The sequence below is a fragment of the Psychrobacillus sp. FJAT-21963 genome, from assembly GCF_001420585.1.
GTDB lineage: Bacteria > Bacillota > Bacilli > Bacillales_A > Planococcaceae > Psychrobacillus.
The window spans coordinates 64085-121755 of sequence record NZ_LJIY01000009.1 but is presented as its reverse complement, the minus strand read 5'-3'; the positions used below and the strand labels follow the sequence as shown (position 1 = coordinate 121755).

Sequence of the window (57671 nt, the reverse complement as noted above, 5' to 3'; positions counted from 1 at the left end):
GGCATCCTTATCCTTCGTTGTTAAAATAACATGTCCACTGACAGAAGAACCTTCGAGCTCCTTCAATTTTCCGTCTACATAAATACGGCCATTTATTGTCTCGACCTCTACTGATTCACCCTCGATGTTTTGAACTTGTACGGAACCATTTACTGTTTCAATATCTGCTTTACCAATCTGTATAGCGTCAAGATTTACTTTTCCGTTAGTCGTTTTCACTTTAAGTGTTTTTACTTCAAGACTCTTCGCACTAAATTCTCCATTAAATAAACGTGCCGAAATATCATTGTAAGTTTTTTTAGGTACAAATAAGGAAATTTGAACAGAAGTCGTTTTCATATCACTATATATACGCAATTTATTTCCTTCTGTCTTAAACAGAAAATCGTTCTGAAAACGATTTTTGGCTTCTTCCTCTGAAGAGTTCTTATAGGACTTAACGGTCACGTCCGCATGTGTAGTTTCTTCTTCTGTTGGGTAAATATCGATTTTACCATTCGCAATATCAATGGATATATCATCGAACTGAGCTTGTTCAAGCACTAATTTTTCTTGAAATACAACAGGCTCACCGAAAGGCATTTCAAAATCAATATCTTTAATTTTTTCAACTGTTCCTTGCATGAACTGCATGAAACGTTCTCCCATTACGTTAAAATCTCTCTTTAAATCTTCAAAGAAATCGGTATTTTGTTGCTTTTGCTGCGTTCTACTATGTTCATAACCCTGATGTTGAGATTCTGCTTTTACTTCTGGAGCTGATTGTTTGCCAAGTACCTCTAAAAGCCCTAAAGCTTCCTGGGCAGTGATAGTACCATTTTCAACCATATCTAAAATACGTTTACGTTCTTCTTGCATTGTGAATGGCCTCCTTTTAAGTTAAAAGTCTGTACTCTACCTAATACGAATCAGGGAAAAAAAGGTTTCAATTGGATTTAACAGTCTCTTTTTTCTTTTTAGATGCCTTGGATACTACTTCATCCATTCTTTTTCGATCACGTTCCAAGATTGTCTTTAAATATTTACCTGTGTAGGATCCTTTAGTTTCCGCAATTTTTTCTGGAGTACCAACACCTATTATAGTCCCTCCTTTATCTCCACCTTCTGGTCCTATATCAATCATATAGTCTGCAGTTTTAATAACATCCAAATTATGTTCAATAAGAAGTACAGTATCACCATTTTCTACTAAACGTTGAAGGACCTCTAGAAGATGGGCGATATCATCGATATGTAACCCAGTCGTAGGTTCATCCAATATATAAAACGACTTTCCGTTGGACCGTTTATGCAATTCGGAAGCAAGCTTTACTCGTTGTGCTTCTCCACCGGATAATGTTGTTGCGGGTTGACCTAATTTCATATAACCAAGGCCTACGTCTACAATGGTACGTAGTTTACGGCTAATCTTTGGATGATTTTCAAAAAATGCTAAAGCATCTTCTACTGTCATTTCCAATACATCAGCTATATTTTTCCCTTTGTAATGTACTTCTAATGTTTCACGGTTATAGCGTTTTCCATGACATACCTCACAAGGTACATATACATCAGGCAAAAAGTGCATTTCAATCTTGATAATTCCGTCTCCACGACAGGCTTCACAACGTCCACCTTTTACGTTAAAACTAAATCTACCTTTTTTATATCCTCTAACTTTCGCTTCATTAGTCGCTGCATATAAATCTCGCATATCATCAAATACCCCAGTATAAGTAGCAGGATTTGACCTTGGTGTACGTCCGATTGGCGACTGATCAATATCAATCACTTTCTCCAATTGTTCAATTCCTTCTATACTCTTATTAGCCCCTGGCTTCACTTTGGAGCGATTAATCTTTTGCGCTAATGATTTATAAAGAATTTCATTCACTAGCGTACTTTTTCCTGAACCTGATACGCCTGTTACAGCTACAAATACGCCTAATGGAATATCCACATTTACATTTTTTAAGTTATTTTCAGAAGCGCCTTTAATTTTGATGTATCGTCCATCTGGCTTTCTTCTTTCTGTTGGTAAAGGGATAAATTTCTTCCCACTTAAATATTGACCTGTTAGTGATTTATTGTTTTTCATTACTTGTTCTGGTGTTCCTGCGGCTACTATTTCTCCACCATGGATTCCAGCGCCAGGACCAACATCGATTAAATAATCAGCAGCCATCATAGTATCTTCGTCATGCTCAACTACAATAAGCGTATTACCAATATCACGCATATTTTTTAATGTCTCTATTAAGCGGTCGTTATCTCGCTGATGCAAACCAATAGAAGGCTCATCCAATATATATAAAACTCCTGTTAGTCTAGATCCTATTTGTGTTGCAAGACGAATTCGTTGTGCTTCTCCACCAGATAATGTACCTGATGCGCGATTTAATGTTAAATAATCGAGTCCTACATTTTCTAGAAATCCTAGACGCTCATTAATTTCTCTTAAGACTAATTTCGCAATTTGCATATCCTTTTCAGATAAAGTTAACTCGTTGAAAAATTTGTTTGCTTCTTCAATAGAAAACTCTGTTAGTTGACCGATATGTAAGGAATTCACTTTTACAGCAAGCGTTTCTTCCTTTAAACGATATCCCTTACATGTAGGACAATCATGTTGTCCCATGTACTTTTCCATTTGCTCTCGAATATAGTCAGAAGATGTATCCTTGTAACGTCTTTCAATATTTGCCAAGACACCTTCAAATTGAATCGAACTGTCTCTCACTTGTCCAAATTCATTTTCATATCGAAAACGAATTTTATCTGTACCAGAGCCGTACATTATTTTATTCCACTGGTCTATCGGTAATTTTTCTACCGGTACATTCATTTTAATTTTGTAATGTTTACATACCGCTTCCAATAATTTTGGGTAGTACTGAGAACTCGTCGGCTGCCAAGCAACGATAGCCCCCTCGCTTAATGTAAGACTTTTATCAGGTACTACTAAATCAGGATCCACTTCCAATTTCGTCCCTAAACCGTCACAGTCAGGACATGCCCCAAAAGGATTGTTGAATGAAAACATACGAGGCTCTAACTCACCAATTGAAAACCCACAGATTGGACATGCATGGTGCTCACTAAATAATACTTCCTCGTGCTCCATCACATCAATCAATACTCTACCGTCAGCCAATCGAAGGGCTGATTCAAGCGAATCACTCAAGCGAGCAGCAACGCCTTCTTTCATTACGATACGGTCGATTACAACTTCAATATTATGCTTTTTATTTTTATCTAAATTAATGTCATCATCTAAATCGATTAACTCCCCATCTATTCTTACCCGTACATAACCTTGTTTTTTCATATCCTCCAACAGTTTTACATGCGTACCTTTTCTTCCAGATACAATTGGAGCCAATACTTGCATACGTGTTTTTTCCGGGTATTCGCTCAAACGATCGACCATTTGTTCAATCGTTTGAGAACTAATTTCTATTCCATGGTTAGGACAGATCGGTTTTCCTACACGAGCATACAATAGTCGCATATAATCATATATTTCTGTAACAGTAGCAACGGTAGATCGTGGGTTTTTACTTGTCGTTTTCTGATCAATAGAAATAGCTGGTGATAGTCCCTCTATCACGTCTACATCTGGTTTATCCATTTGGCCTAAAAACTGGCGTGCATATGCAGATAGTGACTCTACATAACGTCTTTGACCTTCCGCATAAATCGTATCGAATGCTAAAGAGGACTTTCCGGAGCCAGACAAGCCTGTCATTACAACAAGCTTATCTCTCGGAATTTTTAGACTTATATTTTTTAAGTTATTTGCTCGGGCACCTTGTATAATAATTTCTTGGTTTCTCACACTCTTCATCCTTCCAGCTTTAGTTCGAGGATTGCATCACGTAATTCTGCGGCACGTTCGAAGTTAAGCGCTTTGGCTGCATCCTTCATTTCTTTTTCGAGATTTGCCAATAGTTTTTCTTTCTCTTCTTTTGTTAACGCTTTTCCACTTGTTAACTTTTGTGCATAAGTTCCCTCTTCTTCGGCAACTTGAGATGCTCGAATAACTTCGCGAACTTTTTTCTCAATCGTTTTCGGCGTAATGCCGTGCTTTTCATTGTATTCCATTTGAATTGTTCTACGGCGTTTTGTTTCATCGATTGCTTTTTTCATAGAATCTGTCATTTTATCCGCGTACATAATTACTTCACCATTTGAATTTCGGGCAGCTCTTCCAATCGTTTGAATTAAAGAACGTTCGGATCGCAAAAATCCTTCCTTATCAGCATCTAAAATTGCCACAAGAGATACTTCGGGAATATCAAGACCTTCTCGAAGCAAGTTAATTCCTATTAAAACATCATATGTCCCTAAACGAAGCTCACGTATAATTTCAATTCGCTCCAATGTTTTCACTTCTGAGTGTAGGTATTGGACTTTTATCCCTATCTCTTTCAAATAATCTGTTAAATCCTCTGACATTTTCTTTGTTAATGTAGTAATTAACACCCGTTCATTTTTCGCGGAACGCTCATGGATCTCATTGATTAAGTCATCTATTTGACCTTCTATTGGTTTAACGGTTATGACTGGATCTAGTAGTCCGGTTGGTCGAATAATTTGTTCAACCATTTCAGGGGTATGTTCAATTTCATATGGTCCAGGTGTTGCAGATACATATATAGCTTGATTTACATGATCTTCAAATTCTTGAAAAGTAAGTGGACGGTTGTCTAAAGCAGAAGGTAATCGGAAACCATAATTAACAAGCACCGATTTTCTTGCTTGGTCACCATTAAACATTCCTCTTACTTGAGGTAATGAAACATGACTTTCATCAACAACGAGTAAAAAGTCTTTTGGAAAATAATCTAATAGCGTGTATGGGGTAGCTCCTGCTTCACGTAATGTAAGATGTCGTGAATAGTTTTCAATTCCAGAGCAAAATCCCATTTCTCTCATCATTTCCAAATCGTAATTAGTGCGTTGCTCTAATCTTTGTGCCTCTAATAATTTATCTTCACTACGTAATAGTTTAAGTTGTTCTTCTAATTCTTTTTCAATATTTTCAATGGCAAGACGCATTTTTTCCTCACGTGTAACGAAGTGAGATGCTGGAAATATAGCTACGTGATCTCGTTCTGCTAAAATTTCTCCCGTTAACGCATCTACTTCTCGAATTCGGTCTATTTCATCTCCAAAAAACTCTACTCTTAGACATCTTTCATCTCTTGAAGCTGGGAAGATTTCTACTACATCTCCACGAACACGGAATGTACCTCGCGTGAAATTAATATCGTTTCTTTCATATTGAATGTCCACTAACTTTCGAAGTAACTGATTTCGCTCAATTTCCATTCCTGATCGCAGTGATACGACCATTTCTTTATATTCTTCAGGATTACCGAGACCATAAATACATGAAACAGATGCAATAATGATGACATCTTTTCTTTCGAATAAGGAAGATGTTGCCGAGTGACGAAGCTTGTCAATTTCTTCGTTTATGCTCGAATCTTTTTCAATATACGTATCTGTTTGGGGCACATACGCCTCAGGTTGAAAATAATCATAATAACTAACGAAGTATTCCACTGCATTGTTAGGAAAGAACTCTTTAAACTCACTATAAAGCTGTCCGGCAAGGGTTTTATTATGTGCCATTACCAAAGTTGGTTTATTAATCTGTTGAATTACATTTGAAATAGTAAACGTCTTTCCTGTCCCTGTTGCACCAAGTAAGGTTTGATGTTTATCTCCTTCCTGAACCCCTTCTACTAATTTTTTTATTGCTTCTATTTGATCCCCCGCTGGCTTATACGGAGCTTGCAAATCGAATATTTGATCCATATGATAGCCTCCCATAACTTGAATATTTTCAGTTTAACATACTATCTTTTTGAAAACGAATAAAACGAACGTATGTTTTTTCACAAATAAGAAAAACCGCTTAAAACAAGCGGTCTTACTAGGTTTGTGCTGTTATCTTTTTGATGCCTCTAAGGCTAGATACAAACCTACTTTATTATTTTGTCTCCAGATAGCTTCCCATTTTTCAAGCGGCACCGACTTCTCTCCTATATACGGTGATATTTCTAATGTGATTCCAGGCATTTTGGTTTGTTGAATAAACCAATCAGCAGAAGATCCTGATCCCGGTAAATATTGTGGAGGCATCCTTTACTTACTAAATAAGTTTACAAGAACTTTTCGTAGAAATAAATCGAATTTTAAAACAATTTTAAACATAAAGAAAGCCGCTCTGCATAAGCGGCTTTCAGTCTACTTTATACTTTGTAATTGTTGTAATGCATTCGTATACTCTATGAATGCATGCTTATCTTTTTGGTCTAAGGCATCATCAATTAACTGCAATAATCTATAACTACTTTGTTCCCGGTGAATTATGTTCAAAAACATATCAAGATAAATTTCGTTTAACAATTTTTCTGCAGAACTTTCTTTTCCTGTTTGCCCCATTGCTTTTAAGAAATCTGCGTATGAATATTGTTTGTCCATCTCTGATCACCCCGATGTCTTTTTTCTATTATATAAAAGTAAAAGAAGAGATGCAATCATTTTGCGAAAATTATGATTTTAAGATTAATTGAAAGTTTTAGAAAATTCGTTATATTCGATTGCTTTATTTCCATATTTAACTATAATTGATGTATAAACTACTAAGGAGTGGAAAATACGATGAAAATAATAAAAGATAAATCCTTCCTCGTTTCATTTGAAACTGCAGTTCTACAGCCAGTCCGAATAAACAACAAAGTTTATACAAAAGTTACTAATATTTCAGGGGAAACTATGTTAGTAGGTAAAAAGCCTTACGATATAGTAAGGCAATCATGTGCCTACTATGGCTCCTCATTTCAACAAGCAAAAAACCTTTCCAGAGAAACACTCGGAAATTACCTTAAACTTCCTATAATTATCGCACATGACTATGGAAATCCATGTATATTAATACCTTTACTTTCACCAAAATCAGATTTAAATGTTTGGTTTTCACTTAAAGCGATTGATGGTTTCCATGCAAGTGAAGGGGTGTGTAAGGTTTTATTAACAAATGGGCAAACAATTACTGTTGAAACGTCGGCAAATACTTTAAGCAAACAATTCGGTTTCGCCAATTTGCTAAATACACATTTTTTAAAAAGAATGAGTCACCTCTCATATGAGGGATTTTTATCGACCAGAAACCAATCTTCTTCTAATAAATTTTAAAGTTCAACAAGATTTTTCAACAAGCTCAAAATAAATAGAAATGAGTTCTTCTACTCTATTTCGAAGGCGAACGTTTAAGTACCTACGATGTTCTTCATAACCACCATGAAAAAATACATACTCCGTGAACATATCATCACCTTCACCACGAAGAACTTTCATACTATGTCGTTTCATATAACTATGTGTCTCTTTTAATTCTTTTTGGGCTTGCTTTACGGCTTTCTCCACCATAGATATATAAGGTCGTTTTAGCTTAAAAGGGCCTTTTTCAAAAATGGTTCGATCCTTTTCCAAAATGGTTAAAACCATCGGAAGATAGATCATGTTTTCTAAGTATGGCAACGATTCATCCGGTATTAGTGGCATATCATATCCTCCTTTTAACAAGAACGTTTGTTCCTATATTATTGTACAACTTTTAATATAAAATGCAATAATCTACAAAAAATATTTTTTCCAATTTAATGAATAAAATACATTTGCTCATAAAAAAACTACCATCCTCTAGGAATGATAGTTACAGACTGAAGACAAAAGGCAGTTGCCTAATTGGTCTTTCTCAATATATTGATTTTTTATCATCATTTTCAATTACCTCAAGATTATTCTACCTGAGTATAGAGAATATAATTAGGTAGCATTTTATTGGTTTGGAGAAGCGTCCGCTCGACTCTTACGGGAAAAGCGAGACGAACGAGACCCTGCAGGGTAGCGATGGCACTGAAAAAGTCTATTATAGAATTTGACTTTACTAATAATGTCGTCCGATAAATAAGAAAATCATTGAAACGGCTCCCTTTCCGCGGGCGTTGCCTTAGCCTCCTCGCTGTGCTGCGGGGTCTTCGGCTAACGCTATTCCCGCAGGAGTGTCGCCTTTTTCAACGATTTTCTATTAATACTAATTGAAATAATTAAAAACTTGCTCTAGGAATGGCATAATAGTTTTCAACATGAAAAGTGGATAATAATTGATTGAAGTGGAAGGCGGCGTCTCCAGCCGGAATAGCAAATGTTTTCTGCACCGAAAGCGAAGCGTCAGGTGCATGAGCTGAAGACCCTGGACTGAACGTAGTGAAGGAAGCGGCTGAAGCCATGCCGGCGGAAAGCGTCCGCCTGGAACGAAAATCAACGGGTCCCAGACAAAAAGCGAGCGGTAAGCTTTGGAAAACATGGTCTGTTTAAAGTATGAAACTACCATCCACTAGAAATTAGTTAATTTAATATTTCAGCAGCCCAACGACGAGCTTCTATATAGATGTCATTCAAGGTCTCGTGATCGATATTTAGAATCGTTACACCCTCTAACATATCGTCCCATCGAACCTCATCACAGGCAATTGCCACCTCTAAATATGGAGTCATTTCAGTGAGGTTACCTGAAAGTGTTGCCGCTACTTCATCAGAAAGCGGTAAATCCTGAAGTAATTGGTTCATCGATTGATGAAGTAAAGTATCGATTAAAGAGAACATGCCAACTAAAAAATACTCTGACGCATTTTGTTTGACTTTAGTTTTTGCAAGTAACTCACAAAACTTCGCACGGAATAAGGAGGCCTCGATTAGAGCCATTCCGTCACCCGAATGATTCACTTTAGATTCATGAAGTAAAAGAACATATAACCAATGATTTAATTCCTCCAAGCCAAGCATAACTACACCTTGCTTTATCGAGCGAATCTTAGATTTTAATCGTACTGCAGGGGAATTAATCAACTTCAATACTTTAAACGAAAGTGAGACATCTCGTTCAATTTCTTCTGCTACCTCTTCAATAGAAGAAGATTTGTCACGTAGAAGACTAATAATCCGAAAGTACTGTACTAAATTGGCTGGAATTTCTGTACCTTTAATAATTTCAGGCTTAGCAAAGAAATAACCTTGAAATAGCCCGTAACCAGCAGCTTTTGCTTCATAAAACTGTTCGCGGGTCTCAACTTTTTCAGCAAGCAGTACAATATGTGGATAATTCTTTTTTACAATTCGTTCGATTGCTTGTCTTTCCACCACGGTGCTTGAAAGAAAATCAACTTTAATGAAATTAACGAGTGAAAATAACTCATCATATACCGTTATATTTTTTTGGAGAACAAAATCATCTAATGCAATCAAAAAGCCCAAAGACTTAATTTCTTTAATTTTTTGAAGTAAAGCAGAGGTTATTGGTATATCCTCTAGAATTTCTACTACTATTCTATTCTCTGGAAATTTTGCGAACATATCCTTTACTAGTAGGTTTTCAGTGAAATTAATAAAACATAGTTTTTCTCCAGCTAGTTCATTAATACCTATCGTCAAAAAGGAGTGAACTAGTACTTCTAAAGTAGCTGTTTCTCCATCTATTAGTGGAAAGGAATTATCATGACCATTACGATACAACAATTCATATGCGAAAATATGTTCATTTTTATTAAAAATCGGTTGTCTTGCAACAAAAATGTCCATGTAAATTCCTCAAATCTTTCGAATTTCAATAACATAATTGTATCAAATCAAAAAAGGAAAATCGACCTATATTTGAAACTATCTCCTAAAGATGACAGACCAATAGTAAAATGATATGTTTTGTATGGGAGAAAAAATTATTTTTGGGGGAGAGAAAAATGGAATCTATTCATTATGAAGAACATGGAAATATTGCTTATGTGACACTTAATAGACCAGATGCTCTAAATGCATTTAATTACGATATGCTTCAAGAGCTTGGAGAAATCACTGAAACTATTCGTATAAATCCAGATGTGCGAATAGTGATTTTTACAGGTGCTGGGGAGAAATCTTTTAGTGTTGGGGCGGATTTAAAAGAACGAAAAACATTGACTGACCAACAAGTAAAACGAAATATATTAAAAATTGGAGAAGTTTTTTCAGCAATTGAAAATCTTCCACAACCTACCATCGCAATGCTAAACGGCTATGCTTTTGGGGGTGGAACAGAGCTTGCTCTTGCATGTGATTTCCGGATAGCAGCGAATGACATTCAACTAGGATTAACGGAAACAAGCTTAGCCATTATTCCTGGCGCTGGTGGTACACAACGTCTACCACGTCTTATTGGAGAAGCGAAAGCGTTGGAACTTATCCTTACAGCAAAAAGATTAAAAGCAGAAGAAGCATTAGCATACGGCTTAGTAACTAAAGTTACTTCACGTGAAACATTAATCGCAGAAACCGAAAGCTTCGCAGCACTAATGCTAGTAAATGGCCCAATTGCGCTACAACAAGCCAAATTTGCTATCAAACACGGCATGAATGTCGATTTACATACTGGATTAAGTATCGAACGCAAAGCTTACGAAATTACCATTCCAACAGAAGATAGAATAGAAGCATTAAACGCATTCAGTGAAAAACGAAAACCTATTTTTAAAGGAATGTAATACAGTTGAGAGAAATGCCAATCATCTTGGTTTTTCTCTCCTTTTTATGTGGCAATTCCAAACCATTATAAAAATGTATAGCTCGGTTTCACTTGATATAGGAGGAGAGAAAAATTTATAAGAGACAATATTTCGTAATTTTTTATATTTTGTTACTTGTTTGTTCCCTCATACTCTTTCAAGCAAAGCTTGCCGAACCAGTTGTGAAAGATCACGGACGTCTCTTACCTGTCAAAATGAAGGCAATAAAATCAAGTGATAGGGAAGAAAATATTGTTAATATTATAGAAGAAGCAAATGAAAAAGATATTCCAATATCCATAGCAGGAATGCAACATAGTCAAGGCGGGCAAACGCTTTATCCCGATGGTATTCTACTCGATATGAAAAGCTATAATAAAATTCTTGACTTAGATACAAAGAATAAACTCATCACTGTACAAAGCGGGGTAACATGGGCGGATATCCAATCCTATATTAACCCTTATGGGCTTGCATTAAAGGTAAGCCAATCTCAAAATATTTTCACTGTCGGCGGTTCATTAAGTGTAAATGTCCACGGTCGTGACATTCAATATACTTCTTTAATTGAAACAGTAGAATCGTTTAGATTACTCACTTCACAAGGAAAAATCATACAAGTAAGTCGAGAAGAAAATACAGAACTGTTCCAGTTAGTGAATGGTGGATATGGATTATTCGGTGTAATTCTCGATGTAACTTTGCAATTGACGGATGATAAACTCTATAAAGTTCAATCAAAATCACTAACCTATGATGAATACAGTACTTATTTCACAACCCATGTTAAAGGTGATTCAGTAAAAATGCATTTGGCGAGAATTTCAGTTGCACCTGATAGCTTTTTATCAGAAATGTATGTAACTAATTATTACTTAGCCGAAGACCAATCACTATTAAGCAATCATACTACCTTAAAACGCGAGAGAATCATTGCTATTCCAAAGTTACTTCTTGGTCTCTCTCGGATAAATACGCATGGAAAAAATATGTTTTGGAAGACGCAAAAAGAATATAATAATCGAATTGATGGTTCCTATATTTCAAGAAATAATGTCATGCGTTCGGAATCGACTTTTATGGAATATGACAGTGCTAGCAAAACGGAATTACTACAAGAATATTTTGTACCGGTAGATGAATTCACTTCCTATATTGATGACTTAAGAGATATGCTTCAAAAGGAAAAGAATATCAACTTACTGAATATCACTATACGATATGTGAAGCAAAATGATGAGGCAATCATGTCTTATGCAAAAGAAGATATGTTTGCACTTGTATTACTTATCAATCAAGAGACGAACGAAGAAAGTATCAAAGAAGTGGATCAGGTCATACAGAAAATGATTGATATTACATTAGACCACGACGGAACCTATTATCTTCCATACTATAACTTCCCTACAAAAGCACAATTAGAAATCGCCTACCCGAGAGTGGAAGAATTTTTTGAACTGAAAGAAAAATATGATCCTGAAAAACGATTTCTGAATCTTTTCTATGAGGAGTATTATAAATGAAATACAGAAGATTTATTATCTATCAAGGCGTAATAGGTATGTCTGCCAGTATGATATTTCCATTTTACGTGCTGCTATTAAAAAATGTTGGAAATAGTTATTCACAGTTTGGTTGGGCATACGGGTTATTTGCTCTTACGGCAGCATTGAGCTATTCAGTTATTGGTAAATTTGCAGACAGGACAGGAGACCAATCTCTCTTAGTCATTTATTCATGGGGAATGGCACTCCTATTACTCATTATTCCGCTTGCTTATGAAATTTGGCATGTATATATACTTCAAATTGTAATGGGTTTATTAGGTGCGATACAGAAAAACAGTGAAAAAACAGTACTAGCACGTACGGTTAAGAAGGAGACTGCTGGTAAGGAAATTGGTCTCTACCACATTTGGACTTCGGTTGGTGCAGCTTTTGCGGTTATTGTTACAGGATATTTAGTTGACTTTCTTACTATTGGAAGTATTTTTTACCTCGCATCTATAGTATTTGCGTGGAGCGGGTTTTATATAATGAAAATAGATAATCTAAAAATAAAAGAAGGATGAAAAAATACTTTCATCCTTTCTTAGCTATTAACGTATATAATCCGGGCATTTTGTTTTCTATTCCTTCTGGTGAACCAGATGGAAATGCCCAACTAACTCCAGGTTCTTCCTCTAGATAGCTGATGTTAAGACCTGCTTTCGAAATAGAAGTGACAATTTCCCCTAAAGTCCATCTTCGAATATTAACTTTCTTTAAAGAAGATCGTTCTTCTTCCGGTAGTAAAATACTATAGGCTACATCTTCTTCCACTACTTCCTTACTAAAATAATCGCCACTTGCAAGCATCTCTCCTTCTTCTACATGCACTAGCTTAGAAACGAAAGGATGATAATCCCTTAAAATAAATTGTCCACCTTGCTTAAGTGAATCGAAAACCACTTTAAATAATGGGAATAAATCCACAAAGTAATGAAGTACCCCTAATTCTAACAGAACAAAGTCAAACTCATTTAGTTCCGCCTCATCGGGAACCTCTAGAATATCCGAAACTATGTACTTTATCTTTACTTTTGCCTCTTCTGCTAATTCGATCGCATATTTCTTATTATCTTCTGAAATATCTACTACTAAAACCTCGGCTCCTAACAACGCAAAAGAAACTGCTTTATTTCCTTTTGATCCTAAAAAATTGGCAATCCTTTTACCTTTTACATTCCCCATGAAATTTAAATAGTGGGAAACAGCACTAGTGGGATTTCCCCTTAGCTTCTTTGCAAATTCTTTAGGTGATCCGTGGCGATTCGTCCATGCTTGATAAGCAGATTGGTTCCACCCCTCTTGATTTTTGTGACTAACTATTTTTTGCTCCATCCATTCGCCTCCAAGATTCTATTTTTTAAAAAAGATCAAGTTTCTCTAATCACTACTTCTCCTTCATCATTCTTTTCATTATCCCAAGTCACCTGAATTTCAAATGTCCCTTCTTTAAAAAACAGAGGAATCCTTCTGCGAATCGATTTCTGTATTGGAAGTGAATCCATTTCTTTGATAGGTACCCAAATCGGTTTTCCTTCAGGCGATTCATTTAATAAATCTCCTTTAAATTCTTTCGTTAAGTAATTAAAAATAATATATCGATCGTTTTTTTCTAGATTTACATATTCATAGATACCTTTAAAAATAAGATTACTTACTTCCAGCCCGGTTTCTTCTTTTACCTCTCTAATAGCTGATTCGACAAAACTCTCTGGAAATTCTACTTTACCACCAGGAGGAATAAAACCTTTAAAATGATCATGTTGCCTATCTAGTAGGAGCACTTTATCGTTATCTTGTATCATACAAACAGTCCAAAATTTATAGTTAATAGTTTGATTCATTTTTACCCCCATAAATCCCTTTTGCTCTTCGTCTTGTTATTATCGAACTCCTTCAAATTCGTAAAATGCAAGTGACTTATTATCATTTGAATCAATTCTTAAGCTTTCAAATAAAAATGGCATTAGTTCTTTTGCAGTTCCATAATCTACCCATCTTGCTTCAACAATGTCATTATCCGGGTCATTGATATTTATTTGACCATCGATAATTTTTGCATTAAAAGTAATGATTAACGCGTGATGACCTCTATCCGAAAAGAACACTTCTCGGATGGAATTTAAACCAGTAATTTTTATCTTATAACCCGTTTCCTCCCTTACCTCACGGATAACCGCTTTCTCGAGCGTTTCATTTTCTTCTACTGCCCCTCCTGGAAGCCCCCAATAAAACGAATCACCTTTTCTATTCTTCACTAATAATATGTACCCATTCTCATCATGGATTAAGGCTGAAGCTACATCTACACGGTTCAAAATTATCCCTCCAACTTTCATATCTATTCTGCAATACTAGCGAAAAGTCCTTTATCTTATGATAAGCTTTATGGGAGGTGAATGAAATGAAGAGTAAACCAATTTATGTTGAAATACCTATTAATTCAGAGATGGAAAAGTTATGGAATGCTACACAGAAACCTGAGCAACACGAGCAATGGGATTTGCGATTTACCTCTATCACCTATTTACCAAAAGAAGAAAGTGAGCCTCAACATTTCAACTATAAAACAAATATTGGATTTGGTTTGCACATTGCTGGATGGGGAAAAAGTGTTGGCACTTTTCATGGAAGAGATGAATCACGTACATCCTCCTTACACTTTGGAACGGATCAAGCAATTTCTATTATTCGAGAGGGAAAAGGTTACTGGAAGTATGCTCCGGAACAAGATTCTATTCGATTTCTTACACAATACGATTATAAAACGAATTTTGGAATCTTCGGCCGCTATTTTGATTTTCTAATTTTCCGGCCCCTAATCGGATGGGCAACTGCACTAAGTTTCGATGTATTAAAAAGATGGCTTGAAAAAGGAGAGTCTCCATCCTCACAATACAAACATTTTTTTAGCCATTGGATGATTACATTTTTGTTCTCCTTTATATGGCTGTATCAAGGTTTAGTACCAAAGCTAATATACATGCACCCGGATGAAATCTTGATGACAAGTAGCCTACTTTCTTTTACAACAATCTCTGCCTCTTTTATCGTCTCATCAGTTGGGTTATTGGAAGTTGTTTTCGGTCTTACTTGGTTACTCTACAAAAATAAAAGAAAATTACTAGGGTTACAGTTAATCTTATTTCCTCTGTTAATGTTCTCAGCAATTCTCGCAGATCCAACTAATTTAAGTCATCCATTCAACCCGTTAACTTTTAACATGTCATTATTTATTCTTTCCTTAGTTGGATTTTTCATAAGCAAAGATATACCGTCAGCTAAAAATTGCAAACGAGTTAGATAAGGAGCATTTGAATGACTATCTATAAACACATACTTGGCGATCAATTTAATAAACTTCATCCAATGCTTCAAAAACGATATAAGCTACCTGTTGGTAAAAAGTTTAAAGCAACTGGTGTTATGAAAAAAATCAGCCGTGGACCAAAATGGATGTACCCATTTTTCTTATTAGCGACAAGATGGAAGTTTTTATTCCCCGAACATGGATCGGATATTCCTTTTACTATTGTAAATACAAGTTTAATCGGACCGAACAAAGAGAATCAGGTGCACTGGGAGAGAATATTTTATTTTAAAAATAAAAAAAGATATTTTAATGCGCTTATGAGCCTAGATCCTGCCAGTAATAGCGTAAAAGATTACTTAGGAGAACCAAGCATATTTTACTCCGATCTGGTTTTCTTTGTTACTGAAGAAGGACGGATGCTAATTGAATCACGAGAACAGCGAATTGTTATAGGTAATATAGAAGTACCACTGCCAAGAATTTTTCAAGGTGTGGTCCATGTAACTGAATATTATATAGAAGAAAGAGACGTTTATTCTATACATGTCCTTATAAAAAACCCGTTAATCGGCACTTTATTTGAATATGAAGGAGAATTTCAAACAAATGACTTTTAAGCGAATTGCTCTTTTACATACCATTGGATTTTTAGTAGTCGTCATTTTCAATGTAACTCCTTGGTATTTTTTAATGTTAACCGTTGCACAACTAATATTTGTACCAATCACTCTACAATTAATATTGAAAAAAGAAAATAGACTGTATTATTATTTTGCAATACCAGCCTTTGCATCTATTTTCATCCTACAAACAACGACTACTACTGAATGGGACATACTTCTTGCAGGTATCTATTTATTATTTACTTTAGTCGTTGCTATATATGGGCTCCACCGATTTATTCAACGTGGATTTGATCATTTAGAAGAATTTTCAATAGACGCAGGAATGATGTATTTATTCATTGGTGGGATGTGGTTTTTTGCTTCTGTCACAGAAATTGATACGGGATTTTCTCCCATTTTAACGTGGCTGACAGCAATTCACTTTCACTATTCTTCCTTTTTGCTACCTATTTTCGTAGGTTTTCTTGGTCGTTTATCTAAAAGAAAAACTTACAATATTATTTGTAGCGTTATTTTAATTTCTCCGATTGTCGTTGCACTTGGAATCACCTTCTCCCCTTGGTTAGAACTAGTTTCAGTACTCCTATATATTTTTGGAATATATGGGCTTATAGTTTTAGCCATTAAATCAGTTTTCCCTAATAAACTGCAAAAAACATTGGTGCTAATATCATTCGGAGCATTAGGGACTACAATTATTTTTTCCTTGTTATATGCCGTTGGTAATGTATTTGGAGTTTTTGCTCTAAGTATTGATTTTATGTTGAAGTTTCATGGATTTTTCAATTCTATTTTGTTCGCATTATGTGGGGTTGTTGGCTGGTCAATACTTGCCCCAAAAACCAAAGAGATTAAGTCGAAATTCCCTATCAGTAGTATTCGGGGGAAATATGTAATTGGAGAACAGATTTTATATAAGCATTTAGGTAAGGAGACCTATAAAGGTCTTGTGGATGATATGGGAATATACTTAGAAAAGAGATTTCTATCCGCAACAATAATTGATTTGTATGAAAATACAAACCAATTTCGACTATATTCAGAAGTAAACTGGCACAATTGGTTTAAGCCCTTTGCCGCTATATATAGATTTTTTAGTAGAAACGTTCAACAGCTAAATCTTCCATATACTAATACACAAATGGAAATGACTGGCGAAATTATAGCTGTAGAAGATGGTAGGAAAAATACGAGAGCATGGCTTCGAAAAATAGGTAAAGAAGTAATCTTTGTCGCACTCTACTCTTCTCATCACCGTAATGATAAATATTATATGAATATTGCCCTTCCTCTTCCTTGGTCATCGATGATTGGAATACTAGAATTGAACCAAAATGGAGAAAAACTAGTATTAACGAGTAAAGGAGCAAAAGGTTCAGATGCAGGAATTTACTTAGCTTTTCGCCAAAACGTTTTTAGACTTCCTTTACAAGAGCAATTTATAATAGAAGAAATAAAAGATAATCAGCTAACCGCTAAACATCACATGCGAATTTGTTCCATACCTTTTTTAACAATACAATATAATATAAACAAAAGGAGCCCATCTTAAAAAGGATGGGCTCTAACTCTATTACTTTTTAAAATGATAAGGAACAGTAGTAATTATAACATCTTTGCGATAAAGCAAAATTGATCTAATCAGCAAACTGGACTGGTTATGAAGTATATTATGCCAGCCCTTTTTTGGTATAAACTGCGGAATTAAAACCGTCACTCGATAATTCGATTCATATGCTTTTATTTTCTACTATACTAATGAATTTAGATAAAGGTTGAATAATACTTCGATATTGAGAGTATAAAGTTACCAAACGAATTTCAGGCTGCCATTTTTTCCACTTTTCTTCAAATGTTTTTTGATCTTCTCTATCAAATGCTACATACACTGCAAGAATTTGTTCTGGTTTTAAAGATTTCGCATAGTTTAAAGAATTCTCTACTACATGCGTTATTCCAGCAACAGGTACGATAATTACATTCCCTTCAATTTTCAAAGGAGGTTCACAGGAAGATATACTTAGTTGCTCCCCAACAGCTACGTAGTGTCTTTTTACTTTATGAAACCATAAAACTAGTAGTGGCAAGAAGATTAATACCGCCCATACCTGACCAAATTTAGTAATAAAGAAAATCATCATAACTGTAAAACTAATTAACGCACCAATAAAGTTAATCGTCAATTTACCTTGCCAACCCTTAGGTCTTTCTCGAAACCACTTCACTAGCATCCCTGTTTGAGACAACGTGAAGGGAATAAAAACTCCGACTGCATACAGTGGAATCAGTTGCTCCGTCTGACCATTAAATATCATAATCAAAAGGATTGAAGTAATTCCAAGGGTGATAATTCCGTTAGAATACCCTAAACGATCTCCTCTCATTTTATACATACTAGGAATATACTTATCCTTCGACAGATTAAATGCCAATAGAGGAAAAGCTGAATATCCCGTATTTGCAGCTAAAACGAGTATCAAAGCTGTTGTCCCTTGGATGAAATAATACATATAATTTCTTCCAAACGTTTCAGATGCAATTTGTGATATTACCGTTTCCTCCACTTTGGGAGAAATACCATAATAATAGGCAAGAACTACTATTCCTACCAATAAAACCGCAAGTAATGAGCCCATAATCGATAATGTTTTAGCGGCATTTTTTGCAGCAGGATACTTAAAGTTAGGTATTGCATTAGAAATTGCTTCCACACCAGTTAACGCAGAACTACCAGAAGCAAATGCTCTAAGTAACAAGAATAACGAAATACCTGCAACTGGAGTACCTAATGGAGCATGTAAAACAGGTGACACATTTCCAATAATTATATTGTAAAGACCAACTCCAATTAGAACAAACAATGCAAGGACAAATAAATATACTGGATAAGCAAGTATTGAAGCTGATTCCGTAATTCCTCTTAAATTTAAAATAGTAATGAAAATTACAAGCACACTTGCAATCAACACATTATGATCGTGTAAGGTTGGAATAGCGGAAGTAATAGCGTCTGTTCCAGCAGAGACACTTACCGCGACAGTCAGGATATAATCCACTAACAAAGACCCACCTGCAATTAAACCCGCATTTTTTCCTAAATTTTCTTTAGATACAACATATGCACCTCCACCACGTGGATAAGCAAAAATAATTTGTCTATAGGACAGGATTAATGCAAGTAATAGAATGAGCACTCCTACTGCTATTGGTATAGAGTACCAGTAAGCTATTGTCCCAACAGTCATTAATACAAGCAAAATCTGTTCTGGTCCATAAGCAACAGACGATAAAGCATCCGAAGAAAGGATTGCCAAAGCTTTCGTTTTATTCAGCTTTTGTTCACCTAATTCAGATGACTTCAATGGACGACCTATTAAAAATCTTTTAACTGCTGATAACATAATTCCCACTTCTTTCTATCATCAAAAATATCAACATAAAACAAAAATAACGACAAAAAAGCCCACAAGGCATCAAGTAAAAAGCCTAGTAGACTTGTAACAACCGTCTCACCAGCTCCATCTCCTCTCTCATTACGCTTACGAGGTTAGCTGTCGGATTCGGGCTAAAAGAGTAGCCCTACCTACATTCGTAGGATTCACCCCATATGACTCATCGAGCCACATAAAATGGTTCCCCCGCTCCGTTTGGATTAAGCGATATAGAATTTGAAACTGACGATAATACTACTCCGATTTTATTTAATTGTAAATAGATGATTATAGGTAAATATATGTATCTTTTATTGCAATTTACATAAAAATTTTGTCCATTAATGCGGAGTACTGACATGGAGAAAAAAAACTGACGAGCCAATATAGGCCGTCAGTTTTTTAGCAGACAAAATAATGATGAAATACCTACAACGAAACAAGCTAAACTTGTTTGTTGTTACTGTTATTGTTATCCGAATTATTCTTATTGTATTCTCGAATATCTGTAAAGTCTGCCTCATCACTAAATTCAGTCTCGTACTTTAAATTATTATAGCCTGAAGTCCTACTTCGTTCTGCTCCTACTTCTTTGTGTGCTTCAAATAAAAGCGGGATACAAATTAGTCCACTTATACCTACAAGAGCATAAATTACTCGAGACATGGCTTCCGTTTGTCCACCAAAAATGGAAGCAACTAAATCGTATTCAAAAAATCCGATCAATCCCCAGTTAATTGCACCAATTATTACGAGCACTAAAGCAATTCGATGAATTGTTTTCACAGATTCACACCTCCTCAAAATTTAAATGAATGTTAGCCACGATAAATGATCGTCTATAGCTAAGATTCTTTCTTATCTTTCACTATTAACAAGCATTAATACAAAACAATATAAATTTGTTTAAAAAAAAGAAAAAAAAAAACGATTTCCAACATGTTAGAAATCGATTTAATGTTTCTTTTTATTTAACTATCTTATAAAGATGAACTCCGCCAATCCACCAATCAATTCCTACAAGATCGATTCGATTTTGTTTTCCCACTAATACATCTAAGCCAGCAGATGTTATGTCAATCTTAGCATTTGAAATTGAATCAGAATAATTTGGCAAAGGTTGATTAGATGTAATTAAGGGATTCTTTCCTTTCATTAATTCCTTTAAAATGGCTGCTAAATGCAAATCACTTAACCCATCATTTACTCTTTTCTTCGTTACCTCATTAAACAACTCGAAGAATTGGCAAATTCCATTATTAATTAAACTTAGTGATAAGTACTCAACTTCATTTAAACCTGTTTTTAACGAAGGAAAATAGCTTTTATGCCCTTGAAAAAATGGAAGTAGAAAAGGAAGAAAATGAGATGTGTTTTGTATCCATTTTTTATAATCGTCTTCCTCTTTAGAATTATATGCAATCCATCCAGATATAGCTTCATGAATTTCATCGTTTGAAAGTTCCTTTTTATCATCTACTAAAGCTATTAATTGCTCCGAAGACAACTGACCTAATCCATGGAAAGGATGAATTCCAGTATACTGATTAATACTAACCATAAATAGATTTTTAATACCTAAGGAAGATAGTTCTGTTAATAAATACATAAGCATGGTTTGATCATATCTATCATGCTCGAACCACAGTACAACCTCATCCTTCGTTGATATATTATTCAATAAATTATTTTGTTTAATACAATTGGAAATAAACAGTTTTGCTGGAATCTCCAGTCTTTGTTCAAAAAAAGCAGCACGTCTCTTTAATTGCTCCTCTTTTGTCCATTCTAAACTTAATGGACCGAAATCATACATTTCTCTCCAAACTATAATTTCTTCTTCTATATCTTTAATCTTATTTCCTACTACATCTCCATTTACAACGTGAATCATGCACATTCGCCTTTCTTAGCTTTTTTAGAGTCTAATTATGTCTCGCTCTTCATGTTAATTCTTCAATTGTTGTTCATTCCCCTTTTATTCATTGAATGAGTAGCAATGTTGAAATATAATTTGTATGAAGAAGATTTAACGGGAGAAATTAAATTAAAGGAGGAGCTAAACCAATGCAATATCGTCTTGTGGAGAGAGAGGCTTTCCAAGTTATTGGAGTTAATAGAGAATTTCCGTACGATGTAGAAAACGGTGGAATAGAAGCGTTTCAAACATTTTGGAATGAGATTCAACAGGATGGAACCCTAAATCAATTATTAGATTTAAAAAGTGGAGACATAAATGGGTTATTAGGCATCTGGGCTGAGGTAAGTAGAGAGAAAAACAGGATGAATTATTATGTTGCAGCAGAATATGATGGTACTAATTCAACTGACTTTCAGCGCATTGACTTCCCTGCCTCAAAATGGGTTGTTTTTGAAGTTCAAGGACCTTTTCCATCTGCAATCGCAAATACATGGGAGCGAATATTTTCGGAATGGTTTCCATCCAATCCATATGAACTGTCTTCCATAAAACCATTTGAAGTTTATTTGGATACAAATATCTATAAAACAGAAACATACAATGAAATTTGGGTTCCAGTTAAATAAGAAAGAATAAAAGTGCTCTATATTAATTAGAAACGCTTCAGACTGTAGTCAATCTCGAGTTATTTTTATATAGAATCGATCAGGTTTTCCAAAGCTTACCGCTCGTTTTCTGTGGGTGAGCGCCGAGGAGCTTGGACTACTAAAGAATGTCTTCCGATAAATAAGAAAATCGTTGAAACGGCTCCCTTTCCGCTGGCGTTGCCTTAGCCTCCTCGCTGCGCTGCGGGTTCTTCGGCTAACGCTATTCCCGCAGGAGTGTCGCCTTTTTCAACGATTTTCTATAAATACTAATTGAAAAAACTTCAGTTATAAAAGCTTGCTCTATTAATGGCATGTTTTTTGATTGAAAAGCGGATAATAGTTGATTAGAGTGGAAGGCGGCGACTCCAGCCGGAATAGCAAATGTTTTCTGCATCGAAAGCGAAGCGGCAGATGCATGAGCTGAAGACCCTGGACTGAGCGTAGCGAAATTAATTTTTGCGACGAGCTTGCGCTGGAGCAACGTTTTTTTTGCGACGAGCTTGCGCAGGAGCAAGGGAAGCGGCTGAAGCCATGCCGGCGGAACGCGTCCGCCTGGAACGAAAATTATCGGGTCAAAAATAAAAATCTACAATTTGAGCGTCTCTATATTATAAAAACGCTTTTGTTTATTTTATGTCAATTCTTCCACTTTCTTTTTTAGAAAGCTAAATTTTGTTTCAGATATGATAATAGCTAGAAGAATGAGAATAGCACCAATCATCATTTTTAGGGTCATTACTTCACTTAAAATAATTACTGAAAATGCCATCCCCCAAAAAGACTCTGTAGATAGTATTATGGCAGCCTTTGTTTCTGATATGTATTTCTGTGCAACTGTTTGCATTAAGTAAGCGATTGTTGTAGAAAAAACACCAAGGTAAAGAAGATTCATAATTCCTTCAGTTTCCAAAGAAAATGAAGTTTCTCCTCTAAAGATTACAACAATCCATCCAACGAGTGCAGCTACCATCATTTGTACAATCGTGATAACAACTGGATCTTCTGTTTTTACAAATCGAGCAGTATAAAAGATATGAAATGCAAATCCGACTGCACAGCATAAAGTGAGCAAATCTCCTATGTTAATCTCCGTTGATATTTTAAGAGACAGTACCGCCACTCCAATTACGGCCATAACTGCACCAATCAATTCAAACATATCGATTTTTCTCTTATAAAAGAGAAATCCTATGAAGGGTACAAATACAACATTTACTGCAGTTAAAAATGCATTTTTAGATGGGGTTGTATATTGAAGTCCTACCGTTTGAAGAGCAAATGCCAGGTACAGAAATACCCCCAATATTGCTCCTTTAATTAGTGAACTTTTATTTAGTTTCTTTAACTTTTTGTGAAAGAGAATAGTTAATAAAATAGCGCCAATCATAAACCTTCCTGCTAAAATTTGATAAGGTGTGTAATATTCTAATGAAACAGCACTTGCAACAAATCCACTTCCCCAAATAATTGCTGTAATCACTAGCAATATTTCACCTAAATACCTTTGCATATAAATTCGCCTACCTTTTTTGTCAATATTGATAGTATATCGTATATTTATACAAAAAAAAGCGTATCTTTCTACAAAATTTCCATTTGTAAAAAGATACGCTTTTCAATTTCTTATGAAATAATCGCATTAATAAATAAAACACCGGCAAGGCCAACTAATGAAATAATTGTAACCATGATAGACCATGTTTTAATTGTTTTACCGATTGATAAATTAAAGTATTCTTTGTATATCCAGAATCCAGCATCATTAACATGAGAGAATGTAACACTTCCTGCACCGGCAGCTAATACCATTAACTCAGGGCTTACACCAGTCATTCCTACTAAAGGTGCTGCGATACCTGCTGCTGTCATACCAGCCACTGTAGCGGAACCAACTGCTACACGTAAAATTGCTGCTATTAACCAAGTTAAAAGTAATGGAGAAAGAGTTGAATCCGCCATGATATCTGCAATGTATTGGTCAATATGACTATCAATCAGTACTTGTTTAAAAGCACCACCAGCAGCGATAATTAATAGAATCATTGCAATTCCATTCACTGCTTCTCCAACAGAATTCATGACATCTTTCATTGTTTTACCTCGGTTTAGACCGAAAGTAAAGAATGCAAGAATGACAGAAAGCAATAAAGCTACATTTGCATTACCAATGAAATCAAAGAACGGCATAACTGCTGAATCTGGAGCTACAATTTCAACAATTACTTGAGAAGCGATTAAAATTACCGGCATAAGTGATGTTAAAAGACTTGTTACAAAACCAGGCATTTCATCTTCCGTAAATTCCTTTGGATTAAATAATCCCTTTGGTATGTCTACTTCTAAGAAATCTTTCTTAAACAGTTTCGTATATAGTGGTCCAGCAATAATAATTGCAGGAATAGCAATTACGATACCATACAATAAGGTTTTCCCGATATTTGCATCGAATACACTAGCAACAGCTGTTGGTCCAGGATGCGGAGGTACAAATCCATGCATCGTGATGAGTGCAGCTATTACAGGCATACCAATGTATAACACTGGAACTCCTGCTGCAGTTGCAATGGTAAATACTAAAGGAATTAATACTACTACCCCTGTTTCGAAAAACAAGGCAATCCCAACTACAGAAGCTGTTAGAACAGCTGCTAATTGAACTCTCTTTTTCCCAAATGATTTTATAAGTGTTGTTGCAATACGTTGCGCTCCACCTGAATCTGTCATCAATTTACCAAGGATTGCTCCAAAAATGATGATCATCGTCAAACTACCAAGCGTACCACCTAATCCACCTTGAACAGATGTCATTGCATCAAGTGGCGACATTCCTTCTAAAATACCTACTACAAGAGCTACTAGAATTAACGAGATAAAAGCATTTAATTTAAAAACAATCATTAATAGAAGTAATAGGGCTACCCCTATACATATAGATACTATCGGCATTTTTAATCCTCTTTTCGTTTAGGAATTTTGTGTCTGTTTTAACTAATTTCTTTATTTGCAAATACTTGAACGAATTTAGTCATGACAGATTCCATCGCTTGTTGCATATCTGCCATAACAGTGGAAAGGTGAGCAATATGTTGCGTATCAAAATAGTCTTTAAGTAATGAAACAGCAGCCATAGAAACTTCTGTATTCACGTTGACTTTACAAATACCAAGTTGGATTGCTTCCTTAATAACTTCATTTGGAGTCCCTGAGCCACCATGTAATACTAGAGGAACTTCGACAGCCTGTTGTATTCTCTCTAAAAGGGGAAGATCGATTTTCGGCTCTCCTTTATACATACCATGTACGGTTCCTATAGCAGCAGCCAAAAAGTCAACTCCGGTTGCATCTACAAATTCTTTTGCAGCTTTAGGATCCGTTAACGTTCCGTCTCCCTCTTCTTCATCAGAGAAATCACCTTTTGCCAACGAACCTATTTCTGCCTCTACTGATACACCTGCCATATGTGCTATTTCTACAATTTCTTTTGTGCGGCGTACATTTTCATCTATCTCATATGCTGAACCGTCAAACATGACAGAAGTAAAGCCACAGCGTATTGCACGTATAATGGATTCTTTTTCATAGGCATGATCCAGATGTAGCGCAACTGGAATAGAAGATTTTTCAGCTATTGCTCTGACAAGTGCAGAAAACCCTTCCACATCTACAGTCGAAAAATAACGTTCTCCTAGTGCAATAATAACTGGTTGATTTTCTCGTTCTGCCACATGTATTGCAGCTTGAACCGTCTCTAGGTTGTATACATTAAAGGCAGCGACAGCGTATTTTCCACGCTGTGCGTCCTTTAGTATTTTTTTTGTATTTACCAACATTATTAGATATCCCCTTTTTATAGATGAACACTACTTATTTATTTAAGATACCAACTGTATCTTTTAACGTTGTAACTGCTCCTACATTACCTGGGAAAATAATGTATGCGATACCCGGGAATTTACTTTCTTCTCCAGTGATCCATACAGGAATTCCTGGTTGAATTTGCCCTGCTACAGTTGCTCTTTTTACTTCAAGACCTTTTGTTCCAATATCACTAGAAGTAATTCCACCTTTGGCAACAATGTAGTTTGGACGAACACTTAGTCTTTGCACAAAGCTTGTTACAGCATCTGATATTCTGACAGATAGTTTTAACTCTTCTTCTTTTTTGCCTTCACCAAGATCCAATCTTTCACGTCTAGTATAAATAGCAACTGTTTTACCTTCACGGATCAGACTTTCTGCCGATTCAATCACTCGGTCAATTTCTGTTTGGAACTGGTCCGGTTGTAAAACGAGATGACTATCGAATTCAATAAATTCAATGAAATCACTTGTTTTTAATTGTTCTAGTTGTTCTGTTGTTTTCTTAACGTGTGAACCTACTATGATTAAACCACCGTGATTTGTTTCTTCACGAATCAATTCTTTTCTCGTTAAAAGTGCTTTATCACTCACTCCGCCAATTACTTTTGTAAGTGCAGCAGCGCTTCGGAACAAGAATTGCTTTCCTGCTTTCATCGCTTTCACAAGTGCAACAACAAAAATTTCTACATCCACGTAATCTACTGCATTGACGACAACTTTATTGAAATCACTCACTTGAAGCAATTGCTCTGTAATTCCATCTATATCAAGGGCACGTAGGCTATTTAATGAAATATAGGTTGCATTAACAGATTTAAACCGACCTTCTGTTTTTTCTTCCACCCATTCTCCTAGATGAGATTTGGTATAGCCGAATGTTCTGTCTTTTGCAAACTCAGTTTCTCCAGCGGGCACTAAGCTCTCTTCATACTGTACGTAATGTATATTGTCTACTGTGAAACGTCCGCCCTCTTTAAAAAACGGTAGAATCACTTCCCCATCATAGTGAATGTCTGATGATGCCTCGATTGTAGATTTTAAGACTTCCGTTTCTAGCGGGTAATGACCTCTCAGTGTGGAATCTCCACGGCTGATTACGATAAACTCCTTGTCCACTTTCTTTGCTACTTGCACAATGTTGTTAGCAATTTCTGTATGTGCTTTATCTGATTCAGCTGCAGTAAAACCTCTAGAATTAGTTAATAAGAAAAACATCGAATTTTCTTCTAGAAAACCTTTTTCAATGCTTTCAACTGACCAATCGGTATATACTGAAATACCATGTACGGTTTGAACTCCTGTTGGATCATCATCTAACACAATAATTTTTTTATTTAAATCACGAAGTCCATTTATAAGCATTTCTTTAACTGCTGATGCATTTACTTCCTTTATGTTACCTAGGACCTCTTGAGCCAATCGCTTTTGAGTGCTATCGATTGTGGTCATTTCTTAAACTCTCCCTACTTGGATATTTGCAAGTTTTTCATAATATTGAACGATTCCACCGTGATCATCCGCAGCTTTTCCATCTGCTTTTAACGCATGGAAAATTTCAAGCAACTGGCTAGATAATGGCATTGGAACATCCAAATTATGCGCTGTTTCCATAACATTCGTTATATCCTTCATGTTAATGTCTATTCTTCCACCTGCAACAAAATTGCGATCTAAGATTAATGGAACTTTAGCATCTAGTACCGAACTTCCTGCAAGACCTCCACGAATCGCTTGGTACATTTTTTCAACATCTATTCCTGCTTTTGAAGCTAAAACTAAAGCTTCTGACATAGCTGCAATATTTAAGTTAACGATTACTTGGTTAGCCAATTTAGCAGTTGTCCCACTACCATTACTTCCAACTAAAGTCACTTCTGCACCCATAGCGTGTAAAATATCTTTTACTTGTTCAAACACTTCTTCTTTACCACCGACCATAATTGCAAGCGTTCCGTCAATTGCTTTTGGTTCCCCACCACTAACAGGAGCGTCAATCATTTCTACTCCTTTTTGTTCTGCTTCAGCAGCAATTTCTTTAGATACAACTGGTGAAATAGAACTCATATCCATTATGACCGAACCTTTTTTCGCTCCACTAAGCACTCCATTTTCACCTAAAACTACTTGTTTCACATGATGTGAAGCAGGTAGCATAGTAATAATTACATCACTATTTTCTCCGATTACTTTCGCTGATTCTCCAAATGTCGCCCCAGCATTTACTAATGTCTGTACCGCTTCTTTATTTAAGTCGTTTACGATTAACTCGTATCCTTTTGCTAACAAGTTTAACGCCATAGGTTTACCCATTATTCCTAAACCAATAAAACCAACTTTTTTACCCACGTAAATCCCTCCTAATTCGATTAATATTCCCTTTATTGCTCTATCAATGCTATCAATTGTTGTAAAATGAAACCGTTTGCAAAAGAACTGCACAAAAGTTATTGTATACTATAATTTAATTTTTGTATACATTTTAATCATACTTGTATACAAAATAGGTGATACTAATAACTAACCTTTCTTTATTAATCACTTTTTGATAAGTTTATAGTATTAGGTTGAAACAATTAGGAGTGAAAAATATGATCCAACACAATACAAATTCTCGCTCTGCCTATCAACAAGCATATGAAGTTATTCGGGACCGAATCTTAAATGGTGATTTACCAGGTGGAACAAAAGTTGTAGAAGAAAAACTTGCAGCAGAATTAGGAATTAGCCGTACGCCAATTCGAGAGTCTCTTCGTCAACTAAGCAATGAAGGTCTTATCGTCAATAAAAAAGTAGTACAACCGACGGAGAAAGACTTACGCAACTTATTTCAAGTAAGAATACTGCTCGAAGGATTCTCTGCAAAATCAGCAGCAATGTATTTACCAGAAGATGATCTACAAGCTCTTTCAAGCTGCATTAAAATTGGAAGAGAAGGAAAAACAGAAGAGATTATGGAGGCAAATGAGCTTTTTCACGAGATAATTGTAAGAGCAAGTGGTAACTCGCTTATGATAGAAACAATCGATCGAATGAAATCAATTATTTATCTGTTTCGAAAAACGGTAGTTCTTTATAAAAGACCACATCTTATCGATGAACACGAGGAAATATATGAAGCTATCAAATCAAGAGATGGAGAAAAAGCTAAAAAACTGATGGAAACACACTTACAAGCAGATTTAGACTTCTGTTTGCATATAATTAAATAGTTCAAGAAACTTAAATTACCAAAATAAAAAGTGTCTCTTTCTACACTATTTGTAGAAAAAGACACTTTTTATTTTTAAATTCAGTAGTGAAATAACTAATTAAGGTTGTTCATTTAATATGAACGTTCTTTATTAATTGTCCAAGAATAATAGAGAAATTTTAATTTGTCATCTTGTTTTTCATGCTCTCCATTCACAAATTCCAGAAATCCATTTTTCTCTAAAACTCTTTGGGATGCTATGTTATTAGTAGTAGTCTTAGCTATCATTGTTTTGATGTTTTTTTCCTTCAAACTATCTATTAATAATTTCAATGCTTTGTTGGCAATATCTTTTCCAGTGTTTACTTGTCCCACTCGATAACCGAGATAAGCCTCTTTGAGTGATTTATCGATATCCACTAAATTTATCCTACCAAGAATAGAACCCTCCAGATTCTTTATTAAATAAAAATAAGAAACCCCTTGTTCCTGTTCTTCTAATAAATCTTTATGTCTTTCTTTAAATATCTGAGGATTATAATAATCATCGCCACGAGAAGGTACCATCTCTTCGAAAAAAGCTCTGTTTTCAAGTTCAAATTTTAATAAATCTTCAGCATCTTTCTCTTTTAATAACTCAATTAATATATCCATTTATATAAAAACAACCTTTCGTTTACTACCAACCCAATAGTTACTATTTTCTTGGATAGGAATCGGAACTAATGTATCGTTCATTTAATATGTTTCCATGATGAAGTTCGTGCCCTGTGATAATGACAATAAGAGCCCGAACTGTTATTTCATGATTATTTGCTATCCCACGACGTTGTAACGCTTCATTAGATAGACTCTTAACAAGTTGGATAGTTGATTGGCGGACTACTATCAAATTTTCGATAAGATCATCGATTGACTGCTTATCAAAAAATGCATGTTGAACATATTCCATTTCACTAAAACCAGGTAGAGAGTTGGTTTCACCTCGTGCAAAGGAAAGAAGTCGATATGCCATTATTCGCTCTGTATCTGCCATATGTCCAATCACTTCTTTTATACTCCATTTCTCAGGAGCATATCGGAATAGAGCTTGTTGATCAGATATATTTTTTAAAAAGGTACTAGTTTCTTCTATTTGTTTCTCTAAAATTTCAATAATATTCCCTTCTGAAACTAAATCCACATAAGGTGAATAATATGGTGCATACTCATTTTTTTCTATTAATTTTTTCATATGTTTTCTCCTTTAAATTATATATTTAAGAAATCGAATACTACTAATAAAAATTCTTCCATAATCTAAACATCACTCTAGGTAAGAAGGCGATTATGTTCCAAATTACTTCAAATAATATGGAATCTCTAATCTCAATCATAATGCTTTTAAATAATCCAACCTTACTCTTTTTTTTCTTTTCTCTCATATAAAAATATCACCATTCTTCGAACGTTTTTCGATACCCGTAGAAATTCCTAAATTCTTGACCCTCATAATATGTGCGGGAAGAACTAGAAGCAAGTAACTCCATTCGTGTTTTTGGAAAAAGATTATGTACATATTTCAATAAATCTGTTCCAATTCCTAATCCACGGTAATTTTGATCAATCACTAGCTCACAAACTAAAAGTGAAATATAACCATCTGTTATTCCTCTTATATAGCCAATTATACGACCATTGGCAGATGCAACAAATGCTACATTTGAATGACTCCATGCATTTTTTGTATCTTCCTTTTTAGCAACAAGATTATTCCATTCTTCCTGTATATTTAATAGATGAATACTTTCAAAATCATCTTCTACATATGCTCGAAAATCAATTTTCTCATTTAATTGTCTCATATAACTTCCCTTCCATAAAAATATTTTTTATTTAGCATTTTCTCCCTTGTATCCAAACCCTTTCCACAAATATTCTACAAAACTAGTATTTTTCCCTTTTAAAATCCAATAAAAAGTAGAGAAGATAGAAGCAAAGTTGTTAAGTTCATTAAAAGCACATCAATACCAGCTATACAGGTACATAATAGATTGAAAGCATACACTAGATATATTAATAAATAGGAGGATGTCTTATGTCTAATGCTTATTTAGATTTATTAGCTTATTTTGGAATTGGTGGTGCGCATCCAGGAGGTTTTGCTTTAACCCAATCTATATTGGAAGATGAGAATATTCTTCCAACTGGATCTGTTCTTGATATAGGTTGTGGAACGGGACAAACTGCAGCTTATATAGCGAAAAAATTTGATTGTAACGTGACTGCGATAGATAATCACCCCATTATGATAGAAAAAGCTAGGGAGCGATTCATTTCAAACGAAAACAAATTAAAAGTAAGGAAAGGAGACGCACAAAACTTGGATTTTGTGGATGACTCCTTTGATTTAATTATAGCCGAATCTGTTATCGTTTTTACTGACATAACAAAGACGTTAAATGAACTTTCAAGAGTTTTAAAAAGTGAGGGGAAGTTGATTTTGATTGAAATGACAGCTGAGCAGTGTTTATCAGAAGAATTGCAAGAAAGAATATGCAGCCTATATGGCATCTATACAATTTTAAATGCAGCTGAGTGGATCGCTCATTTGCAGCAAGCTGGATTCACTCAAATTAATAGTATCAATACCCCCTCGGGTCTGATTCAAAGTGAAATAGATGACATTAATCAATCAGCTAACATAAATACAGATTTCTTTGATTTATGGGATGAACATAACCAGTTTTTACTTCAAAACCCTCATATTCTCGGCTTTCGTGCATTTATATGTCATCTTTCATAATTTCTTGTTTAATTAGATTAGAAACATAACTTCCTATAACACCCTGTTAAATCGGAAATTTTGAACCAGCTATTATTTCTTTGGATGACTTTGTATATAACTCGTTTTTTTGAAAAGGTCCTTGCATCTTTTGAAATGTATCGACAATTTGATAACCTAAATAATATCCAATCCATTTAGGAAATCGGCTTCTTGCTTTACCGTATAAGAAAAGCTGATGATTTTTTAGCCCTCTAACATTTAACGAAGGTACAAACTGGCTTTTCCATAAATCCATAACCTCTTCAGGTGAATACAGATTAGTCCAAGGAGCTAGCCACTGCTCACCATATAGATCTTTAACTGCATACTCCCCTAATCCCTCAATGATCAGAGAATCCTTCAAAGGAATTTTATCAGGAGTCAAATCTAAAAAGTTTAGTCTACAAGCATGGTTATACTCATGCGCAAATAATGCTTTTATTTCTTCTTTTGAAAGCTCAGTAGACATAAATAAAAACAATAATCCTTTATATGCTACTCCATTTTTTTTAGGTATTTGTTCTCCTGATTTTAGACTTGCTCTTTTTATAGGAAAAATATAGATGGAAACCTTTGGACCATTCCATAATTTTTTTAGAAATTGATATTCTTGCTTTACAATTTCCCATACGTTCTGTGCTTCCAATTCTTTTACTGTGTTTTCAATGTTCATCCACTCATTAGGCTCAAACAATCCATGTCTTAAGAGTTCATATTGCCATACTTCTGGACTTATTTTAGGAAGTAATTTCATGATAGGATTACAAATTATCTCTTGTTGGATGTATGATGAACCTTTTCCAGACCGCTCCTCACATACATCCACAAATTTATTAAGCCAATTCTGTGTTTGAATAACCGGCATGTATCGTATCTCATCCTTTTTATTTATTTGTCTTATATCATATGTTTTGAGTTCTCTTATTGTTTTATAGAACATGAAATTACTAAGCGATCTCTCTTCCTTCTATAGACACTTGTCTATTATGTAACATTATCAATGGCATAAATTATAGAACATACTTATATGTAAATTTTGTTATGAGAGGAGGAGAAAAATGAACAATTCTGATGTTTTCAATCTTTGTTGTAGATATTATGGAAAAAGGGTGCGAATTACTTGCCGAGATGGTAGTGTTCATGTGGGAGAAGTAACGAGAGTAAGTAGAAATACGGTCTGGATACGACCTGATGACAATTTGGGTGGCTATGGATTAGGATTTTTTGGAGAAGGATTTGGGTTTGGATTTGGTATCGCTCTAGGTGCAATTACCGGAGTCGTACTTGCTTCAGCATTTTTTTGGTAAAACATGTTTAATTGCTGAATATCCATAAAAGTTTTTATAGTAAAAGGGAATAGGTCATCATAGATACCTTATTTCCCTTTTTTTCGTTATTTCTAGTTTCCTGAGTTAAACTCAGGAAAGTCCGATAGCAACGAAAAGCCACTATTTCTCTCAAAAATGAATATTTTCTCCATTCATTATGTTGAAATTTATCCATTCATCTACTTGTTGTTTAGTGAAATACTGTTATCCATTCATTTGAATATAAGGAATAAAAGTATACGTATCGTAGCTCGAAAGTTGCGCTCTTTTCAAGTTTTGCTGCTTTATTAATTTCTTAAACTGCTCTACATCCATACTTAAATATACTGCTACTTCTTCTGATGTAAGTAATCCCCTCTCAGAAATTTCAATATTATGTACTGGTTCACTCACCTCGTTAGGAGTGTGGGTATTTCCAATTTGATATGCCAAGAAACAAATGGCTATACTCAATAAAACAATTGATACAGATAATAAATGCTTGCTCACGATTTTCACTCCTCTAACTATAATATATTCTCTAAAAAAGTATTTTTTCCTTTTCTATTTCAATAAAAAGAGAGCACCTAAATCGGTACTCAATTAAAATAAAGCTCTATCTCATTGGAAATTATAGATGTATCCCAAGGATGCCAAAACCAAACATTGCCGTCAAAAAATAACGAATAGTAATATCCAATTTCTTCCTCGCTGTAAAGAACTATTTGATAGGTTGCTGGATCCCCGTGAGTTGTGTTTGGTGAAAATGAGGAACTTACTGTACCTTCATTTAGAATAGATAATAAATCATTTATTTCTGTCTCATCTTCTAAACTATTAATGAGTATTGGATTATTACCTTCGTATAATTCAATTTTATTGATGGATTCTAAATTTATATCTTTGTAATGATAATTAAAATTACTATCCTCTGAACGTGAATAATAAATCCTGTAACCATTTATACTATTTTTATCCTGAATAGCGATAAGGTCCTCTCTGTCTATCACACTAAATATTTCAGTTCCCTTATTCCAAAATGCAGCATCTCCATCTTTCGTACGATAACTAGGGTTCGAAACATTATCGGAAACTTTAAATTTTACTTCTCCTATTTTTTCCCCTATATTTTTTGGATCGGCAATAATTACACTATAAAGTGCTTCATATTCCTTGCCATTAATCTTTACAAAATCAACCCAGTCAATAATAGTATGCGAAAAAGGCTGTGATATAGAATTACAAGATACCATAATAAGACTGCAGATAAGCAATATGCATATTTTTTTCATCTGATTCTCCTTGCCACCGTTTATCTATAAGTCGTTTTCAGAAATAAATTAGTTACAATACGATGCTAAAATATATGTTTTTCCAACTTGAACTCTCTATATTCCAACTAAATTGTTGTTTTTTCCAACTAACCCTCTAATTTTTCCAACTAAACCTCTTTATCTATCTCTTTCAAGCAACAAAAAAGGCACACCATTCTTAAGTGGTGTACCAATACAATATAATCATTACGCTAATGCTTGTGTTAAATCTTCTAACAAGTCTTCTACATCTTCAATCCCTACAGAAATTCTAACGAGGCCGTCCGTAATGCCTAATTCTTGACGTCGTTCAGATGGAATCGATGCATGGGTCATTCTTGCTGGAACAGAAATCAAGCTTTCTACTGCTCCTAAACTTTCTGCTAATGTAAAGTAACGAAGCTTCGCTAATAACTCATCTGCTTTTTCTCCACTACCCACATCAAAAGAAATCATCCCTCCGAAGCCAGTTGTTTGCTTCTTCATCAGTTCGTGCCCAGTATGGTTCACTAAACCAGGATAATATACCTTTTTAACACCATCGTGATTATTTAAAAACTCTGCAATTCGCTGAGCATTCAAGTGATGTTCTTCCATCCGAAGACCAAGCGTTTTAATACCACGCATTAATAACCAGGAGTCTTGTGGTCCTAGTACTGCCCCTACTGAATTTTGTACAAAGTGCAAATCAGTAGCAAGCTGCTCAGAATTTACTACAACTAGCCCAGCTACAACATCACTATGTCCACCAATATATTTCGTTGCACTATGAACAACAATGTCTGCACCAAGCTCAATTGGTTGTTGGAAATAAGGTGTCATAAATGTATTATCCACAATAGTCAGCAATCCTTTATCCTTTGCAAGCTTAGCAATTGCTTCAATATCTGTAATTTTCAATAAAGGATTAGTTGGTGTTTCTAGGAAAATAGCTTTTGTATTTTCTAAAATTGCTGCTTCCACTTTGGATATATCACTTGTATCTACAAAAGTTGCCTCGATCCCGAAACGGTTCAATACTTTAGAAATGACACGGTATGTACCACCGTATACATCATCTGTTAAAATAACGTGATCACCTTTACTGAAAAGCATCATAACAGAGCTTGTAGCAGCCATACCAGAAGCAAAAGCGAATCCGGCAACGCCACTCTCTAAATCACTGATTAAGACCTCTAGAGCATGTCGAGTAGGGTTACCTGTACGTGAATATTCATACCCTTTAAATTTTCCAACTGCCTCTTGTTTGTAGGTACTCACTTGGTAAATTGGTGTGGACACTGCTCCAGTTGCTTCGTCCCCAACAATTCCAGCATGAATAAGCTTCGTTTTTGCGCGCATCTATTATTTCTCCTCCTTGAACAATTCGTATACTCTCTGACTTAAATAGCGTTCACTAGAATCGGGAAAAATCGTGACAATATGACTTCCTTTTTTCGCAACTTCAGCTTCCTTAAGTGCAGCATAAAAAGCTGCTCCTGAAGAGCTCCCTACTAAAAGTCCCTCTTCTTTGGACAACGCCTGCAATTGGTTAAATGCATTTTGGTCACTAACCGTGTGTATTGCATCAAAAAACGATTGGTCCATAAAGTTCGGTAAAAATTCCATTCCGATTCCTTCGGTCAAATGGGTTCCTGCTTCTCCACCGTTTAATATAGAACCCTCCGGCTCCACAATTACTGTTTTAATGTCAGCTTTTTGCGACTTTAAATAATTTGATGTTCCCATAAACGTTCCACCTGAACCTGCACCAGCGACAAATACATCAATTTGACCATCTAAATCACTCCATATTTCAGGACCAAGTGTTTTTGTATACGTAGCAGGATTAGCTGGGTTTGAAAATTGAGATGGTGAAAAAGCATTCGAAATCTTATTTACTAATTCGCTTGCTTTATCAATAGCACCTTTCATTCCAAGCGCAGTATCTGTATTTATAATCTCTGCACCAAGCGCACGCATCAGTGTTTGTTTTTCAACACTAAATTTTTCAGGGACAACAAAGATAACTTTGTACCCTTTTCCTACTGCAGCAAGTGCAATTCCAATTCCTGTATTTCCTGCAGTTGGCTCAATAATAGTTCCTCCTGGCAAAAGTTTTCCTGATTGCTCCGCATCTTCAATCAACGAAACACCTAGACGATCCTTTACACTTCCTCCTGGATTTAAATATTCAAGCTTTGCAAAAATCCGGCAATTATTTGGAATAGGAATATGTTTTATTTCTACAACCGGTGTATTGCCTATCAATTCATGAACACTACTAAATACTTTCATTACGCTTCCTCTTTATAAATTTGTCGCCATTCACCTTTTTTAGCAAGCATCTCAGAAGCAATTTCTTTTGCCCCTTCTAAACTATGGCTTGCTGCCCAACCACATTGAACTTCATTACATGCTGGGACTTCAGTCGCTTCCAATACATCCTTCAACGTCTTTTCAATAATTTCTAAAATTTCATCATAGTTATCATGATTAATAACAGATAAATAAAACCCAGTTTGACATCCCATTGGACTAATATCTACTACTTGTTCTGTATGATTTCGGATATTTTCTGCCATTAAATGCTCTAAGGAATGCAATCCCGGCATCTTCATATGTTCTTTATTTGGTTGTTTAAAACGAATATCGTATTTTAAAATTTCATCACCATGAACTCCCGTTTTAGTACCTGCTAAACGTACAAATGGTGCTGCTACTTTTGTGTGATCCAAATTAAAACTTTCTACATTCATTTTTTTCATATGAACTAGCTCCTTATCTTTTAGTCGCATCCATCAACCAAACATAATCATTCATTTTTGTGAAACTAACTTGAAATCCAGCTTCTTCAAACAATTTTGTTAGTATTGGAATCGTAGTATAATATTCTCGTTCTAAATCGTCTGCCACATTATTAAAACCACGGTTTCTTTCCTTTTCAATTTGGTCTTGTTTAGCTTCTTCAGTAATAAAAACAGTATCAGCAAAAACAATCTTTCCCTCTTTTGAAAGAAGCTCTGCATATTTCTTTAAAGCTACTCCCTTTTCCTCATCCGTTAAATGATGAAATACATACGTGCTGACAATTGCATCTATACGTTCACTTTCACTATTAAATTGAAGTAAATCTCCATCTATGACCTTAATAGAGGGAAATCGTTTTGCAGTTAATTCTCGCATCTTCGTATTAGGTTCGATACCAATAACCGAAATTCCTTCCTCTATTAGCTTTGCTGTTAAATTACCAGTACCGGTTCCAAATTCGACCACTGTCCCAGAAACACGATTTGCAACTTCTCTTAAAATAGTTTCATATCCTTCAAATACATCACGATATTCTGGATCTTCACCAGAAACCGAAGCGTCATAAGAGTGTGCCCATCCATCAAAGATATCGACAAATTCTCTTCCCATCATCTAGCCCCTTTATAAAATATATTATTCCTAGTTGATTACTTTGCTTTAGGCCTAACATTTATAGTTATATCATATTGAGTAAAAATGTCAAATAAAAAAGAGCCTCCCTTAAAACGAAAGACCCTTCATTATTTATCACAACGGGAAGAAAATTGGAATGACAATCATCATTACAATAAACATAACAATTTGTAGAGGAATACCAGCTTTCACAAAGTTCATAAACTTATATCCCCCTGCTGTCATTACTAATGCATTTGTCGGAGATGCAACAGGTGTCGCAAAAGCCATGCTGGAAGAAACTGCAATTGCGATTAAGAACGTATATGGATTTGCATCCATCGTAATAGCTGCACTCATTGCAATCGGCGCAAATAAAACGGCCGTTGCGGTGTTACTAATAAATTGACCAAATAACATCGTAATAAAATAAATGCCTGCCAAAACTCCCATTGCTCCAAATCCACCTAGAAGATCGATAATTCCTTTTGAAAGTATAACCATTCCACCTGTTTTTTCAAGAGCTGTTGCCATTGGAAGCATTGCTGCAATCAAAACAATACTTTCCCAGTTCATTTTTCCATAAGCATCATCCATATTTCGAAGACAACCTGTAATAATCATAAGTACAGCACCAATCAATACAGAAATAACAGCTGGAAAAACTTCTAAAATCATTAATACGATCATGAACAACATAATTGCCCCTGCAATTGGAGCTTTACCACTTGCAGCAGCCGTACTAGCATGTTCTTTCGGTTGTCCAACAACTACAACATCCTGCATCGCTCTTGAGAGTAATTCAATTTCTTCCCATGCACCTTGTACTAAAAGAGCATCTCCGAAACGAAGGCGAACGCCCGCCATATTACTTAGTACATACTCTCCTTTTCGATTAATACCTAAAATATTTAAATTATATTTTTCACGGAAGCCAATGCTGCCTACAGTCTCATTTATTAAACTAGAATGAGGAGTTAAGAGCACCTCAGCAATTCCTAATTGTTTTGTTACAAGTACATCTGCTTCAGATTCCTCTGCATCAATTATTAACAAATAATCTTCGGCGAGTTTCTCTATGCTATCAAAAGTGCCTTGAATATATAAAATATCCTTTGCCTGTATTATGCTCGTCGGTCCAGCCATTTCTTGATATGTAATAGGTAATATATGAATACCTTCCGTCGATTTACGATCAATTTTCAAAATAACTAGATGATACTTAGCCGGAAGCTTTAATTGTGCAAGTTGCTTCCCTATCATTGGTGAATCATCAGGTACTTTAAGGCGATGCAAATTACCACCGAGTTCATAATCAATCGCCAATTGCTTTGGTGAAAGCTTATGCTCATCTTTTATCGCTTTTTTATTTTTACCATTTGGAAGTACAATATTTCGTGCAACGACGAAATATAGAATCCCAACTATAATAGCAATAATGCCTACAGGAGTAATTTCAAAGAATCCTAGCTTCTCATAGCCATTGTCAACAAGTACTTGACTAATAAGCAAATTAGCAGGTGTCGCAATAAGAGTTAACAGACCAGACAAGCTACTAATATAAGAAAGTGGAATTAAATACTTGGAAGGACTGCTATTAATACTAATTGCAATACTAATAACAATCGGAAGCATTAAAGCAACCGTTCCTGTATTACTCATGAACGCCCCAACGCTACCTGTAATGATTAGTAATAATACGAATAACTTTTTTTCACTTTTTCCCGACAATCTTAGTAGCAAGTTTCCAGCTGTATGCGCAAGACCTGTACTTAGCAGCCCTGCCCCAACTACAAACAATCCAGCAATCATAATAACAACCGAATTAGAAAAACCGGCAAGGGCTTCTGTTGGTTCCAAAACGCCGGTTATGACAAATGCTAATAATGCCAGCAGTGCTACTAAATCTGCACGTATTCGATTACTAATAAATAAAACGATACTAATCGCTAAAATACTAAAAGTTATAACAAGCTGCATCTTATTCGGATTCCTTTCCATTAGAAAATCTACCTTCATTATATAAGAAGCCGTTAAAATGTCTTGCATCTATGCTTAACTATTATAATCGCATAATATTTGGAAATGTGAGATAATAAATACCTACTACGGAGGTGGATAGATGACATTTTGGAAAGCATTTTTTTCTTACATCCTTACTAAGATAATTGCAGATAATACAATTTTTAAAATGGATTTTTTTCAGTATAAATTAATGGACAATTTCAGTATGCTCACCATACTTCGTTTTTTAGTAGAAGTAACTAGTTTTAGTTTGATTTACTTAAGTATTTATTATTTAATTTCAAACTTCAGCACTTGGAAAATGCGAATAAAATATGAATTAGCACATAAAAAGAAGTAACCCCTCCGCTCTTAATAAACAGCATGCGGTGCAGTTACTTCTTTCTTTTTTATTTATCTACCTTATATATTGAATTTATAGCATCCCAATCAAGTGGTCTTGCCATACTGTTTTCAGTTCGCTCTAAAGGCTTAAAACCAAATTGTGCATACAGGGAATGAGCATCTCTAGTGCCTAAGTGAAAATTCGTTCCTTTTAATTTTGTATTCTCCGTGATCACGGTCATCAACCATTTACTTAGACCCTTTCCTCTAAATTCAGGAAGTACGAACACATCCGCCAGCCAAGAATATCTAACAAGGTCAGTTAAGACACGAGCGAAACCAATTTGCTTTGGTGTCCCCTTAGTAGGATCTCCATCATAAATACCATAACAGATAGTTGAATTTTCGATAGATGCTATAACCAATGCTTTTGACGTACCTTCAAGCCAATAAGATTCTTTACTAAGAAAATTATAGATGACTTCCACATCCAACAAACTTTTATCGGTACTAATATAATATCCATCTTTACATAACAACTCTGTCTGTTCTTTTATCAACATTTTCTTGCCCCCAAGTTTTTATCTATAATACTCTTCATCATAAACAAAATCTTTCAGAATATTATATTTTCACTTTATCTTAATTAAGCTATAATTGTAAATACTTACCTCTTTGCATTTTTCTTAACTATTACATAAATTAATCGAGGAGAATATATTTTATGACACTTTTAAATCGACTAAAGCAAGGAGATAAGATTGGGATCTATTCACCATCTTCTCCTATCACTTACTCATCCCCTAAGAGATATAAAAGAGCAAAGTCTTTTTTAGAATCCAAAGGGTTACAGATTGTTGAAGGAAATCTAACAGGACAGCATGATTATTATCGTTCTGGAAGTATTCAGGAACGGGCAAATGAATTAAATGAACTCATTCGTGACCCGGACGTCAAATGTATTATGTCAACAATTGGTGGAACTAATTCGAATGCAATTTTGCCTTATATCGACTATGAAGCATTTAAGAAGAATCCTAAAATAATGATTGGCTACTCCGATGCAACTGCTATTTTGTTAGGAATTTATGCACAAACTGGAGTTCCAACTTTTTACGGTCCAGCTTTGGTCCCTTCTTTTGGAGAATTTGAGCCTTTTGTGCACTATACATTCGATTATTTCAATAAAATGTTAATCGAACAACAGCAAACTCCGTTTACTATTCCAACTCCTCCTTATTGGACAGATGAGCCACTTAATTGGGAGGAGAAAACAGAAGAAAAAGAAAACAGAAGCAATGAGTGGGTTTGCTTAAATGGAGGTTCCGCACAAGGAAGATTAATTGGTGGTAATTTAAATGCTATGTATGGTTTTTGGGGAAGCCCCTATATGCCTGAGATTAAAGAAGGAGATATTCTCTTAATAGAAGACACGATGAAAACAGCTTCCGTTGTGGAAAAGAATTTTAACCTGTTAAAACTGAACGGTGTATTTGATCGTGTAGGTGGAATCATTTTAGGAAAACACGAACTGTTTGATAATCAAGGAACGGGAAGAACACCATCTGATATCTTACTAGAAACAATTGGACAACCGTCCATCCCTATTCTTACTGAATTTGATTGTTGCCATACTCATCCCATGCTCACGATGCCCATTGGAAGAAATATAAAATTAGATGCAACTAATAAAAAAGTAACCATTATCGAACAATGGATAAAATAAATAACATAGAAGCAATATTCATTGATCGAGATGGAACAATTGGTGGCACTGGTCATTTTATTCATCCAAAGCATTTTAAGCCTTATGAATTCAGTAACTATGTATTTAAACTGCTGAAAGAGCATGGCATTCGAATGTTTGCATTCACAAATCAACATAGAATTAGCAGAAAAGAAGCATCAATCACAGAGTTTCAAGAGGAGTTCCTTTCATTCGGCTTCCATGATGCATTTATTTGTCCACATAGTGAAAACGATGCTTGTATGTGTCATAAACCTAAACCTGGTATGTTAATAGAAGCCGCTAGGAAACATAATTTAGAGCTAAAAAATGGTGTCGTAATCGGGGATGTTGGATCAACAGATATGCTAGCTGCTCATGCTGTTGGTGCGTTGAAAATATTAGTCCTAACTGGTTGGGGAAAAAGCTCCTTACATCAACATCGAGAGATCTGGAAAGATGTAGAACCAGATCATATTGCACAAAATTTGTTGGAAGCGGTCCAATGGCTGTTAAAAATCCCACAAAAAACCCCAGTGAGAAATTAATCTCTCTGGGGTTTTTGCGGGTTCTCCTGATAATCTAATCTTCGATGTACTTTAACAAAATAGGCCCTAAATAATCTTCCTTTAAAGATGGATCGTTCTGAATAAAGGACTGCACGCTCTCTTTATTTAAATTGATAAATAGAAACTCATCAAACTCTGGTTGCTCGCCTTTTTCTAGAAGACTTTCATTGTGATGTTGAAATAAGGCTTGAAGCTCCTTCATAGAATAATCCACTTTCAACTCGAACATAATAGCCCAAAAATCATATGTCCCCTTATTCTTAATAAACTTAGGTTTGAATGATTTGGAAAATGGAGAATCAACACGTAATCCCATTTCTTCTTCTAACTCTTTTGCTATACTTCTCTCCAAATTAAATACAAAGCCATCTAAGTCAGTCTCGTCCAGTCCTCCACCTGTAAATTGTAATCTTCCCGGAGTCGATGTATGTTGATTCATTCGCCCAAAAGCAATGTGATGATCATTCGTAATAACCGCCATACATGTAAAAATGACTTTACAAGGGTATGTACAATCTGCGTGATGAAGTGTATATAAAAAATGTTTGTAGTCTGTTTTTACAACTTTTATTTGAAGTTCATCACTAGTTTTATTTATATCAGTAATAGTGAATACTTCTCCATTCCGAAACTGTTTGTTATTCTTTTTTAGCTGTTCCCAAAATAACTGATGTCGCTCTTGGATGCTTTTCGGTAGATGAAAAGGCGTCGGATCATATTTAACTGTTACTCGAGTAGGAGCTTGTTCAATGACTATCGGCTTCACTTTATTCTCTCCAATCCTTCAATTGCAAATCCTTTGTAAATAAATGTTTATAACAAAGCATACTTAACATCATACTCGTAATTGCAGAGGAGCTTGTAAAAACAAAGACTATCAATATCTGATATCGTACAGCCTCCACTGGGTCTGCACCTGCTATAATCATTCCTGTCATCATTCCAGGTAGCTGCACAAGCCCTACAGTTTTCATCGCATCAATTGTAGGAATCATACTAAATTTCACGGAACGTTTTAGTACTTCCTGTACAGCCTGTCGACTTGTGGCACCTAAGGAGAGAAGAGTTTCAATTTCACCTTTGGAGCTTTCTGTTTCTCGTTTTAATTGCGTTAAAAATAATCCACACGCAACCATAGCATTTCCAATTGTCATTCCACTAAGAGGAATCATGTACTGAGGGGTTGCTTCAATTATTTGCAATCCAAGTAATAGTCCCATCATTAAAACTTCCATCGTTGCTATGGAAATAATAATTCTCCAAAAGACCCCTGTCATACCTTTAGCACGTTTGGCAGCATTACTAGCTGCAACTATAATCATGATGCAAATAATTAATACAATAATGAGGATATTTTCTGATTGAAACACAAATTGCAGTACATAGCCTACTGCTAGAAGCTGAATAGCCGCGCGAATAGTACCAACTGCAATATCTTTTTCAAGATCGAGCTTTTGCCAAACGGATAGGAGCATGGTAATAACAACGAATAATAACGTGAAGCTGAGTGCAACAAAACTCATAACATCACCTGATCAGGAATTACTTGAGTATGATGACTTTCAAAAAAGTCTTCTGTACGAGAGTCAATTGCCAATCTACCATTCTCCATATACCAAACTCGGTCACTGATTTTCTTAGCTTGTTCAAGATCATGCGTTATCCAAATAAATGATGTTCCTTTTTCTTTATGTATGTGTTCCAAAAGCAGCTCTACGTATTCTTTACTTTGCTGATCAAGTGAGGCAGTGATTTCATCCAATAGAAGGACAGGTGGATTTAATAATAATGTTCGCACCAAGGCTACCCTTTGTTTCTCTCCACCAGATAAATCCTTTGCTTTTTTGTTCCACATTAAATGCTCAAGTCCTAAATCCTTCATGTATTTTTTTGCTAGCCCTTCATCAAATGGAATATTATGCAACTTGCTAACAGTTTTCAAATTATCCTCGATTGTTCCTGGGAGCATGATTGATTGCTGAGCAACATATGCTATATTCATACGCCATTGCCGTGTATCCAGTTCTTTTGCTGAATCACCTTTAAAATAAATTTCACCTTTATCAAGTGTTTCAATTAAAGCAAGTGTCCGTAGTAGTGTACTTTTCCCTTCTCCTGATTTACCTAGTAAAGCAATACGCTCCGACTTTTGAAGAACTACGGTAATATTCTCAAATAAATGAAGGCGGCACTTTGCCTCTTTCATGTCCCAATAATTTTTAGTTATATTTTTAATTTCAAGCAAAGCTGTCATACTCTTTTTCCCATTCATCTCTTAATATTCCCATTCTAATAGAATCATAGTAAACTCCATTATAAAAACGGCATTTACGAAGACGTGCTTCCATTGTCATTCCTAGCTTCTCTCCAACTTTAATCATCCGCTCGTTGCCCGACCAAGTCGTATAGCCCACGCGCACGAGGGGTAATTCACGAAATAAATGGGTGGTCCACAATCGCAAAGCTTCTGTACCGATACCACCATTCCAGTAGATAGGGTCATAGATAACAATTCCCATTTCAAGCCAAAGAGATTCTTCATGCTCCCAATAGTAGCATATAGATCCTACTAGTAAATCATCTACATAGATTCCCCAAAAGTCTTCCTGATTTATATAATGATGTTTTTTCTCTAAAAACTGTTCAAATGTTTTTGGTTCATATGGAAAGTAAGGAGCATCCCACTTTTTCCATTCTGGCGCCTCTTCTTTCGCACTTAGTTCCCATAATTTAGATAATTCATTCTCAACTATAGGTCGAATAGTCACCTGTTTCAATTTCATCACCTCATCCAATACATATACATAATTTTACCACATTTCAAATAATATAGACTGTTCTCTCTCAATGCTTTATTATGGTTAGTGTTATATAACATAAGTAATCTATTCAAAGGAGTGACATACCATTGGGTGACAATCAGAAATTACAACGTGGATTAGAACAACGTCATATCACCTTAATGTCGTTAGGTGCAGCAATAGGAGTAGGATTATTTTTAGGTTCAGCTACTGCTATCAAATTGGCAGGACCAGCAATTCTTATTTCATACATAGTTGGTGGAATCGCTATCTTAATAATTATGCGTGCCCTCGGTGAGATGGCTGTGCATAATCCGGTTGCAGGCTCTTTTAGTAGGTATGCAAAGGATTATTTAGGACCGCTTGCAGGTTATATTACCGGATGGAATTATTGGTTTTTATGGGTTGTAACATGTATGGCAGAGATTACTGCTGTTGGTGTTTATATGCAAATGTGGTATCCGGACACACCAAGCTGGATTTGGGCATTAGCAGCACTCGTTATCATGACGATGGTAAATTTAATCACCGTAAAAGCTTATGGTGAATTCGAGTTTTGGTTCGCCCTTATAAAAATTGTGGCAATCCTTGCTATGATTTTTGTGGGACTAGGTGTGATTATTTTTGGAATTGGTAATGGTGGAGTTGCTGTTGGTATTAGTAACTTATGGTCGCATGGTGGATTTGCACCAAATGGGATCACTGGTATCTTTATGTCTCTACAAATGGTCATGTTTGCATACTTAGGTGTGGAGATGATTGGGGTTACTGCTGGAGAAGCAAAAAATCCGAAAACAGTCATTCCTCGAGCGATTGATACGGTTTTTTGGCGTATTTTATTGTTCTATGTTGGTGCTTTATTTGTCATTATGTCCATTTATCCATGGGATGAAATAGGCAGTAATGGAAGTCCATTTGTGTTAATGTTTGAACAAATCGGCATAGGACCAGCAGCAGGCATTATAAATTTCGTTGTATTAACTGCCGCACTTTCTAGTTGTAATAGCGGAATCTTTAGTACAGGACGCATGTTGTTTAACTTAGCAGAACAAAGGCAAGCGTCAGCTTCATTTAAAAAGATTAGTAGGAATGGTGTTCCTTCTAAGGCAATCATATTCTCCGCAACCTTACTATTAGTAGGTGTCATACTGAACTACCTTGTGCCTGAGAAAGTGTTTATTTGGGTCACAAGTATTTCAACATTCGGAGCTGTTTGGACATGGGGAATTATTTTGTTGTCCCAATTAAAATTCCGTAAAACCCTTTCTAAAGGAGAGGTTTCTAGATTAACGTATAAAGCAATATTCTTTCCTTTTGGTTCTTATATAGCGCTTGCATTTTTAGTGTTAGTGCTCGGACTGATGGCATACTTCCCAGAAACACGAATTGCATTAATTGTTGGACCTATATGGATTATAGGATTGGTGTTTATGTATTTTAAAAATGGATTTGATAAGAGATAACTTGAATGATAATTTATTTGATTGTTCTTATCTAGAATGGTCAAATTTCAGTCAGGGTATAAATATGGATTATCCGACTCTGAGTGGTTTTTATCCATATCTAAGTGATTATTATCCGATATGCAGTAGTTATTATCCGATTCTAAGTGTTCATTATCCGATTCTGAGTAGTTATTATCCGATTATCAAAAAGCCCTTCATTTTTCTACACAGGAAATGAAGGGCTTTTCTCTATTCTTATATATATTTCTTGAACCATCCTGTAATTTGTTCCAATCGAGTCAATCTTAAATTAGGCAAGCCAACTCTGGATAGATTATGATCTGCTTTTGGGAAGCGGACAAAGCTTGTTTCTTTTCCCATTGCCTTTAGTGTTATATACAATTGCTGCCCTTGTTCAATTGGGCAACGGTAGTCATTTTCACTGTGCAATATAAGTAATGGAGTTTCCACATTAGCGGCATATTTCAATGGAGATGCATCCCATAGCTTATCGATATCTGTCATATCTGCACCTATTTGCCATGGAGTAAAGTAATAACCGATATCTGATACCCCAAAAAAGCTTACCCAATTCGAAATGGAACGTTGAGTAACCGCAGCTTTAAAGCGATTCGTATGTCCTACTATCCAATTCGTCATAAATCCACCATAGCTTCCTCCGGTAACGCCAAGTCGTGAATCATCTATCCAGTCATTTTCCTTTAATACATAATCAAGTCCCGACATGATATCCTCATAGTCTCCTCCACCATAGTCACCACGAACTGCGTCTACGAAGTTTTGACTATAACTATGACTTCCGCGAGGATTTACATATAACACTCCATATCCTTCTGCTGCTAACAACTGCAGCTCGTGAAAGAACGTGTTGCCATACATTGCATGAGGTCCACCATGTATTTCTACAATAAGTGGATACTTATTGCCTTCTTCATATCCTACTGGCTTCATCAACCATCCGTGCACATCCCAATCTTTTGCTCCCTTAAAGACAATAGCCTCTGGTTCGACAAGTTCCACGTCATTTAGATAATCCTTGTTAAATTGTGTAAGTACTTTTCTTTCACCAGTCGCCAAATTCTGTCTAAATAATTCCCCGGGAAATATTGGGTTGCTAACTGTAACTAGCGCAAACGTCCCTGTTGTATCTACATCATACCCATACACATGCTCATCTTCACCTGTAGCAGGATACAATTCACCTTCTAAAGATGCAAAATAAAGACGTATATCTCCCATTGTGGACACTTGGAAGTACAAGTGATTGTCATCTGTCCATACTACATCTGGTGCACTTGCCCCTTGTTGGAAGTCTGCAGCCGCATAGTCGCCAACTGGTGCATCAAAGCCTTCAGTTATTATTTGTCGTATGCCAGAATTTACTTCATATACATATACTTCTGCATGGGTTGCATTTTGGTAAGTACGAGGCATACCAACAAATGCAAGATACTGGTCATCCTTTGAAAATGCGGCACCTCCAAAATAACCATCCTCATTTATTATTTCTGTTTCTTCCTTCGTATCAATATCGACAAGATACATTGGTTGGGTAAATGAAAAATCTTGATTTTCCTCCCGGTTCACACCTATAACAAGCTTCTTCCCATCATGAGAAACCGCCTGCAAATTATATTGATAGTTGCCTTCCGTGAATGGAGTAATTACAGCAGTCTCTATGTCAATCGAGCCAATTTGTTTGTAAACATCTACTGGCAATAGTCCAGCACCATCTGCATGGTATTTCATTTTATCTACTACATACGCCTCTGGTAGCTTTTTTTCATCCTTTTCTGGTTCATCTGTCCATGATTTCCCTTCTTTTAAAGGAGCCGTGAACCATATTTTCTTTCCACATGGTGACCATAGATAGCTAGAAATTCCTTTTTCCATAGTTGTAAGTTGCTTCGCTTCTCCTCCAGAAGAAGGTAGAATATAAATTTGACTCTTTTCTTCGCGATTAGATAAGAAAGCAATATACTTTCCGTCCCTAGACCACTTAGGGGAGGATACTCGTTCTTTCTTATGTGTCCACTGAGTAATTTCTTCTGTGTTTAAATTTAAATGATATAAATGAGCATAATATTTATTGTCCTTTTCATCCATTTGTGTCCGTATAAATACCGCTTCTTTCCCACTAGGTGATAGTACTGGACTTGTTATAGAATGAAGTTTAAATAAATCCTTTGCTTCTAACTTTCTTTTTGCCATCTCTATATCCCCACTTTCAATTTCTTACTCTCATTTATTTCGACACTCGAAATCATTTCCCTTCTTAATCATATAAAAAAACTGCACCTTATAAAAGGAGCAGTTAATTATTCTATTGAACAGTTTGTTCTTTTAATGAACGACGTAATATTTTACCTGTCGTATTTTTTGGAAGTTCCTCTAAAAACTCAAACTTCTTAGGTATTTTGTACTTCGCAAGCTTTTCAGTACAATATTCATATAGCTGCTCTTCAGTTAAAGACGTATCTTTTTTCACAACAAATGCCAATACCTCTTCCCCAAAGTTAAGGTCAGGAATACCAACTACAGCAGCTTCCACAATACCTGGATGTCCAAACAAAACTTCCTCCACTTCACGTGGGTAAACATTGTATCCTCCTACTATAATCATATCTTTCTTACGATCGACAATGTAGAAGTAACCTTCTTCGTCTTGTCTTGCAAGGTCTCCTGTATACAACCAACCATTTCGAATAGCGTTTTCCGTTTCTTCAGGCATTTTATAATAACCCTTCATAACGTTTGGACCTCTAACGATTAGTTCACCTACTTCTCCAACAGGTACCTCTTCTCCAAGCTGGTTTACTACTTTATTCTCCACATTGACAATATTTGTTCCAATGGATCCTGGTTTACGTTCACGGTCAATCGGATTGAAGCATGTTACTGGGGAAGCCTCCGATAATCCGTAGCCTTCTGAAATACGTACGTTAAATTTTTCCTCGAAGTTGTGTAGTAATGCAACTGGTAATGAAGAACCACCAGAAATTGCTAAACGAATCGTTGAAAAATCTTCTACATCTCCTTCTGGATATTGATACAAGAAATTGAACATTGTCGGAACTCCAGCAAAGATTGTTGCCTTATGCTCTTTGGCAATTTTAAATACATCTTGTGGACTAAATTTAGGTACTAATAATAATGTTGCTCCAACTAATAATGGAGCATTAACGACAACTGTAAGCGCAAATACATGGAATACAGGAAGAGTTGTAATGACACGGTCATCCGTATTAATACTTAAATACTCCGCTACATCTCGTGCATTAGAATAAATATTTTTATATGTAAGCATTGCCCCTTTTGGATGACCTGTTGTCCCTGAAGTATATAAAATTACAGCAGTATCCTCTTCTGAAACTTCTACAGGTGTAACATCAGGTGTAGTAGACTTAATTAAAAATGAAAACGATTTCACTTTTGCTTTTAAAGAATCCGGTAATGTAGCTAGTTTCTCTACTGTATCCGCTTGAGTCTCACAAATAACATAATTTTCAACAGAAGTAAAAATACCTTCTGCTCTTTCAACTAAAGGGAGTAATGCATCTAATGCAATAATTGCTTTTGCATCACTATTTTTGACAATATAACTGATTTCATCAGGCGTATATATAGGATTGATTGGTACCGCAGTTGCCCCTAACCGCATCGTAGCATAAAGAGAAATGAGAAAATGTGGTGAGTTTCCAAGTAAAAAACCAACATGATCTCCTTTTTCAATTCCTAGTGAGCGGAGTGCAGTAGCAAATCGTTCTATCGAATGTTCAAATTCCGCATAAGTCGTATCAGACCCCATAAAATGATACGCAATTTTTTCAGGATGCTGTGTAGCAATTTGTTGAACACGTGAAACTAAACTCATATTCTCGTCCCCCTCATTAATTTGAATGAATATTCATTCATTATCCCTTTATTTATTATATAAAAAAAGTTTTGATNATAAAAAAAGTTTTGATAATTCAATAAAAATTAAAGATCAAAGATTACAAAAAAAGCATCATAGTAGCATGATGCTTTTTGGTCAATACGCTTGAATATGGGCTATATATCTCCATCGAATTAAGTAAAAATAAGCTACTTGAATCACAGTGAATGCGATTAAAACGAAAAGCATTTCTTTCGCGATAGAAACTGCTGCTAAATCTACCCACACTGCCTGTAGGTAAATAAACGAAAATGTACTATGCACCATGGCAAGTCCCCAAGGTAAAAAGAATTGTGGAATCAATTGCCTATTAACGATTTTTACTAGTTCATGATCGGTTACACCCATTCTTCGAAGGACATCATACTGTTTCTTATCTCTCTCTAAATCGGTATACAATTTAAAATACACAAAGCTTCCCGCTGCAAGTAACAATACTGCTGCTACAAGTAATCCCGTAAATAGTAACAATGAAAATGTTGCACGTATGATGGAATAATTTAAACCTGGATTAACAAAATAAAATGGATTTGGATTTACCTTTGAAGTACCCATTGACTCCACCATTATTCTATCAATATCTGCTCCTACTTCCTTTGTTCTTAGCCATTCTGGAACATGAAAGGCATAAAAGGTTGTCCTAGATTCTTTCAGTCCATAGCCGGACAGAGGCTCTGTCACTAACTGAAAATCTTCATCGCTAATAATTATTGTTCGCTGATTGATTGCTAATGAAGGGAATATATAATGTTCGAATTCCCCGATTATATGAATAGGTACACTGCTTTCTTCTAACACAGTTTGTTCCTCTTGGGGGCTAAGATTTCCTATGTCCTCCTGAGTGTTTGGTACTAATATCGCTTCCCCTTGAGTCAAATCAACTAAAGGTATTTTTAATGAAAGCGCCAAGCTATTTACTTCAGATTCTTTTATCACATTCACTACTTCTTGTGAACTGGAAGAAGTTTGCTCCTTCACATTAAATTTCACTAGCTCATACGATAAATTTTCTCTTTGAAGCTCTTGGGATAGCTTCATAATATGTTCTTTCTCAAAAGGATTATCCCAATCACTGGAGTAAAAAATACTAATCGGATTTAATTCACGATATTGTGCAGTAAAGGAAGTAAAAGATGTAACAACTCCCACTGACAAAAAAGCGATAGTTGATACGATTGTTACGACAAAAAACATACGTGCATTTTCTCGAATTTTAATCGATCCATCCGCAAAAACAATTAAATGAAAAGGACGCCAGTAAAAGGATTTTCTTTTGCGAATTTGGTTTATTATATACAACATACTATCAGTGAAAAACAAGTAAGTACCTACAATTGCAAGGATAATGATGACAAACGTAATCCAAAAGGTCATCTTAAAGAGAGAAAGTAGAACTAGACTATAGGCAGTAAGCAGCAAAACTAATCCCAAAATCGCTTTCCACTTTGCATACGCTACTTGCTCATCAGCTTTCCAATATCCTTTAAGCAATTGAATAATTTCTTTTTTACGAATGAAAACAACACCGCTGATCGAAATAATGATAAATAAGGATAAAAAAACAACGATTGTTAGCGTAAATGGCTTCCAAGATAAATAAAGAGGTAGACTATCTAAAAGAAACAATTCTCGAATAACCATAAAGAAAAACTTAGAAAAGGCAAAACCCCAAAAAATCCCCACCGTTATAGATATAGCTCCTAGAATCATTGTTTCTAAGAAAACCAAACGATTTAATTGTGATTTTTCCATACCTAAATTTAATAATAGCCCGAACTCTTTAGATCTAGCCTGTAGGAAGGCACTCATCGAATAAAACAAAAAGAACAATGTAAAAATAATGAGGATAATTTCTGCAATAAGCATTCCACCAAATGCAATATCTCTTAAGAATTTATCCTCAATATTCGGATGAAACATCAACATGGAATAAATAAAAAACACCATTACGGAGAAAATACTTGCCATAAAGAAGGCAGCATACACACGACTATTTCGAATTACATTATGATAAGCGAATTGTTGAAAGGTCATTTACATTTCCACCCAATAAAGACAAAATATTTAGTATGCGCTGGAAAAATGTTTGTCTTCGGTCATCTTTATATATTTCGTTAAAATATTCTCCGTCTTTTATAAATAGAACACGATCACAATAACTTGCTGCTATTGGATCATGTGTTACCATGATAATCGTTGTTTTACTTTTTTTATTTACTTGTGTGAGTATTTCTAGTACGTCCTTTGCTGATTTTGAATCTAAATTTCCAGTCGGCTCATCTGCTAGGATGATGCCAGGTTCATGTATGAGAGCACGTCCAATAGCAGTTCTCTGAGCTTGTCCTCCTGAAATTTCGGTTGGTCTTTTTTCTAATATCGCTGATAAGTCTAAATGCTTCGCAATTTCCTCTACCCTCTGTTTCATCACTTCAACAGGTTGTCCGTCAAGCGTTAAAGGTAAAACCATATTTTCTTCCACTGTTAATGCTGGAAGCAAATTAAAGTCTTGAAATACAAAACCAAGCTGTCTTCTTCTAAATAGTGATAAATCATTCTTTGCAAGTTGAAGAGGATCTGTTCCATCGATTAAAATGTTTCCTGAAGTTGGACGGTCGATTGTAGAGATAATATTCAGCAATGTAGTTTTCCCACTACCAGAAGGGCCCATTACGGCAAGGAATTCTCCTTTTTCTACTTCAAAACTCAATTGATTGATAGCAAGATGGGCTACCTTTCCTTCATAGACTTTCGTCACTTCTTCCAGTAATAATATCGACATCATTCTCGCTCCGTTCTTCTTGTTCCTGCTGTTTAAACATGATAGAGACAGTCGTGCCTTCTCCTACTGCAGTAGATATTATCATTTCATGCCCTAAACGATTGCAAATTTCTTGGGCCAAGTATAAGCCCATTCCAGTAGATTCGCCTGTTTTTCTCCCATTTTCTCCAGTAAAAAATGCTTTTGTCACCCTTTTTATATCTGAAGCCGGTATTCCAATCCCTTCATCCCGAACGGAGAATATAATCTTATGGTCTTTTTTGGTCGTTTCAAAATATACCTTCTTATTTTTCTCAAATGTATACTTCACTGCGTTCGTCAAAAACTGAGCAATAACAAAATGAATCCATTTTCTATCCGTCGTAATCATACAATTTTCCTCAATTGAAATGACAGGAAACACATGATTACCAATGAATAAGCGTTTATTCTCTGTCACAACTTGCGTAACTAATTGTTTTAAATCAACTTGTTCTATTTGCATATCCTCTTCGAAAGTATCAAGCCTTGCATTCATCAAAACAGCCTCTAACCCTCTTTTTAGTCGATCTGTTTCTTCCGACACACTTAATGAATCTATCACTTCTTTTTCCTGTATCATAAGTTCTAAAACAGAAATAGGAGTTTTCATCTGATGAACCCAACTATTCATAAATTGCAAATGCCTATTTTGCCTTGCATATAATAGTTGCACTTCTTTTTGATACAATCGGTAAATATGCTGCAAATACAATTCCACCTGTTTAATCTCTGGGGATTGGGCTTCTTTTTGGAGTACAACCTCAATCTTTGTTGGTACAGAAAGAATCTTTTTATAAAAAGAATATTTTTTAACAAATAATGTCCCTAAAAAGGTAATCGTCAATATACTACTAATAACAATTGAATAGATTGCTGTATCTACGTTACGAAAGCCATCTAGCCAATATAAGAGCATAATAAATAATACTAATAAAAACTGAAAGATTAGAAAGATTAAATGTTCACGCATAAATAAACGAAACATCTTAAGATTCCTCCGGACTAACTATCAATCGATAGCCCGCTCCTCGAACCGTTTCAATTGTCGATGTTACCTTGTAATCAGCAAGCTTTTTCCGAACTCGAGTCATATTAACATTTAAGGTGTTTTCATCAACAAACGATTGGTCATCCCATAAATCCTCAAGCAATTTTTCTCTTGTTACAAGTTTTGGATAACTTCTCATAAGCAAATCTAATATCGTACATTCCTTCTTTTGCAAAGGTATTTCTTCAGAAGGAGTATGCAGTTCCATTCTTTCTAAAAATAGCTGCAACTTTCCTACTTTTACAATTCGCTCTTCCTGCTTCGCTGCATATTCACCATAAGTTCTTCTTAAATGACTACGTATTTTCGCAAGGACGATTTCATAATGAAAAGGTTTCGTTATAAAATCATCTCCTCCATTTTCAAGTGCAAACACTTGATCCATTTCCCCTGATCTTGCGGAAACAAAAATTATCGGGCAAGTTGTATATTGGCGAAGCTGTCGGCACCAATAATACCCATCATATGAAGGTAAATTTACGTCTAATAATATAAGATGAGGATCAAAAATTTGAAACTCCTCGATAATGTTGTCGAAATCTTGAATGGTATGTACCTCATAATGGTATTTACGTAAAGTATCTGCAAGTAATGCAGCGATTTTACGATCATCCTCTACTACTAAAACACGATGTTCCGTCACTTGAATCCTCCTCAACAAGCAATCTCCCTCTATCATATCATAAAGAAAAGCGACAGCGAGCTTGAAGAATAGACTGTAATTAAATTGTATAAATTCCATTTTAAAATGTATGCTCTGATAACTAAAAATGATGGTTTTTAACATTTATAGAATTTGACTTTACTAAATAATGTTGTCCGATAAATAAGAAAATCATTGAAACGGCTCCCTTTCAGCGGCGTTGCCTTAGCCTCCTTGGCCAACACGATGTTGGTCATGCAATCGTTGCCGCAAAAGTTCTTTTGCGACGAGCTTTGCGCAGGAGCAGGATGCTGCGAACTTAGATTGCCTTCCCCTCAATTGCGGGGTCTTCGGCTAACGCTATTCCCGCAGGAGTGTCGCCTTTTTCAACGACTTTCAATAAATACTAATTAAAAAAATTAATGCGTTTGCGTTGCCAGTGCGAATGCCATAGATTAGTGTAGTTATCTTTCATATGATGAAGTAAGCCAATTTTAAAATGTAAAAAAGCCTAACATACTTAATATGTTAGACTCTTCAAATATTATTAATAGATAAGCTGTACTAATTCTTCTTTTGAAATACCGCCAAAGTACTTTGGAACGTCGATTGGTTCAAGTGCCTCTTCTATAGCTTGTTTACTATATAGTTTACCGACTAATAGTTTTTCTACTTCTTCCATATCACCGACACCAAAGAAATCACCATAGATTTTCACTTCTTCCATAATACCTTTATTTACTTCTAATCGAACGTCGACTCCTCCTGTTGGGAAACGGTGGGAGTGTTTTATATTAAATTTAGGTGATTTACCGTAATTCCAATCCCATTGTTGATAGCGTTCTTCTGAAAGCTTATGAATGTTTTTCCAATCTTCTTCTGTAAGTTCCCAATATTGTACATTCTCTGCTCCACCAAAAATAGAGGCAAGAATTTCTGAGCGAAACTGTTCAATTGTCATCGTGTTTTCCATTAAATCAGAAATGTTTGTTACGCGGCTACGAATTGATTTGATTCCTTTAGACTCAATTTTTTCTTTACTTACCTTTAACGCAGATACAACTGCATCAATTTCTGTATCGAACATTAAAGTACCATGGCTGAACATTCTTCCACGCGTAGAATATTGTGCATTACCAGATATTTTTTTTCCTTCTGCCAAAATATCATTTCTTCCAGAAAGCTCAGCAGTCACACCCATTTTACCAAGTGCATCTATAACTGGTTGTGTAAATTTTTTAAAATTGCGGAAGCTATCCCCGTCATCTTTTGTTAAAAAACTATAGTTTAGATTCCCTAGGTCATGATACACTGCACCTCCACCCGAAAGTCTGCGAACAGGTATAATTCCATTTTTCTCTACAAAGTCTGTATTAATTTCTTCCACTGTATTTTGATTTCTCCCAATGATAATGGAAGGCTGATTTATGTAAAACAGAAGAAAAGAATCCTTTTCAACATCCATTGTTTTTAAAGCATACTCTTCAATTGCAAGGTTAATTCGTGGGTCTGTTATTCCTTTATTATCAATAAAATACATGATCATCTCTCCTTTAGACCTATTTTAACAAAAAACTGCGGAATGTGTTGACAAATGATTCTGTGTTATATTACAATCAATTTAACTTAAACAGTTATATAACAGATGGAGGTGGAACAACTATGTTAGAAAACGTAATTGAATTTTTCCGTAACCTGCCTGAGAAAAAATGTGCTACATGCGGTGAAACAATTGAAGAGCAGCATGAGTGCTATGGTAATCAATGTGATAATTGTAATTCCATTTAATTTTTTTGAAATGCCAGCTAGATTATTCCCCATTCTAGCTGGCTTTTTTTCGTGCAAAAAATAAGAAAATCGTTGAAACGGCTTCCTTTCCGCGGGCGTTGTCTTAGCCTCCTAGGCCAACACGATGTTGGTCATGCAATCGTTGCCGCAAAAGTTCTTTTGCGACGAGCTTTGCGCAGGAGCATTGTTTTTTGCGACGAGCTTTGCGCAGGAGCAGGATGCGGCGAACTTAGATTGCCTTCCCCTCAATGCGGGGTCTTCGACTAACGCTATTCCCGCAAGATTGTCGCCTTTTCCAACGATTTTCTATAAATACTAATTGTAAAAATCTAAGTGATAAAAACTCAATTAATGGCATAATGTTTTTTTATTGAATAGCGGATAATAGTTGATTGAAGTGGAAGGCGGCGACTCCAGCCGGAATAACATGAGCTGAAGACCCTGGACTGAGCTTAGCGAGGGAAGCGGCTGAAGCCATGCCGGCGGAAAGCGTCCGTCTGGAACGGAAATCAATGGGGTTCGGTCAAAAAGCGAGGGGTAAGCTTCAGATATTTATCATATATAAAAAATGCCTATCCTTATGTTGGATAG

55 protein-coding genes, 1 pseudogene and 1 riboswitch (1 of these 57 cut by a window edge) are annotated in these 57671 nt (G+C 35.5%); of the genes and pseudogenes, 15 read left to right on the top strand and 41 right to left on the bottom strand.

Annotation, left to right across the window (positions count from 1 at the left end):
• From AN959_RS17190 to AN959_RS17170, 5 genes are all read right to left on the bottom strand, one after another.
• Positions 1-858 carry the 5' portion of a DUF4097 family beta strand repeat-containing protein gene (locus AN959_RS17190; protein WP_053588408.1) on the bottom strand. The gene continues 264 nt to the left of window position 1, outside the view, so only the first 858 of its 1122 coding nucleotides appear in the window; it begins with the start codon at positions 856-858; its stop codon lies beyond the left edge, outside the window.
• A gap of 67 nt (positions 859-925) precedes the next feature.
• On the bottom strand, positions 926-3817 hold the full coding sequence (gene uvrA / locus AN959_RS17185; RefSeq protein ID WP_056832565.1) for an excinuclease ABC subunit UvrA: 2892 nt from the start codon (positions 3815-3817) through the stop codon (positions 926-928).
• A 5-nt stretch (positions 3818-3822) separates the two neighbouring features.
• Positions 3823-5805 (bottom strand): excinuclease ABC subunit UvrB, encoded by a 1983-nt coding sequence (gene uvrB / locus AN959_RS17180; RefSeq protein WP_056832563.1) that lies wholly within the window; start codon positions 5803-5805, stop codon positions 3823-3825.
• Positions 5806-5937: 132 nt separating this feature from the next.
• Positions 5938-6132: a hypothetical protein gene (locus tag AN959_RS17175; protein WP_056832561.1), complete on the bottom strand. Its 195-nt coding sequence runs from the start codon at positions 6130-6132 to the stop codon at positions 5938-5940.
• A 105-nt stretch (positions 6133-6237) separates the two neighbouring features.
• On the bottom strand, positions 6238-6474 hold the full coding sequence (locus AN959_RS17170) for an IDEAL domain-containing protein (protein ID WP_053588404.1): 237 nt from the start codon (positions 6472-6474) through the stop codon (positions 6238-6240).
• A gap of 180 nt (positions 6475-6654) precedes the next feature.
• On the opposite strand from AN959_RS17170, the gene AN959_RS17165 reads away from it, so the two are divergent.
• Complete coding sequence (locus tag AN959_RS17165) at positions 6655-7188, top strand: competence protein ComK (protein WP_053588403.1); 534 nt, start codon at positions 6655-6657, stop codon at positions 7186-7188.
• A 3-nt stretch (positions 7189-7191) separates the two neighbouring features.
• Here the strand turns inward: AN959_RS17165 and AN959_RS17160 are convergent, their stop codons facing one another.
• Positions 7192-7557 carry a hypothetical protein gene (locus AN959_RS17160; RefSeq protein WP_056832559.1) on the bottom strand — a complete coding sequence of 122 codons (366 nt, stop codon included), beginning with the start codon at positions 7555-7557 and terminating at the stop codon, positions 7192-7194.
• Between the two features lie 846 nt (positions 7558-8403).
• A complete protein-coding gene (locus AN959_RS17150) occupies positions 8404-9633 on the bottom strand; it encodes an EAL and HDOD domain-containing protein (protein ID WP_056832555.1) in 1230 nt (409 codons plus the stop codon).
• A gap of 158 nt (positions 9634-9791) precedes the next feature.
• Between AN959_RS17150 and AN959_RS17145 the strand changes: the two genes are divergently transcribed.
• From AN959_RS17145 to AN959_RS17135, 3 genes are all read left to right on the top strand, one after another.
• Positions 9792-10568: an enoyl-CoA hydratase-related protein gene (locus AN959_RS17145; RefSeq protein WP_056832553.1), complete on the top strand. Its 777-nt coding sequence runs from the start codon at positions 9792-9794 to the stop codon at positions 10566-10568.
• Positions 10569-10681: 113 nt separating this feature from the next.
• Complete coding sequence (locus AN959_RS17140) at positions 10682-12112, top strand: FAD-binding oxidoreductase (RefSeq protein ID WP_056832551.1); 1431 nt, start codon at positions 10682-10684, stop codon at positions 12110-12112.
• Entirely contained in the window at positions 12109-12660 is a 552-nt protein-coding gene (locus tag AN959_RS17135) for an MFS transporter (RefSeq protein ID WP_053588398.1), read from the top strand. Before AN959_RS17140 ends, AN959_RS17135 begins: the two co-directional genes overlap by 4 nt.
• A 10-nt stretch (positions 12661-12670) precedes the next feature.
• Here the strand turns inward: AN959_RS17135 and AN959_RS17130 are convergent, their stop codons facing one another.
• Genes AN959_RS17130 through AN959_RS17120 form a run of 3 tightly spaced genes read right to left on the bottom strand, consistent with a single transcriptional unit; the run spans position 12671 to position 14454 of the window.
• Positions 12671-13471: a bifunctional 2-polyprenyl-6-hydroxyphenol methylase/3-demethylubiquinol 3-O-methyltransferase UbiG gene (locus AN959_RS17130; protein WP_056832549.1), complete on the bottom strand. Its 801-nt coding sequence runs from the start codon at positions 13469-13471 to the stop codon at positions 12671-12673.
• Positions 13472-13506: 35 nt separating this feature from the next.
• Entirely contained in the window at positions 13507-13980 is a 474-nt protein-coding gene (locus tag AN959_RS17125) for an 8-oxo-dGTP diphosphatase (protein WP_172794399.1), read from the bottom strand.
• 39 nt (positions 13981-14019) lie between these two features.
• The gene (locus AN959_RS17120) at positions 14020-14454 is read right to left on the bottom strand and encodes an NUDIX hydrolase (protein ID WP_056832547.1); all 435 of its coding nucleotides are present in this window, start codon (positions 14452-14454) and stop codon (positions 14020-14022) included.
• A gap of 86 nt (positions 14455-14540) precedes the next feature.
• Here AN959_RS17120 and AN959_RS17115 point away from each other — a divergent pair, with 86 nt between their 5' ends.
• The 3 genes from AN959_RS17115 to AN959_RS17105 are packed head-to-tail and all read left to right on the top strand — an operon-like array spanning position 14541 to position 17627.
• Positions 14541-15443, top strand: coding sequence for a DoxX-like family protein (locus tag AN959_RS17115; protein ID WP_056832545.1), 903 nt, complete (start codon positions 14541-14543; stop codon positions 15441-15443).
• An 11-nt stretch (positions 15444-15454) separates the two neighbouring features.
• Entirely contained in the window at positions 15455-16066 is a 612-nt protein-coding gene (locus AN959_RS17110) for a DUF4166 domain-containing protein (protein ID WP_056832543.1), read from the top strand.
• Positions 16056-17627, top strand: a complete 1572-nt coding sequence (locus AN959_RS17105) for a YndJ family protein (protein WP_253278941.1) — start codon at positions 16056-16058, stop codon at positions 17625-17627. Before AN959_RS17110 ends, AN959_RS17105 begins: the two co-directional genes overlap by 11 nt.
• 21 nt (positions 17628-17648) lie before the next feature.
• Here AN959_RS17105 and AN959_RS17100 read toward each other — a convergent pair.
• The 3 genes and pseudogenes from AN959_RS17100 to AN959_RS17090 form a co-directional block, all read right to left on the bottom strand.
• Positions 17649-19476 (bottom strand): annotated as a pseudogene (locus AN959_RS17100) (APC family permease).
• Positions 19477-19595: 119 nt separating this feature from the next.
• Positions 19596-19744, bottom strand: a riboswitch (cyclic di-AMP (ydaO/yuaA leader).
• A 206-nt stretch (positions 19745-19950) separates the two neighbouring features.
• A complete protein-coding gene (locus tag AN959_RS17095; protein ID WP_056832541.1) occupies positions 19951-20292 on the bottom strand; it encodes a DUF378 domain-containing protein in 342 nt (113 codons plus the stop codon).
• 181 nt (positions 20293-20473) lie between these two features.
• Positions 20474-21400: a DUF1835 domain-containing protein gene (locus tag AN959_RS17090; RefSeq protein WP_056832539.1), complete on the bottom strand. Its 927-nt coding sequence runs from the start codon at positions 21398-21400 to the stop codon at positions 20474-20476.
• Between the two features lie 173 nt (positions 21401-21573).
• Between AN959_RS17090 and AN959_RS17085 the strand changes: the two genes are divergently transcribed.
• Entirely contained in the window at positions 21574-22053 is a 480-nt protein-coding gene (locus AN959_RS17085) for a GyrI-like domain-containing protein (protein ID WP_056832538.1), read from the top strand.
• Between the two features lie 652 nt (positions 22054-22705).
• On the opposite strand, the gene AN959_RS17075 is transcribed toward AN959_RS17085, so the two are convergent.
• The 5 genes from AN959_RS17075 to garR form a co-directional block, all read right to left on the bottom strand.
• A complete protein-coding gene (locus AN959_RS17075) occupies positions 22706-23584 on the bottom strand; it encodes a DMT family transporter (RefSeq protein WP_056832533.1) in 879 nt (292 codons plus the stop codon).
• 113 nt (positions 23585-23697) lie between these two features.
• Positions 23698-25020, bottom strand: a complete 1323-nt coding sequence (locus AN959_RS17070) for a gluconate:H+ symporter (protein ID WP_056832531.1) — start codon at positions 25018-25020, stop codon at positions 23698-23700.
• Between the two features lie 38 nt (positions 25021-25058).
• Entirely contained in the window at positions 25059-25904 is an 846-nt protein-coding gene (locus tag AN959_RS17065) for a class II fructose-bisphosphate aldolase (RefSeq protein WP_056832529.1), read from the bottom strand.
• Between the two features lie 34 nt (positions 25905-25938).
• Positions 25939-27384, bottom strand: coding sequence for a four-carbon acid sugar kinase family protein (locus AN959_RS17060; RefSeq protein ID WP_056832527.1), 1446 nt, complete (start codon positions 27382-27384; stop codon positions 25939-25941).
• A 3-nt stretch (positions 27385-27387) separates the two neighbouring features.
• Entirely contained in the window at positions 27388-28281 is an 894-nt protein-coding gene (gene garR / locus AN959_RS17055) for a 2-hydroxy-3-oxopropionate reductase (protein WP_053588384.1), read from the bottom strand.
• A 242-nt stretch (positions 28282-28523) separates the two neighbouring features.
• Here garR and AN959_RS17050 point away from each other — a divergent pair, with 242 nt between their 5' ends.
• Positions 28524-29144 carry a GntR family transcriptional regulator gene (locus AN959_RS17050; protein ID WP_056832525.1) on the top strand — a complete coding sequence of 207 codons (621 nt, stop codon included), beginning with the start codon at positions 28524-28526 and terminating at the stop codon, positions 29142-29144.
• Positions 29145-29257: 113 nt separating this feature from the next.
• Here AN959_RS17050 and AN959_RS17045 read toward each other — a convergent pair whose 3' ends face one another.
• From AN959_RS17045 to AN959_RS17035, 3 genes are all read right to left on the bottom strand, one after another.
• Positions 29258-29779 (bottom strand): GNAT family N-acetyltransferase, encoded by a 522-nt coding sequence (locus AN959_RS17045; protein ID WP_056832522.1) that lies wholly within the window; start codon positions 29777-29779, stop codon positions 29258-29260.
• 43 nt (positions 29780-29822) lie between these two features.
• Complete coding sequence (locus AN959_RS17040) at positions 29823-30359, bottom strand: DinB family protein (RefSeq protein ID WP_056832520.1); 537 nt, start codon at positions 30357-30359, stop codon at positions 29823-29825.
• A gap of 199 nt (positions 30360-30558) precedes the next feature.
• Positions 30559-30969: a GNAT family N-acetyltransferase gene (locus AN959_RS17035; RefSeq protein ID WP_053588380.1), complete on the bottom strand. Its 411-nt coding sequence runs from the start codon at positions 30967-30969 to the stop codon at positions 30559-30561.
• A 233-nt stretch (positions 30970-31202) separates the two neighbouring features.
• Here AN959_RS17035 and AN959_RS17030 point away from each other — a divergent pair, with 233 nt between their 5' ends.
• A complete protein-coding gene (locus AN959_RS17030) occupies positions 31203-31910 on the top strand; it encodes a class I SAM-dependent methyltransferase (RefSeq protein WP_056832518.1) in 708 nt (235 codons plus the stop codon).
• Between the two features lie 46 nt (positions 31911-31956).
• On the opposite strand, the gene AN959_RS17025 is transcribed toward AN959_RS17030, so the two are convergent.
• Entirely contained in the window at positions 31957-32796 is an 840-nt protein-coding gene (locus AN959_RS17025; RefSeq protein ID WP_056832516.1) for a DUF2268 domain-containing protein, read from the bottom strand.
• Positions 32797-32989: 193 nt separating this feature from the next.
• Here AN959_RS17025 and AN959_RS17020 point away from each other — a divergent pair, with 193 nt between their 5' ends.
• On the top strand, positions 32990-33238 hold the full coding sequence (locus tag AN959_RS17020) for a hypothetical protein (RefSeq protein WP_053588377.1): 249 nt from the start codon (positions 32990-32992) through the stop codon (positions 33236-33238).
• Between the two features lie 225 nt (positions 33239-33463).
• On the opposite strand, the gene AN959_RS17015 is transcribed toward AN959_RS17020, so the two are convergent.
• The 8 genes from AN959_RS17015 to AN959_RS16975 form a co-directional block, all read right to left on the bottom strand.
• Entirely contained in the window at positions 33464-33748 is a 285-nt protein-coding gene (locus AN959_RS17015; protein WP_056832513.1) for a hypothetical protein, read from the bottom strand.
• A gap of 89 nt (positions 33749-33837) precedes the next feature.
• Positions 33838-34530: a hypothetical protein gene (locus AN959_RS17010; RefSeq protein WP_056832511.1), complete on the bottom strand. Its 693-nt coding sequence runs from the start codon at positions 34528-34530 to the stop codon at positions 33838-33840.
• Positions 34531-34758: 228 nt separating this feature from the next.
• A complete protein-coding gene (locus AN959_RS17005; RefSeq protein ID WP_056832508.1) occupies positions 34759-35892 on the bottom strand; it encodes a bifunctional cystathionine gamma-lyase/homocysteine desulfhydrase in 1134 nt (377 codons plus the stop codon).
• Between the two features lie 3 nt (positions 35893-35895).
• Positions 35896-36828: a PLP-dependent cysteine synthase family protein gene (locus AN959_RS17000; protein ID WP_056832506.1), complete on the bottom strand. Its 933-nt coding sequence runs from the start codon at positions 36826-36828 to the stop codon at positions 35896-35898.
• A complete protein-coding gene (locus AN959_RS16995) occupies positions 36828-37298 on the bottom strand; it encodes an S-ribosylhomocysteine lyase (protein WP_056832504.1) in 471 nt (156 codons plus the stop codon). Before AN959_RS16995 ends, AN959_RS17000 begins: the two co-directional genes overlap by 1 nt.
• A gap of 13 nt (positions 37299-37311) precedes the next feature.
• The gene (locus AN959_RS16990; RefSeq protein WP_056832501.1) at positions 37312-37950 is read right to left on the bottom strand and encodes a class I SAM-dependent methyltransferase; all 639 of its coding nucleotides are present in this window, start codon (positions 37948-37950) and stop codon (positions 37312-37314) included.
• A gap of 138 nt (positions 37951-38088) precedes the next feature.
• Complete coding sequence (locus AN959_RS16985) at positions 38089-39933, bottom strand: SLC13 family permease (RefSeq protein ID WP_056832812.1); 1845 nt, start codon at positions 39931-39933, stop codon at positions 38089-38091.
• Between the two features lie 434 nt (positions 39934-40367).
• Positions 40368-40865, bottom strand: coding sequence for a GNAT family N-acetyltransferase (locus AN959_RS16975; RefSeq protein WP_056832497.1), 498 nt, complete (start codon positions 40863-40865; stop codon positions 40368-40370).
• A 161-nt stretch (positions 40866-41026) separates the two neighbouring features.
• Between AN959_RS16975 and AN959_RS16970 the strand changes: the two genes are divergently transcribed.
• Both AN959_RS16970 and AN959_RS16965 read left to right on the top strand, forming a co-directional pair.
• On the top strand, positions 41027-42028 hold the full coding sequence (locus tag AN959_RS16970) for a S66 peptidase family protein (RefSeq protein WP_056832495.1): 1002 nt from the start codon (positions 41027-41029) through the stop codon (positions 42026-42028).
• Complete coding sequence (locus AN959_RS16965) at positions 42016-42576, top strand: HAD-IIIA family hydrolase (RefSeq protein WP_056832493.1); 561 nt, start codon at positions 42016-42018, stop codon at positions 42574-42576. The genes AN959_RS16970 and AN959_RS16965 overlap by 13 nt, the downstream gene beginning before the upstream one ends.
• Positions 42577-42610: 34 nt before the next feature.
• On the opposite strand, the gene AN959_RS16960 is transcribed toward AN959_RS16965, so the two are convergent.
• From AN959_RS16960 to AN959_RS16945, 4 genes are read right to left on the bottom strand one after another with little or no spacing between them, the layout of a single operon-like run.
• Positions 42611-43363, bottom strand: coding sequence for an NUDIX hydrolase (locus tag AN959_RS16960; RefSeq protein WP_056832491.1), 753 nt, complete (start codon positions 43361-43363; stop codon positions 42611-42613).
• A gap of 1 nt (position 43364) precedes the next feature.
• Positions 43365-44120: an iron export ABC transporter permease subunit FetB gene (gene fetB, locus AN959_RS16955; RefSeq protein ID WP_056832489.1), complete on the bottom strand. Its 756-nt coding sequence runs from the start codon at positions 44118-44120 to the stop codon at positions 43365-43367.
• Positions 44117-44851, bottom strand: coding sequence for an ATP-binding cassette domain-containing protein (locus AN959_RS16950; RefSeq protein ID WP_056832487.1), 735 nt, complete (start codon positions 44849-44851; stop codon positions 44117-44119). The genes fetB and AN959_RS16950 overlap by 4 nt, the downstream gene beginning before the upstream one ends.
• Positions 44835-45380 carry a GNAT family N-acetyltransferase gene (locus tag AN959_RS16945; protein ID WP_056832485.1) on the bottom strand — a complete coding sequence of 182 codons (546 nt, stop codon included), beginning with the start codon at positions 45378-45380 and terminating at the stop codon, positions 44835-44837. Before AN959_RS16945 ends, AN959_RS16950 begins: the two co-directional genes overlap by 17 nt.
• Before the next feature lie 125 nt (positions 45381-45505).
• Between AN959_RS16945 and AN959_RS16940 the strand changes: the two genes are divergently transcribed.
• Entirely contained in the window at positions 45506-46861 is a 1356-nt protein-coding gene (locus tag AN959_RS16940; RefSeq protein WP_082461072.1) for an amino acid permease, read from the top strand.
• Positions 46862-47098: 237 nt separating this feature from the next.
• Here AN959_RS16940 and AN959_RS16935 read toward each other — a convergent pair whose 3' ends face one another.
• The 7 genes from AN959_RS16935 to AN959_RS16905 form a co-directional block, all read right to left on the bottom strand.
• Complete coding sequence (locus AN959_RS16935; protein ID WP_056832483.1) at positions 47099-49075, bottom strand: S9 family peptidase; 1977 nt, start codon at positions 49073-49075, stop codon at positions 47099-47101.
• 112 nt (positions 49076-49187) lie between these two features.
• Positions 49188-50738: a fatty acid--CoA ligase family protein gene (locus AN959_RS16930; protein WP_056832481.1), complete on the bottom strand. Its 1551-nt coding sequence runs from the start codon at positions 50736-50738 to the stop codon at positions 49188-49190.
• Between the two features lie 159 nt (positions 50739-50897).
• Positions 50898-52835 (bottom strand): FtsX-like permease family protein, encoded by a 1938-nt coding sequence (locus AN959_RS16925; RefSeq protein WP_056832480.1) that lies wholly within the window; start codon positions 52833-52835, stop codon positions 50898-50900.
• Positions 52807-53580, bottom strand: coding sequence for an ABC transporter ATP-binding protein (locus tag AN959_RS16920; protein WP_056832478.1), 774 nt, complete (start codon positions 53578-53580; stop codon positions 52807-52809). Before AN959_RS16920 ends, AN959_RS16925 begins: the two co-directional genes overlap by 29 nt.
• On the bottom strand, positions 53540-54586 hold the full coding sequence (locus AN959_RS16915; protein ID WP_056832476.1) for a HAMP domain-containing sensor histidine kinase: 1047 nt from the start codon (positions 54584-54586) through the stop codon (positions 53540-53542). The genes AN959_RS16920 and AN959_RS16915 overlap by 41 nt, the downstream gene beginning before the upstream one ends.
• A 1-nt stretch (position 54587) precedes the next feature.
• Positions 54588-55328 carry a response regulator transcription factor gene (locus AN959_RS16910; protein WP_172794408.1) on the bottom strand — a complete coding sequence of 247 codons (741 nt, stop codon included), beginning with the start codon at positions 55326-55328 and terminating at the stop codon, positions 54588-54590.
• Between the two features lie 511 nt (positions 55329-55839).
• Entirely contained in the window at positions 55840-56832 is a 993-nt protein-coding gene (locus AN959_RS16905; protein ID WP_056832474.1) for a lipoate--protein ligase, read from the bottom strand.
• 122 nt (positions 56833-56954) lie between these two features.
• On the opposite strand from AN959_RS16905, the gene yhfH reads away from it, so the two are divergent.
• Complete coding sequence (yhfH, locus tag AN959_RS20820) at positions 56955-57080, top strand: protein YhfH (protein ID WP_082355136.1); 126 nt, start codon at positions 56955-56957, stop codon at positions 57078-57080.
• Positions 57081-57671 lie beyond the last annotated feature (591 nt).

Coding starts and splice junctions, on each gene's coding strand:
- uvrB (WP_056832563.1), bottom strand. CDS start 5,805: ATGGATCAAATATTCGATTTGCAAGCTCCGTATAAGCCAGCGGGGGAT.
- AN959_RS17175 (WP_056832561.1), bottom strand. CDS start 6,132: ATGCCTCCACAATATTTACCGGGATCAGGATCTTCTGCTGATTGGTTT.
- AN959_RS17170 (WP_053588404.1), bottom strand. CDS start 6,474: ATGGACAAACAATATTCATACGCAGATTTCTTAAAAGCAATGGGGCAA.
- AN959_RS17165 (WP_053588403.1), top strand. CDS start 6,655: ATGAAAATAATAAAAGATAAATCCTTCCTCGTTTCATTTGAAACTGCA.
- AN959_RS17160 (WP_056832559.1), bottom strand. CDS start 7,557: ATGCCACTAATACCGGATGAATCGTTGCCATACTTAGAAAACATGATC.
- AN959_RS17150 (WP_056832555.1), bottom strand. CDS start 9,633: ATGGACATTTTTGTTGCAAGACAACCGATTTTTAATAAAAATGAACAT.
- AN959_RS17145 (WP_056832553.1), top strand. CDS start 9,792: ATGGAATCTATTCATTATGAAGAACATGGAAATATTGCTTATGTGACA.
- AN959_RS17135 (WP_053588398.1), top strand. CDS start 12,109: ATGAAATACAGAAGATTTATTATCTATCAAGGCGTAATAGGTATGTCT.
- AN959_RS17130 (WP_056832549.1), bottom strand. CDS start 13,471: ATGGAGCAAAAAATAGTTAGTCACAAAAATCAAGAGGGGTGGAACCAA.
- AN959_RS17125 (WP_172794399.1), bottom strand. CDS start 13,980: ATGAATCAAACTATTAACTATAAATTTTGGACTGTTTGTATGATACAA.
- AN959_RS17115 (WP_056832545.1), top strand. CDS start 14,541: ATGAAGAGTAAACCAATTTATGTTGAAATACCTATTAATTCAGAGATG.
- AN959_RS17110 (WP_056832543.1), top strand. CDS start 15,455: ATGACTATCTATAAACACATACTTGGCGATCAATTTAATAAACTTCAT.
- AN959_RS17105 (WP_253278941.1), top strand. CDS start 16,056: ATGACTTTTAAGCGAATTGCTCTTTTACATACCATTGGATTTTTAGTA.
- AN959_RS17090 (WP_056832539.1), bottom strand. CDS start 21,400: ATGATTCACGTTGTAAATGGAGATGTAGTAGGAAATAAGATTAAAGAT.
- AN959_RS17085 (WP_056832538.1), top strand. CDS start 21,574: ATGCAATATCGTCTTGTGGAGAGAGAGGCTTTCCAAGTTATTGGAGTT.
- AN959_RS17075 (WP_056832533.1), bottom strand. CDS start 23,584: ATGCAAAGGTATTTAGGTGAAATATTGCTAGTGATTACAGCAATTATT.
- AN959_RS17070 (WP_056832531.1), bottom strand. CDS start 25,020: ATGCCGATAGTATCTATATGTATAGGGGTAGCCCTATTACTTCTATTA.
- AN959_RS17065 (WP_056832529.1), bottom strand. CDS start 25,904: ATGTTGGTAAATACAAAAAAAATACTAAAGGACGCACAGCGTGGAAAA.
- AN959_RS17060 (WP_056832527.1), bottom strand. CDS start 27,384: ATGACCACAATCGATAGCACTCAAAAGCGATTGGCTCAAGAGGTCCTA.
- AN959_RS17050 (WP_056832525.1), top strand. CDS start 28,524: ATGATCCAACACAATACAAATTCTCGCTCTGCCTATCAACAAGCATAT.
- AN959_RS17045 (WP_056832522.1), bottom strand. CDS start 29,779: ATGGATATATTAATTGAGTTATTAAAAGAGAAAGATGCTGAAGATTTA.
- AN959_RS17040 (WP_056832520.1), bottom strand. CDS start 30,359: ATGAAAAAATTAATAGAAAAAAATGAGTATGCACCATATTATTCACCT.
- AN959_RS17035 (WP_053588380.1), bottom strand. CDS start 30,969: ATGAGACAATTAAATGAGAAAATTGATTTTCGAGCATATGTAGAAGAT.
- AN959_RS17030 (WP_056832518.1), top strand. CDS start 31,203: ATGTCTAATGCTTATTTAGATTTATTAGCTTATTTTGGAATTGGTGGT.
- AN959_RS17025 (WP_056832516.1), bottom strand. CDS start 32,796: ATGCCGGTTATTCAAACACAGAATTGGCTTAATAAATTTGTGGATGTA.
- AN959_RS17020 (WP_053588377.1), top strand. CDS start 32,990: ATGAACAATTCTGATGTTTTCAATCTTTGTTGTAGATATTATGGAAAA.
- AN959_RS17010 (WP_056832511.1), bottom strand. CDS start 34,530: ATGAAAAAAATATGCATATTGCTTATCTGCAGTCTTATTATGGTATCT.
- AN959_RS17005 (WP_056832508.1), bottom strand. CDS start 35,892: ATGCGCGCAAAAACGAAGCTTATTCATGCTGGAATTGTTGGGGACGAA.
- AN959_RS17000 (WP_056832506.1), bottom strand. CDS start 36,828: ATGAAAGTATTTAGTAGTGTTCATGAATTGATAGGCAATACACCGGTT.
- AN959_RS16995 (WP_056832504.1), bottom strand. CDS start 37,298: ATGAAAAAAATGAATGTAGAAAGTTTTAATTTGGATCACACAAAAGTA.
- AN959_RS16990 (WP_056832501.1), bottom strand. CDS start 37,950: ATGGGAAGAGAATTTGTCGATATCTTTGATGGATGGGCACACTCTTAT.
- AN959_RS16985 (WP_056832812.1), bottom strand. CDS start 39,933: ATGCAGCTTGTTATAACTTTTAGTATTTTAGCGATTAGTATCGTTTTA.
- AN959_RS16975 (WP_056832497.1), bottom strand. CDS start 40,865: ATGTTGATAAAAGAACAGACAGAGTTGTTATGTAAAGATGGATATTAT.
- AN959_RS16970 (WP_056832495.1), top strand. CDS start 41,027: ATGACACTTTTAAATCGACTAAAGCAAGGAGATAAGATTGGGATCTAT.
- AN959_RS16965 (WP_056832493.1), top strand. CDS start 42,016: ATGGATAAAATAAATAACATAGAAGCAATATTCATTGATCGAGATGGA.
- fetB (WP_056832489.1), bottom strand. CDS start 44,120: ATGAGTTTTGTTGCACTCAGCTTCACGTTATTATTCGTTGTTATTACC.
- AN959_RS16950 (WP_056832487.1), bottom strand. CDS start 44,851: ATGACAGCTTTGCTTGAAATTAAAAATATAACTAAAAATTATTGGGAC.
- AN959_RS16945 (WP_056832485.1), bottom strand. CDS start 45,380: ATGAAATTGAAACAGGTGACTATTCGACCTATAGTTGAGAATGAATTA.
- AN959_RS16935 (WP_056832483.1), bottom strand. CDS start 49,075: ATGGCAAAAAGAAAGTTAGAAGCAAAGGATTTATTTAAACTTCATTCT.
- AN959_RS16930 (WP_056832481.1), bottom strand. CDS start 50,738: ATGAGTTTAGTTTCACGTGTTCAACAAATTGCTACACAGCATCCTGAA.
- AN959_RS16925 (WP_056832480.1), bottom strand. CDS start 52,835: ATGACCTTTCAACAATTCGCTTATCATAATGTAATTCGAAATAGTCGT.
- AN959_RS16920 (WP_056832478.1), bottom strand. CDS start 53,580: ATGTCGATATTATTACTGGAAGAAGTGACGAAAGTCTATGAAGGAAAG.
- AN959_RS16915 (WP_056832476.1), bottom strand. CDS start 54,586: ATGTTTCGTTTATTTATGCGTGAACATTTAATCTTTCTAATCTTTCAG.
- AN959_RS16910 (WP_172794408.1), bottom strand. CDS start 55,328: ATGATAGAGGGAGATTGCTTGTTGAGGAGGATTCAAGTGACGGAACAT.
- AN959_RS16905 (WP_056832474.1), bottom strand. CDS start 56,832: ATGTATTTTATTGATAATAAAGGAATAACAGACCCACGAATTAACCTT.
- yhfH (WP_082355136.1), top strand. CDS start 56,955: ATGTTAGAAAACGTAATTGAATTTTTCCGTAACCTGCCTGAGAAAAAA.